Here is a 57,515-nt window from a genome sequence, read left to right as displayed (position 1 = left end):
TGCTGGTGGACCTGGCGGTCGAGCGCGGCGGCAATTGCCCGTTGTCCGAGAACGGCCTGGTGGTGGAAAAGCATGGCGTGACGATCATCGGGCTGACCAATCTGCCCGGCCTGGTCGCGACCGACGCTTCGGCGCTGTATGCGCGCAACATCCAGGATTTCCTGAAGCTCATCATCAATGCGGACGGCGCGCTGGCGATCCAGCGCGACGACGAGATCGTCGCGGCCTGCCTGGTGTGCGAAGGCGGCAACGTGGCGCGGAGGAACTAACAGCATGGAAGCGATCAACCCCACCCTGATGAATCTCATCATCTTCGTGCTGGCCATCTATGTCGGCTACCACGTCGTGTGGAACGTCACCCCCGCCCTGCACACGCCCTTGATGGCAGTCACCAACGCCATCTCCGCCATCATCATCGTGGGCGCCATGCTGGCGGCCGCGCTGACCGAAGGCGGACTGGCGCGCGGCATGGGCGTCTTCGCCGTGGCGCTGGCCGCGGTCAACGTGTTCGGCGGCTTTCTCGTGACCCGGCGCATGCTGGAAATGTTCAAGAAAAAGGACCGCAAGGCGGGCAAGGAGGAAGCGAAATGATCTCGCTGAACCTCGTCACCCTGCTGTACCTGATCGCCTCGGTCTGCTTCATCCAGGCGCTCAAGGGCCTGTCGCATCCGACCACGTCGCGACTCGGCAATGCGTTCGGCATGGCCGGCATGGCGATCGCCGTGCTGACCACGGCCGCGCTCATCGTCGGCCTGGCGCGCGACGGCGCCGCCACCATCGGCCTGGGCTGGGTCGTGCTGGGCCTGCTGGTTGGCGGCTCCATCGGCACGCTGATGGCCAAGCGCGTCGAGATGACCAAGATGCCCGAGCTGGTCGCCTTCATGCACAGCATGATCGGCCTGGCGGCGGTCGCCATCGCGGTGGCCGTGGTGGCGGAGCCGCATGCCTTCGGCATCGTGCCCGTCGGCGTGCCGATTCCCACCGGCAACCGCTTCGAGCTGTTCATCGGCACTTTCGTCGGCGCCATTACGTTCTCGGGGTCGGTCATTGCCTTCGGCAAACTGTCGGGCAAGTACAAGTTCCGCCTGTTCCAGGGCGCGCCGGTGGTGTTCTCGGGCCAGCACATGCTGAACCTGGCGCTGGCGCTGCTGATGCTGGCTTGCGGCATCTGGTTCATGCTCACGCAGGAATGGACGCCCTTCATCATCATGACGCTCATCGCCTTCGTGCTGGGCGTGCTGATCATCATCCCGATCGGCGGCGCCGACATGCCGGTGGTGGTGTCCATGCTGAACAGCTACTCGGGTTGGGCGGCGGCCGGCATCGGTTTCTCGCTGAACAACCCCATGCTGATCATCGCCGGTTCGCTGGTGGGTTCCTCGGGCGCGATCCTGTCCTACATCATGTGCAAGGCGATGAACCGTTCGTTCTTCAACGTGATCCTGGGCGGCTTCGGCGGCCAGGCTGGCGGCGCCGCTGCGGCGGGCGATGCGCAGCAGCGCAGCGTCAAGTCGGGCAGTCCCGACGACGCCGCCTTCCTGATGACCAACGCCGAAAGCGTGACCATCGTTCCCGGCTACGGCCTGGCGGTGGCGCGCGCGCAGCACGCGCTGAAGGAACTGGCGGAAAAGCTCACCGAGCGCGGCGTGACGGTCAAGTACGCCATCCACCCGGTGGCGGGACGCATGCCCGGCCACATGAACGTGCTGCTGGCCGAGGCCGAGGTGCCCTACGACCAGGTCTTCGAAATGGAAGACATCAACAGCGAGTTCGGCCAGACCGACGTGGTGCTGGTGCTGGGCGCGAACGACGTGGTCAACCCGGCCGCCAAGAACGACCCGAAGTCGCCCATTGCCGGCATGCCCATCCTGGAAGCCTACAAGGCCCGCACCGTGATCGTGAACAAGCGGTCCATGGCATCGGGCTACGCGGGCCTGGACAATGAGCTCTTCTACATGGACCGCACGATGATGGTTTTCGGCGACGCCAAGAAGGTGCTTGAAGACATGGTCAAGGCCGTGGAGTAAGACGCCCGGCGCCGGATGCCGCCAGGCGTCCGGCGCCTACGCGCCGCGCTGGCCCGCAGGCTGGCGCAATTGCTCGTCAACCACTTCGATCCAATGCCGCACCGGCGTGTCGGTGCCGCTTTGCAAATGGCCGATGCAGCCGATGTTGGCTGACAGGATCACGTCCGGTCCGCCCGCGGCGATCGCGCCCAGCTTGCGGTCGCGCAGTTCCAGCGCAATCTCCGGATTCAATACCGAATAGGCGCCCGCCGAACCGCAGCACAAGTGCTTGTCGGCGAACGGCTGCAACGCAAAACCCAGATCCGCCAGCAATTGTTCCGACAGCGGCCGCAGGCCCTGCCAATGCTGCAGCGTGCATGGCGGATGGAATGCCGCGCGCGTGCCCGCAGGCAGCCGCGCGCGCAATTGCGCCGCATGCGGCGCGACGATCTCGGCCACATCCTTCACCAGCGCCACGATGTCCGCGGCCTTTTGCGCGTAGGCCGGATCGTGCCGCAGGTGATGCGCATACTCCTTGACCATGGCGCCGCAGCCCGACGCGTTCATCACGATGGCCTCGACCTTGCCATCCTGCAGCAGCGGCCACCAGGCATCGACGTTGGCGCGCATCTGCACCAAGGCCTCTTCCTGCGCGTCCAGGTGGAAACTGGCCGCGCCGCAACAGCCGGCGCCGGGCGCGATGCGCGCGCCTATGCCCACCGCGTCCAGCACGCGGATGGTGGCCGCATCGATGGTTGGCATCATGGCGGGCTGCACGCATCCCGCCAGCATCAGCACCTGCCGCGCATGGCCCGCCACCTGCGGCAGCGGCCCCGCCGCGCGGCGTTCCGGCACCTTGCGCTTGAGCGCCTCCGGCAGCATGCCGCGCACCGCCTGCCCCAGCCGCATCGCGGGCGCGAACAGCGGCGACAGCATGGTCTTGCGCAACAAGCTGCGTTTGGTCTTGTCGGCCCAGCTGCGCGGCACGCGCTCTTCCACGATCTTGCGGCCGATATCCACCAGATGGCCATACTGGACGCCGGACGGACAGGTGGTTTCGCAATTGCGGCAAGTCAGGCAGCGGTCCAGGTGCTGCTGCGTGGACTGCGTGGGCTCGGCGCCCTCCAACACTTGCTTGATCAGATAAATGCGCCCACGCGGGCTGTCCAGCTCGTCGCCCAGCACCTGATACGTCGGACAGGTAGCGGTGCAGAAACCGCAGTGCACGCACCGCCGCAGGATGGCGTCGGCCTCCTTGCCCAGATCGGTATCGCGTGCCCAGGATGCAAGATTGGTTTGCATGATGCCCTATAGATCTAGGACCAGGCGGCCGGGATTGAACAGGCCGGCCGGATCGAGCTCTTGTTTGAGGCGGCGCGTGATCGAGGCGATCCCGGGCGCCAGCGGATGGAATACGCCGTCGGCAGGCGGCTTGCCCTGCCCGGTGCGGAACAGCGTGGCGTGGCCGCCCAGCCGCTCGGCGGTCTCGCGCAGCGCGGCGGCGTCTTGCTCGCCCGACAGCCAGCGCTGGCCTCCGCCCCATTCCAGCAAGGTCGGCCCCAGCGCCAACGCGGCGGCGGTGGGCGGCAACGCCAGGCGCCACAAGGGCCGGCCCGGCGCGAAGAAGGAATGCGTCTGCTCGCGCAGCGACCGCCACCAGGCCTGCGCGGCCTCGGGCGCCATCGGCGCGCCGCCTATCAGTTGGCGGGCGCTGGCGATCGCGGGCGGCGCGCCCGACAGGCGCACGGCCATCTGGCCTTCGGCGCCCGCCTCGTCACCGCTCCAGCTGGTGGCCGAGATCGGCAACGGCTTGCCGCGCCACAGGGCGAAGCTGGCCAAGGCCTGCGCCTGCGTCGCGGGCAACGCCAGGGTGATCTCTTCCATCGGCCGCGGCACGACCTTGAGGGAGACTTCGAGTATGGCGCCGAAGATGCCATGCGAACCGGCCAACAGGCGCGACACGTCATAGCCCGCCACGTTCTTCATGACCTCGCCGCCGAACGAGAGGATGCGGCCTTCCGAATCCAGCAGTTGCGCGCCCAGGACAAAGTCCTTGAGCGCGCCGGCGCTCATGCGGCGCGGGCCTGACAGCCCCGCCGCGACACATCCGCCCACCGTGGCGGACGCCGAGAAATGCGGCGGCTCGAAGGCCAGCATCTGTCCGTTCTCGGCCAGCGCGGCTTCAAGTTCGGCGAGCGGCGTACCCGCGCGCACCGTCACCACCAGCTCCGACGGGTGGTAGCTGACGATGCCGCGATAGGGAGTCATGTCCAGCAGGCAGTGGCCGTCCTGCGGCGTCACCGGGCGGTAATTGCCATAGAACGCCTTGCTGCCCCCGCCCATCACAAACAGGGGTTTATGGCCGGCACGGGCCGTCATGACCTGGTCGCACAATTCCGACAGGACGAAATCCATAAGGACAGGTCCTAGAAACGGGCGAGATCGGGGAAGCGCAACTCTCCCGCATGGACGTGCATCTTGCCGTATTCGGCGCAGCGGGCCAGCGTAGGGATGACTTTTTCAGGATTGAGCAGGCAGGGCGGATCGAAGGCCCGCTTGACCGCCAGGAACGCGTCGAGTTCTTCGCGAGAGAATTGCACGCACATTTGATTTATTTTCTCCATACCCACACCGTGCTCTCCGGTCACGGTCCCTCCTACCTGCACGCACAGCTCGAGTATGGCGGCGCCGAATTTCTCGGCGCGCTCCACCTCGTCCGGCTTGTTTGAATCGAACAGGATCAACGGGTGCAGGTTGCCGTCGCCTGCGTGAAAGACGTTGGCGCAGCGCAGGCTGAATTCGTCTTCCATCTGTTCGATGGCGCCCAGCACGCGCGCCAGATGGCGGCGCGGTATCGTGCCGTCCATGCAATAGTAATCGGGCGATACGCGCCCCGCGGCCGGGAAGGCATTCTTGCGGCCGGCCCAGAACTTCAGGCGTTCGGCCTCTGATGACGAGACCTGGCAGCGCGTGGCTCCGGCCTCGCGGAACACGGCCTCCATGCGCGCGATCTCGTGCTCCACCTCTTCAGGCGTGCCGTCGGATTCGCACAGCAGGATGGCTTGCGCATCCATGTCGTAGCCGGCGCGCACAAAGGGTTCGACCATGTGGGTCGCGCGGCGGTCCATCATCTCCAGGCCCGCGGGTATCATGCCGGCCGCGATCACCTGCGTGACCGCATTGCCCGCTGCTTCCACGCTGGAAAAACTGGCCATGACGACCTGCGCGCAGGCCGGCTTGGGAATGAGCTTGACCGTCACTTCCGTGACCACGCCCAGCATGCCTTCCGAACCGATGAAGACGGACAGCAAGTCCAGGCCCGGCGCATCGGGCGCTTCGGAACCCAGTTCAACCACATCGCCATCGATCGTCACGACCCGCACGCGCAGCACGTTGTGCACGGTCAGTCCGTACTTCAGGCAATGCACGCCGCCGGAATTCTCCGCCACGTTGCCGCCGATGGAACAGGCTATCTGGCTGGAAGGGTCAGGCGCGTAATACAGCCCGTAAGGCGCGGCCGCCTCCGAGATCGCCAGATTGCGTACGCCCGGCTGCACGATGGCCGTGGCGCTGGCCAGGTCTATGTGCTTGATGCGATTGAATTTGGACAAGCCGAGCAACACGCCGCGGCTATGCGGCATGGCGCCGCCGGACAAGCCGGTGCCGGCGCCGCGCGCGACCACGGGCGCATTCAGGCGTTTGCAGATGCGCATGACGGCCTGCACCTGCTCTTCCGTTTCAGGAAGGGCGACGACCGCAGGCAGCGCGCGATACAGGGAGAGGCCGTCGCACTCGTAGGGACGCGTATCTTCTTCGCGGAACAACACGCAGTGCGCGGGCAACACGGCCGACAACGCCTCGATGAGCTGCTGCAAGGAATAAGGCGCCTGCACTTGTGCCAGGCCGGTTTCGACCAATGAATTCATGAGCGCAACAATAGCGCGAGCGCCCGTCACTAGCAGACCGGGATTTACCCGCATCCGTGCACCTATGGCACGCCAGATAAGTAACCAGCCGTAATCGCCTGCCGCACCGCGAAAGCCGCCCTCCTCGTTCGCGCCTGAGGACGGCAAGAAAAAAGCCGACGGCGCGCCGTCGGCTTCGGATATCGGCTGCGCTGCCGAAGCAGGCTTACCAGGACACGATCTTGCCAGGATTGAGAATGTTGTTCGGATCAAACGCGTGCTTCAGGCTGCGCATCAGATCCAGGGCGTCCTCGCCATGCTCTTCGGCCATGAACTGCATCTTGTGCAGGCCCACGCCGTGCTCGCCCGTGCAGGTGCCGTCGGCGGCGATCGCGCGGCGCACCAGGTTGTGGTTGATGGTTTCGGATTCTTCCCATTCCTTGGCGCTGTCCGCATCGAGCAGCATCAGCACATGGAAGTTGCCGTCGCCGACGTGGCCCACGATCGTGTAGGGGAAGCTGGCGCGGTCGAGTTCTTCGACCGTGTCGCGCACGCAATCGGCCAGGCGCGAGATCGGCACGCAGACGTCGGTAGTGCTGGCGCGGCAGCCGGGGCGCAGTTGCAGGCCGGCGAAGTAGGCATTGTGGCGCGCGGTCCACAGGCGGCTGCGGTCTTCGGGACGCTCTGCCCATTCGAAGTCCATGCCGCCATGGTCTGCCGTGATCGCTTGCACGGTTTCGGCTTGCTCCTGCACGCCGGCGGGACTGCCGTGGAACTCGAACACCAGCAGCGGCGTTTCGCGCAGGGTCAGCTTGCTGTGCAGGTTCACCGCGCGCACGCTGGCCGCGTCCATGAACTCGACGCGCGCGACCGGCACTCCCATCTGGATGATTTCGATCACGCTCTGCACCGCCGAATCCAGCGTGGGGAAATTGCAGACCGCGGCCGACACGGCTTCAGGCTGGGGATACAGGCGCACCGTCACTTCGGTGATGATGCCCAGGGTGCCTTCGCTGCCGACGAAGATGCGCGTCAGGTCATAGCCGGCCGAGGACTTGCGGGCGCGGCCCGCTGTGCGGATGATGCGCCCGTCCGCCGTCACCACGGTCAACGACATGACGTTCTCGCGCATGGTGCCGTAGCGCACGGCGTTGGTGCCGGAAGCGCGCGTGGCCGCCATGCCGCCCAGGCTCGCGTCGGCGCCCGGATCGATCGGGAAGAACAGGCCGGTGTCGCGGATTTCCTCGTTGAGCTGCTTGCGCAGCACGCCTGCCTGCACGGTGGCGGTCAGATCCTCGGCGTTGACCGCCAACACCTTGTTCATCTGCGACAGGTCCAGGCTGATGCCCCCCTGGATCGCCAGAATATGGCCTTCGAGCGAAGAGCCGGCGCCATAGGGAATCAGCGGCACGCGATGCTCGTTGCACAGCTTGGCGATCTCGGCCACTTCTTCGGTCGTGTGCGCGAAGACCACGGCGTCCGGCGGCATGGCCGGATAGGGAGATTCATCGCGGCCATGATGGTCGCGCATGGCGGAGGATTCGGACAGGCGGTCGCCAAAGCGGGCGCGCAAGGCATCCAGACAAGCGGCCGGCACCGGGCGGCGCAACGATTCTGCGTGCAAGGGAGCGTTCATGGTCAGCGTGATCTCGGGTTCGTTAACCTGATTATTCTACGCCGCCGCGCGCACCGCGCCGCAAACCGCCAGGCCTTGGCGATCCGCGGCGCTGCCAGGGGCTTATTTGCCGGAAGTCAGGGCGACGCGGCGGCGTTCGCGCACGGCATGGGCCAGGCGTTCAAGCACGGCGACCGAGGCGTCCCAGTCGATGCAGCCGTCGGTGATGCTCTGGCCGTAGACCAGCGGCGTACCCGGCACCATGTCCTGGCGGCCGCCCAGCAGGTGGCTTTCAACCATGACGCCCACCAGGCGGCTGTCGCCCGCTTCCATCTGACGCGCCACGTCTTCGATGACCAACGGCTGGTTCTCGGGCTTCTTGCTGCTGTTGGCGTGGCTGGCGTCGATCATGATGCGCTGCGCCAGGCCGGCCTTGGACATGTCCTGGCAGGCCGCCTCGATGCTGGCCGCATCGTAGTTCGGCGTCTTGCCGCCGCGCAGGATGACGTGGCAGTCCTCGTTGCCGGCCGTCGACACGATGGCGGAATGCCCACCCTTGGTCACCGACAGGAAATGGTGCGGCTGCGACGCCGCCTTGATCGCGTCGACCGCGATCTTCACATTGCCGTCGGTGCCGTTCTTGAACCCCACCGGACACGACAGTCCCGATGCCAGCTCGCGATGCACCTGGCTTTCCGTCGTCCGAGCCCCGATCGCCCCCCAGGAGACCAGATCCGCGATGTATTGCGGCGTAATCATGTCCAGGAACTCGCAACCCGCCGGCAGTCCCATGCTGTTGATGTCCAGCAGCAGTTCACGGGCGACGCGCACGCCCTTGTTGATGTCGAAGCTGCCGTCCAGGTCCGGATCGTTGATCAGGCCCTTCCAGCCCACGGTGGTGCGTGGCTTCTCGAAGTACACGCGCATCACGATTTCCAGGTCGGCGCTCAGCCGGTCGCGCACGGGCTTCAGGCGCTTCGCATATTCGATAGCCGCGCGGGTGTCATGGATGGAGCAAGGGCCGATCACGACGATCATCCGGTCATCCATGCCGTGCAGGATGCGGTGCATCCCCTGGCGGGCGGCGAACACGGTGTCGGACGCCTCCTTGGTGCAGGCGAACTCGCGCATGACATGCGCGGGCGGGTTCAGCTCTTTGATTTCTCGAATGCGAAGGTCATCGGTATTGTGTGACACGGTACTGCTCCTGGGTTGCCCGCCGCGGGGATGTTCCCGAGATGGTTTCCTCAACTGGCGGCGCAAAAAAAGCCGCCAGTTCGCTGGCGGCTTTTTTGGGGGGATTCTTTCCAAACTTCAGATTGAGCGCGTCCCTTCCTCCGCCAGCGGCTTCAGAAAACCATAAAAATAAAAATAAAAAGCGGGGGACGCGAATTTCATGGGGAATGACTCTAGCACAATTTTTTCGAGCCGTCATCCGTGTTTTTGAGTCAGGCGGTGCCGCCGACGGTCAGGCCTTCCATGCGGACCGTGGGCATGCCCACGCCCACGGGCACGCTCTGGCCATCCTTGCCGCAAGTGCCCACGCCGGAATCCAGCTGCAGGTCGTTGCCGATCATGGTGACGCGGTTCATGGCGTCCGGACCGTTGCCGATCAGGGTGGCGCCCTTGACCGGATAGGTCACCTTGCCGTTTTCGATCATGTAGGCTTCGGACGCCGAGAACACGAACTTGCCGTTGGTGATGTCGACCTGGCCGCCGCCAAAGTTGACCGCGTACAAGCCGCGCTTGACGGAAGACACGATTTCCTCGGCCGGTTTGTCGCCCGCCAGCATGTAGGTATTGGTCATGCGCGGCATGGGCAGATGCGCGAACGATTCGCGGCGGCCGTTACCGGTGGCGGCGGTCTTCATGAGGCGCGCGTTCAGCGTGTCCTGCATGTAGCCGCGCAGGATACCGTCCTCGATCAGCACGTTGCGCTGGGTGGCATTGCCTTCGTCGTCGATATTGAGCGAGCCGCGGCGATCCGGGATCGTGCCGTCGTCGACCACGGTCACGCCCTTGGAGGCCACGCGCTCACCGATGCGGCCGGAGAACACGCTGGAGCCCTTGCGGTTGAAGTCGCCTTCCAGCCCGTGGCCGACGGCCTCGTGCAGCAGAATGCCGGGCCAGCCCGAACCCAGCACGACGGTCATTTCACCCGCTGGCGCCGGGCGCGCTTCCAGGTTCACCATGGCCTCGTGCACCGCGCGCTCGACATAACCCTGCAGCATTTCGTCCGTGAAATAGGCCAGGCCCAGGCGGCCGCCGCCGCCCGCGTGACCCATTTCGCGGCGGCCATTGCGTTCGGCAATGACAGTCAGCGACAGGCGCACCAGCGGACGCACGTCGGCGGCCAGGCGGCCGTCGCTGCCGGCCACCAGCACCACGTCATATTCGGCGCCCAGCCCCGCCATGACCTGGATCACGTGCGGATCGCGCGCGCGCGCCATGCGCTCCACGCGTTCCAGCAGCGCGACCTTCTCGGGAGCGCTCAAGGTGGCAACCGGATCGATATCGGCATACAGGCTGCGGCCGATCTCGGCTTCGACCTGCGCCGCCACCTTTACCTTGCCAGCGCCGCGGCGCGCAATGCCGCGAACCGCGTGCGCGGACGACAACAGCGCTTCGGGCGACAGCGAATCCGAATAGGCGAAGGCGGTTTTCTCGCCGCTCACGGCGCGTACCCCGACACCCTGGCTGATCGAAAAACTGCCGGTCTTGACGATGCCCTCTTCCAGGCTCCAGCCCTCGCTGCGCGTGTACTGGAAATACAGATCGGCGTAGTCGACCTTGTGCGTGAAGATCTCACCCAGCGCGCGCGCCATGTCCGCCTCGGTCAGGCCCCAGGGGTCGAGCAGCAGAGATTTGGCGGTGGCGAGGGAAGCAATGGCGGGATCGATGATTTTCATGGGCTCTGTACAGGAGACGGCGGCGCGCTGGCGCGCGCTCGCGGTGATACTCGAGATCATATCGTAACGCTGGCGCGGCCCGGCGACATGGCGCCAGCCACGGATCTCCGGAAGGTACGCGTCGGCGGCCAAAAATACCGCGGGCATTATCTGCGGAGGTATGCATGGGGCCGGAATATTACATATCAAGTTGAATTGACGAGCTCAAACGATGTTCGATGCGCCCCTTTTTCCTGGTCGCCATGGAGCATTTGCAGCCACCTGGCATATAGGCAAAGGGATTCAGACATCTCGGGCCAAACTCGTCATACAACCTGACATCAAAATGAAATATGCCAAACAGCTCGCAGGGCTCGCAGCGCGAGGACCCCATCTGATCAGGTTGGACCAATATCAGACTGCTAGACAATTCATTCGTTCCCGCCATCACGTCATCAGACTTCTGGGAACGCCTCGCACACCGCTTGCTCGAGGCAGGCGCCAAGCCTGGAAGCCCCGCATTTGCGCGCTTTGCGAGACAAATCGGGCAGATGCAAGGGCACGCGCGGCTATTCGTCCGCCTCGTGAACCAATACCCCTATTGTTTCAAGTTGTCCCAAATTCGAGAATATCCTTCCCAATACTTGGCTCGTCGCGGGCACTCGCGCGCCTGAAAACGGTATCGGACTCTTTTGATACAAAGTAATTGCTTCAGAAACCAGGAAGTCAAGCCGTAACTTCTGTATTATGCGAGGCACAACAATTACACAATAACTTCGCCGGCGATTACAGCAGTTCCATAATCAGGAATAAACCATGGCCCGAGAATCCTACGCAGCACTGCAAGCAAAGATCGAAAAGGAAATCAACAAGCTACAAAAGAAGGCTGAAGTCCTGCAAACCAAGCGTCGCAAGCCCGTGATCACGCAGATCATCACGTCGATGCGCGAGTACGACATCACGCCTGAAGAAATCGTCGCAGCCTATGGCGCCGGCAAACCCGCCCGCGCCGCCACCGGCGGCCGCCGCAAGGCTGGCGCCGCTGCCCGTCCGGCCAACGCCGCCAAACGCGCCGTTGCGCCCAAGTACCGCCATCCTCAAACAGGGGAAACGTGGAGCGGCCGTGGCAAGGCTCCCCGCTGGCTCGCCGCGGAAGAAGCCGCAGGCGCGACCCGCGACAGTTTTCTTATCAAAGAATAAGAACCTATTCGCCAGTAAGAAAAAAATCGGCGCACCATTTTGGTGCGCCGATTTTATTTAAAGGCGGGACCGAAAAGCCACGCCGATTTCATTGCACGGGGAAGCGGATTTCGCGTTCCGCGCCATTATTCCCGGGAAAATTATCAAATATTGCGCGCACCAGGTACGGCATGGTACGCAGGAAATCGTCGCGCTCGCTCAATATGAAAGCGCTGGAACGGTATACCTCGGCGCCGCTGCGCTGCGTGTCGTAGATATGCAGGGTGAGGGTATTGCGCTGCACGACCATGGGCACGTCCACCCAGTCCGGCCCCCAGTAGCCATATCCCGCTCCCCACGGACGCGGACCGTAGAAACCTCCGTAGCCGTAGCCGCCGTAGAAATATGGGTCGTACGGACGCTGCACCATTATCTGGGTCTGCGAGGTGCCGTAGTTGAACGACACGTCGAAACGACCCTTGGCGCCAGGCCTGGCCTCGACCAGGCCGGTTGCGCCTATGCCGGCCCGCACCATGTCCTGATAGGACTGATATTCGAGATTATTGTTTTGCGAGGCGTCGGCGGCAATGAACTGGTAGGTTTGCCCCTCCACGCCTGCGGGCCATTGCTGAAAGGAAGTGACCCGCGCGGAAACCGTGGGCGCGGCACAACCCGTCAGGGCAAACGCCCCCGCCACGGCCAGCAGACCGGCCCAGCGGCGCATATTGAACATGGACAACCTCGACATTTGACACCCCTCTGGCGCGCGACGGCGCCATGATACTGACTTTGACTCAGACCGCTACAAAAAGTTTACGGTACGCCAAACGGCCCAGGTCGGCGCGTCTTGCCCAGCCACTACAATAGAACCCTCGTTCATACAGGACTGCAATCCCATGCGCACAGACACGCCCGTAACCGTATATCGCAAGGATTACCAGCCCTACCCCTACGACATTCCCGAAGTCGCCCTCGCCTTCGACCTCGCGCCGGACGCGACCGAAGTGCGCTGCACGATGCAAGTGCAACGCAAGGCCGGGGCCAGCGCCGACGCCGCCCTGATCCTGGACGGCGAAGACCTGGAACTCGTCTCGGTAGGCGTGAATGGCACGGCCCTGCCCGCCGACAGTTACCGCCTTTCCGAACACAGCCTGGCCCTTTACGGCCTGCCCCCCGCCGCCACGGTGGAAATCGTCAGCCGATGCAAACCGTCGGCCAATTCCACGCTGATGGGCCTGTACGTCTCGGGCGGCAACTTCTTCACCCAATGCGAAGCCGAAGGTTTTCGCCGCATCACCTGGTTCGCCGACCGGCCCGACGTGATGTCGCGCTACCGCGTGACCTTGCGCGCCCAGCCCGAGTATCCGGTGCTGCTGTCCAACGGCAACCTGCTGGCCACGCGCCAGTTGCCCGACGGCCGCAACGAAGTCGAATGGGAAGATCCCTTCCCCAAGCCCTGCTACCTGTTCGCGCTGGTGGCAGGCAAGCTCACCCACCGCGAAACCACCGTGAAGACGTCCAGCGGCCGCGACGTGCTGCTGCAGGTCTACAGCGACCCGGGCTCGGAATCCAAGACCGAATGGGCGCTGGATTCGCTGGTGCGCGCGCTGCGCTGGGACGAAAGCCGCTTCGGCCTGGAGCTGGACCTGGACCGCTTCATGATCGTGGCCGTCCATGACTTCAACATGGGCGCGATGGAAAACAAGGGCTTGAACATCTTCAACGCCGCCTACGTGCTGGCGGATGCGGATACGGCCACGGACGCCAACTATGAAGGCATCGAATCCGTCATCGGACACGAGTACTTCCACAACTGGACCGGCAACCGCGTCACCTGCCGTGACTGGTTCCAGCTGAGCCTGAAGGAAGGCCTGACCGTCTTTCGCGACCAGGAATTCAGCGCCGACATGATGGCCCACGGCATGGATGCCGCCGAGGCCGCGAGCGCCCGCGCGGTCAAGCGCATCGACGACGTTGTGGCGTTGCGCGCCGCCCAGTTTCCGGAAGACGCCGGTCCCATGGCCCATCCGATCCGGCCTGAAAGTTACCAGGAGATCGGCAACTTCTACACGGCCACCGTGTACGAGAAAGGCGCCGAAGTCATCCGCATGCAGCACACTCTGCTGGGCGAGGAAGGCTTTCGCGCCGGCATGGACGAGTACTTCCGCCGCCATGACGGCCAGGCCGTGACCTGCGACGACTTCGTCGCCGCCATGGAATCCGTCTACGTACGCCAGCATCCGGACCGCGACCTGTCCGTGTTCCGCCGCTGGTACCGCCAGGCCGGCACGCCGCGCGTGACCGTCAAGCTCGACCACGACGCCGCCGCGCGCCGCTGCACCGTGACGCTCACCCAGGAATGCCCGCCGGTCGGCGTGGAGAAGAAGGCCGGCGCCGACTACGTCAAGGCCCCCTTCCACATCCCGTTCGCCATCGGCTTGCTGGACCGCGACGGCCGCGCGCTGCCACTGCGCCATGCTGGCGCGGTCCTGGACACCGCGCTGCTGGAACTGACGCAGCAAAGCCAGCAATGGGTATTCGAGGATATCGCCGAGCGTCCCGTGCCGTCGCTATTGCGCGACTTCTCGGCCCCGGTCATCGTGGACTACGACTGGACCAACGAAGAACTGGCCCTGCTGTCGGCGCACGACGGCAATCCCTTCGCGCGTTGGGAGGCCGGCCAGGAATTCGCCACCCGCCAGATCCTGGCGCTGGCCGAGGCCCGCCAGGCCGGCAAGACCCTGCATGCCGACGCCGCCTTCATCGAGACCTGGCGCGCGTTGCTGACCGATCCGGCGCTGGACGCCGCCTATCGCGCCCGCGCCCTGGCCCTGCCGTCCGAAAAGACCCTGGCAGAACGCATGCAGCAGGTGGACCCGCCGGCCCTCGCGGTCGCGCGCGACTTCCTGCGCGCCGAACTGGGACGCCAGTTGTCCGCCGAATTCCGCCAGGCATTCGACGACAACCAGACCCCGGGCGAATACAGTCCGGCGCCGGTTCCGGCCGGCAGGCGCGCCTTGAAGAACCTGGCGCTCAGCCACCTGATGGCGGCGGGCGAACCGGATGCCCAGCGCCTGGCCGAGCAGCAGTACGAGAAGGCCGGCAACATGACCGACAGCATGGCGGCGCTGTCCGCGCTGATCAATTTCGGCCAGGGCGACTTCCCGCACAAGGCGCTTGCCGCTTTCTACGACAAATGGCGCGACAACGCCCTGGTGGTGGACAAGTGGTTCGCCCTGCAGGCTGCGGCCCGCTCGACCACCGTGCAGACCGCGCGCGAGCTGATGCAGCACCCCGCGTTCACCTTGCGCAACCCGAACCGCGCGCGCTCGCTGATCTTCCAGTTCTGCCTGAACAACGCCCGCGGCATGCATCACCCCGATGGCACCGGCTACGCCTTCTGGGCCGAGCAGGTGCTGGCGCTGGATGCCCTCAACCCCGAGATTGCCGCCCGCCTGGCGCGCGCGCTGGACAACTGGGCACGCTTCGTGCCCGCCCTGCGCACGCCTATGCAGGCCGCCCTGCAGCGGGTGCGCGCACAGGAAGGCCTGTCGCGCAATGTGCAGGAAATCGTATCCAAGGCTTTAGAATTCGCAGCATAGGAGGTTCCTTTGAAACGTAAAACACTGACCCAATACCTGGTGGAGCAGCAGCGCTCCGCCCAAGCCCTCGCGCCGGAAGTGCGGCTGCTCATCGAAGTGGTCGCGCGCGCCTGCAAGGCCATCAGCCATGCGGTGAGCAAGGGCGCGCTCGGCGGCGTCCTCGGCAGCCTGGAAAGCGAGAATGTCCAGGGCGAAGTGCAGAAGAAGCTGGACGTGCTGTCCAACGAAATCCTGCTCGAAGCCAATGAATGGGGCGGCCATCTGGCGGCCATGGCCTCGGAAGAGATGGAAACCATCCATCTGATTCCGAACCGCTACCCCAAGGGCGAATACCTGCTGCTGTTCGATCCCCTGGACGGCTCTTCGAACATCGACGTCAACGTCTCCATCGGGACCATCTTCTCGGTGCTGCACGCCCCGCATGACGTATCGGGCGCGCCGGTGTGCGAGCAGGACTTCCTGCAACCGGGCGACAAGCAGGTCGTGGCCGGCTATGCCGTCTATGGTCCGCAGACGATGCTGGTGCTGACCATCGGCAATGGCGTGGTGGGCTTCACGCTGGACCGCGAAATGGGCTCGTGGGTGCTGACGCACGAGAACATCCGCGTGCCGGAGGACACCAAGGAATTCGCCATCAACATGTCGAACATGCGCCACTGGGCTGCCCCGGTCAAGCGCTACGTCGACGATTGCCTGGCCGGCACGACCGGTCCGCTGGGCAAGGACTACAACATGCGCTGGATCGCCTCCATGGTGGCCGACGTGCATCGCATCCTGACCCGCGGCGGCATCTTCATGTACCCGTGGGATGCCCGCGAACCTGGCAAGGCCGGCAAGCTGCGCCTGATGTACGAAGCCAACCCCATGAGCTTCCTGGTCGAACAGGCCGGCGGCGCCGCGATCAACGGCACGCAGCGCATCATGGAGATCCAGCCTGACAAGCTGCACCAGCGCGTCAGCGTGATCCTGGGCTCGAAGAACGAAGTCGACCGCGTCGGCCGCTACCACGCCGAAGACGCAGCCAAGCAGTAACGCTGCGGGCGCCCTGCGCCAACGAAAAAGCCCCGGCGCCTTGAGCGGCCGGGGCTTTTTGCATGGACAAGCATATCGGAACGGCGGTCACTTCACCTGTTCGATCGACTTCACGTCGTCCTTGTTGATCTGGACCTTCTTGCCGTCCTTGTCGTATTCGTACATGCCCGAATCCTTGTCGTACTCGGGCTTGTCCGGCGTCACGGTCGAGCTGCCATCCCGCTGCTGAATGACCGACGGAGACGAGCATCCCGCCAGCACTCCGAATCCGGTCACGGCCAGGGCGAGCGTCATGGTCTTCAGTTTCATGGGCGTGTTCTCCGAAAGTGAATCGTGAATTCACTGTATCTGACACTGTCCCCGCATTCGTGACGGGTTGTGGTCAAAATGCATGCGAAGGTAAAGCCGCTGACCCGCCAAAATGAAAGAAACCCCTCGAAGGCCCGGCCTGCGAGGGGTTGCACACGCATACAAGACGCAAGCGGCCTTTACACCTTGGCGTTCGCCTCGATGAAACGGCGCACGGCGCCCGCATCGCAATCCATGAGTTCGACGCGCTGCGGCAAGGATTCAAGATCGGCCAGGTTGCCCGGCGGCGTGGCCGGACGGCCCAGGGCCTCTTCAATGGTTTCCGAGAACTTCGCCGGCAAGGCGGTTTCCAGGACCAGCATGGGCACGCCGGGCTCGACGAATTCACGCGCGACCTTGACGCCATCGGCGGTGTGCGGATCGATCAGCACGCCGGTTTCGTCGTAGACCGAACGGATCGTCGCGAGGCGGTCTTCGTGCGTGCTTGCGCCCGACACGAAGCCATAGCGTTCCTCGAACTGCGGCTTCAGGGCGGACAGATCGAAAGACCCGTCGCGCGCCATGCCGGCCCACAGTTCCTTGACGCGCGCCGCGTCGCGGCCGACCAGGTCGAACACGAAGCGCTCGAAATTCGACGCGCGCGAAATGTCCATGGACGGGCTGGAGGTGGCGTAGGTCTGCTCGGCGGGACGCGGACGATAGACGCCCGTGCGGAAGAACTCTTCCAGCACGTTGTTTTCGTTCGTGGCCAGCACCAGGCGGCGGATCGGCAGGCCCATGCTGCGCGCGATGTGGCCGGACAGGATGTTGCCGAAATTGCCCGAGGGCACCGCGAACGAAACCTGCTCGCCGGCCTTGCTGGTGGCGCGCAGCCAGCCGTGGAAGTAGTACACCACCTGGGCGGCGATGCGCGCCCAGTTGATGGAGTTGACCGCGCCCAGGCGGTACTTGCTCTTGAACTCGAGATCGCCGGCCAGGGCCTTGACGATGTCCTGGGCTTCGTCGAACACGCCGCGCACGGCGATGTTGTGGATGTTCTCGTCCTGCAGCGAATACATCTGCGCGCGCTGGAAGGCGCTCATGCGGCCGTGGGGCGACAGCATGAACACCGCCACGCCCTTCTTGCCGCGCAAGGCGTACTCCGCCGCCGAACCCGTGTCGCCGGAGGTGGCGCCCACGATGTTCAGGGTGGTGCCGCGCTTGGCCAGCACGTATTCGAAGACCTGGCCCAGGAACTGCATGGCCATGTCCTTGAAGGCCAGCGTCGGCCCTTCAGACAGGCCCAGCAGCGACAGGCCGCCGTCCAGCGGACGCAGCGGGACGATGTCCTCGCTGTTGAAGGTCTGCTGGTTGTAGGCCGCGCGCGTCAAGCGGCGCAGGTCGTCGGCCGGAATGTCGGTGGCGAACAGCGACAGCACTTCGAACGCCAGGTCGGCATACGGCAGGCCGCGCCAGGACTCCAGCGTTTCCGCCGAAACCTGGGGCAGTTGCTCCGGCACGGCCAAGCCGCCGTCCGGCGCCAGGCCTTCCAGCAGGATGTCCGAGAACTGCAGCGGCGTCATGCCGCCGCGGGTGGAGATGTATTTCATAGCAAATTTTCCACGCGCAGGCGCGTCACTTTCGAGCGCACGAACGGCAGGGCTTCGATGCGCTCGATCGCCTGATTGACGTTGCCTTCAACCGCTTCATGCGTCAGGAAGATGATGTCGGCGCCGCCGATGTGCGACGGCTGCTGGATCATCGAACCGATGGAGATGGAACGGTCGGCCAGGATGCGGGCGATGTCGGCCAGCACGCCCGGCTGGTCGTCCACGCGCAGGCGCAGGTAGTACGAGGTGCTGACATCTTCGATCGGCAGGATCGGCGTATCGGACATGGCGTCCGGCTGGAACGCCAGGTGCGGCACGCGGTTGCCCGGATCGGCGGTGTGCAGGCGGGTCACATCGACCAGGTCGGCCACCACGGCCGAGGCGGTGGGTTCTTCGCCCGCGCCCTGGCCGTAGTACAGCGTGGGGCCGACGGCGTCGCCCTTGACCAGCACGGCGTTCATCGCGCCTTCGACGTTGGCCAGCAGGCGCTCGGCCGGCACCAGCGCGGGATGCACGCGCAGTTCGATGCCGTCCGGACGGCGCTTGGTGACGCCCAGCAGCTTGATGCGGTAGCCCAGGCGTTCGGCATGCTCGATGTCCTCGGCGGCCAGCTGCGAAATGCCTTCGATGTAGGCGCGGTCGAACTGGACCGGCACGCCGAAGGCCAGCGACGCCAGCAGGGTCAGCTTGTGCGCCGCGTCCACGCCTTCCACGTCGAACGTGGGGTCGGCTTCGGCGTAGCCCAGGCGTTGCGCCTCGGCCAGCACGTCGGCGAACGGCAGGCCGCGCGTACGCATTTCGGACAGGATGAAGTTGGTGGTGCCGTTGATGATGCCGGCCACCCACTGGATGCGGTTGGCGGTCAGGCCTTCGCGGATCGCCTTGATGATGGGGATGCCGCCCGCGACGGCGGCTTCGAAGGTCACCATCACGCCGCGTTCATGGGCTGCAGCGAAGATCTCGTTGCCGTGCTTGGCCAGCAGCGCCTTGTTGGCGGTCACGACGTGCTTGCCGTTGGCGATGGCTTCCAGCACCAGCTCGCGCGCCAGCGTGTCGCCGCCGATCAGTTCGACCACGATGTCGATTTCGGGATCGCGCACCAGCGCGCGCACATCGGTATCGACCAGGATGGCGTCGCCCACGCGCGCACGCGCCTTGGCCACGTCGCGCACGGCGGCGCGGGTCACTTCAATGCGGCGACCGGCGCGGCGTGCGATTTCTTCAGCATTGCGCGACAGCACCGACCAGGTGCCTCCGCCAACCACGCCCAGGCCGAGCAGGCCGACTTTCATGGGTTTCATCGCGGCGCCTTCTGCAGGCGGGCGTTGAGGGGAATTCATTTTCGGTTCTCCATAACTGCTGTACGAAAGACTCCACACTTGGCAGCGCCACGCGGGGCCGCGCGGAGCCGGCTTTGCCGGTCCGCTGCGGCGCCCCCTTGAGGGGGAAGCGCGCAGCGCTTCGGGGGTGGGCCTAGCGCAGCAATCCGTCCTTGCGGAACATGTCTTTGATGCCTCGCACCGCTTGCCGGGTGCGCTGCTCGTTTTCGATCAAAGCGAAGCGCACGTATTCGTCGCCATACTCGCCAAAGCCGATCCCGGGGGACACGGCCACCTTCGCATCCGACAGGACGCGCTTGGCAAATTCCAAAGAGCCCATCGCCCTGTAGGGTTCGGGGATCTGCGCCCAGATGTACATGGACGCCTTGGGAATTTCCACATTCCAACCTGCTTCATGCAAGCCGCGCACGAGCACGTCGCGGCGGCTTTGGTACTGCGCCACGATTTCGTTCACGCAGTCCTGCGGACCGTCCAGCGCGGCGATGGATGCCACCTGGATCGGCGTGAACGTGCCGTAGTCGTGATAGCTCTTGATGCGCGCGAGCGCGTTGACCAGCTCGCGGTTGCCGACCATGTAGCCGATGCGCCAGCCCGCCATGTTGTAGCTCTTGCTCATCGTGAAGAACTCGACGGCGACATCGCGCGCGCCGGGCACCTGCATGATGGACGGCGCCACGTAGCCGTCGAAGGTGATATCGGCGTAGGCCAGGTCATGCACGACCAGGATGTCGTGTTCCTTGGCCAGCGCCACCACGCGCTCGAAGAACGACAGGTCCACGCATTGCGCGGTCGGGTTGCTGGGAAAGCCCAGCACCATCATCTTGGGCTTCGGGATGGACTCGCGCACGGCGCGTTCCAGTTCCTCGAAGAAGTCCACCCCCGGCGTCATGCGCACGGAACGGATATTGGCGCCGGCGATGACCGCGCCGTAGATATGGATCGGATAGCTGGGGTTGGGTACCAGCACGGTGTCGCCGCGGTCCAGCGTGGCCAGCATCAGGTGGGCCAGGCCTTCCTTGGAGCCGATGGTGACGATGGCTTCGGAATCCGGATCGAACTCGACCGCATAGCGGCGCTGGTACCAGTCACAGATCGCCTTGCGCAGGCGCGGAATGCCCTTGGACACGGAATAGCCGTGCGTGGTCGGGCGGGTCGTCGCTTCCACCATCTTGTCGACGATGTGCTTGGGAGTCGCGCCGTCCGGGTTGCCCATCGACATGTCGATGATGTCTTCGCCACGCCTACGCGCCGCCATCTTGAGCTCGCCGGTAATGTTGAAAACGTACGGGGGCAGACGCTCGATGCGGGAGAACTTCCTCATGATGGGAATCCTTAGGGGGCGATAAAAAGGGCGAAAAAACCAGGGCGCGAATGCGCGAAGGGGAAAAGGGTCCGAAACGCTGCGCCGGCAAGGGATTGCAGTGCAGCAAAACCCTGTAATCTAGCGCAAGGAGGGCTGTGCGGCAAATGGGGAAAAAAAGGGGCCGATTTCAGGGTCCGCCCGAGGGAAATCGCGTGGCAAAGAAGCCCTGTTTTGCCGCCGGGCCGCCCCAAGGCAAAACGCGCCCCCTCGGGGGCAGCAAGCGAGCGCAGCGAGTGCGGCGTGGGGGCCTCGTTTCTCCGCCGGGCCGCCCCAAGGCAAAACACCCCCTCGGGGGGCAGCAAGCGAGCGCAGCGAGTGCGGCGTGGGGGCCTCGGTTCTCCGCCGGGCCGCCCCAAGGCAAAACGCGCCCCCTCTTGGGGGCAGCAAGCGGGCGCAGCGAGTGCGGCGTAGGGGTCTCTCTCGTGGATACCCTGCAACATGGCGTCATCCCGATGCGCTATTATCGGGCCATATAGCCGGAGTTTTTATTGAAGCTGCATACCGATCCTGCGACGGCCGCTCTGAATACCGTCACCGCCTATGGCGATGGCTATATCGAGGTCAACCAGGTACGTTTTTCCTCCTCGGTCGCGTTCGGCCCCGAAGGCGAAGTGACCCACTGGCCTGTTGAGTCGCCGGCCGACATCACCCCCACCCTCTTGCGCCAGGCGGCCGGATTGTCCGAGCCCGTCCGCGACCCCATGGACTTTCTGGACGAACCGGAAGCCAGCCCCAGCCGTCCCGCGAATGCGCCGGAAGTGCTGCTGGTGGGCACGGGCGCGCGCCAGCAGTTCCTGCGCCCCGAGGTGCTGCGCCCCCTGCTGGCGGCCGGCATCGGCGTCGAGATCATGGACACGCACGCCGCCTCGCGCACCTACAACATCCTGATGGCGGAGGGCCGGCGCGTGGTCGTGGCCCTCATCCCCCCCAACGGAGAATCCCAGAAATGACGCCGACCATAGGCAAACCCGCCCCGCTGTTCACCGCCGAAAGCACCATAGGTCCGATCAGCCTGGAGCAATGCCAGGGCCGCGCCGTGATCCTGTATTTCTATCCCAAGGACAACACGCCTGGCTGCACCACCGAAAGCCAGGATTTCCGCGACCTGCACGCCGAATTCCTGGCGGCCAGCGCGGTGGTCATCGGCATCTCGCGCGATTCATTGAAATCGCACGAGAACTTCAAGGCCAAGTACGAACTTCCCTTCCCTCTCATCTCCGACGCCGACGAAACCGTCTGCAATCTGTTCGGCGTCATCAAGCAGAAGAACATGTACGGCAAGCAGGTGCGCGGCATCGAGCGCAGCACCTTCCTGATCGATGCCTATGGCGTGCTGGTGCAGGAGTGGCGCGGGGTGAAGGTCCCGGGCCACGCCAAGGAAGTCCTGCAAGCAGCGAAGAGCATCGGTTAGCCGTCAGCACAGGTTTTACCCGTCAGGCGCTATAGCCGGCCCACACTGGAGAGTGACAAATATGCCGCTTCCGAAGTTGCCCACCCGTCCCGCAGCCATCCTGACCTTCCCCTCGGGCGAATCCGCCCGGGCGCAGGCCCGCAGCACCAAGACCGCCGCTGCGCGGTCCAGTACCCAGGCAGTCCTCGCCGAGGACAACGAAGACGAGCTCCTCGTCCAGCCCGAACTTGAAGGCCTGGCCGCACCGGCCCGCAAGGCGCAGATCCCCGCGCCCGCCCGCCAGGTGCCGCCGCCGGCGCCAGCCGCTCCCGCTGCGCGCGCCGAAACGCGCCGCGCCAAGCCGGCGCCCGCCAAGCGCACCAAAGCCCGCGCCCAGAACGAACCGCGCAAGCTGTTCGTGCTGGACACCAACGTGCTGCTGCACGATCCCAGTTCCCTGTTCCGCTTCGAAGAGCACGACATCTTCCTGCCGATGATGACGCTCGAAGAGCTGGACCATCAGAAGAAGGGCATGTCGGAAGTGGCGCGCAACGCGCGCCAGGTCAGCCGTTCGCTGGACGCGCTGGTGCAGGACGCGACCCAGCTGGACGAAGGCCTGGAGCTGACCAAGCTGGGCAACAAGGACGCCACCGGCCGCCTGATGTTCCAGACGACCGCGATCCACAGCACGCTGCCGTCCGACCTGCCCATGGGCAAGGCCGACAACCAGATCCTGGGCGTCGTGCGCGCCCTGCAGGAAAAGTACCCGCAGCGCGAAGTCGTGCTGGTGTCCAAGGACATCAACATGCGCCTGAAGGCGCGCGCGCTGGGCATGGCCGCTGAAGACTACTTCAACGACCATGTCATGGAGGACTCGGACCTGATGTACTCGGGCGTGATGCAGCTGCCCGAGGACTTCTGGAACAAGCACGGCAAGGACGTGGAATCCTGGCAACAGGGCGGCACCACCTTCTACCGCATCCATGGCCCGCTGTGCTCGCAGTTCGTGGTCAACCAGTTCGTCTACTTCGAAGGCCAGATGCCGCTGTACGCGCAGGTGCGCGAGGTCAGCGGCAAGATGGCGGTGCTGGCCACGCTGCGCGACTACACCCACGGCAAGAACAACGTCTGGGGCATCACCGCGCGCAACCGCGAGCAGAACTTCGCCATGAACCTGCTGATGAATCCGGAGTGCGACTTCGTGTCACTGCTAGGTCAGGCGGGCACGGGCAAGACGCTGCTGGCGCTGGCCGCGGGCATCACCCAGGTGCTGGAAACCAAGCGCTACACCGAAATCATCATGACCCGCGTCACGGTGCCGGTCGGGGAAGACATCGGTTTCCTGCCGGGTACGGAAGAAGAGAAGATGCTGCCCTGGATGGGCGCCCTGGAAGACAACCTGGACGTCCTGAACATGGGCGAAGGCGAAGGCAACGGGGACTGGGGGCGCGCCGCCACCATGGATCTGATCCGTTCGCGCATCAAGGTCAAGTCCCTGAACTTCATGCGCGGCCGCACCTTCCTGAACAAGTACCTGATCATCGACGAGGCGCAGAACCTGACGCCCAAGCAGATGAAGACGCTGGTCACGCGCGCGGGCCCGGGCACCAAGGTGATTTGCCTGGGCAACATTGCCCAGATCGATACGCCCTACCTGACCGAAGGCAGTTCCGGCCTGACCTTCGTGGTCGACCGCTTCAAGGGCTGGCCGCATTCGGGGCATGTCACCCTGCAGCGCGGCGAGCGTTCGCGCCTGGCCGACTATGCTGGAGATGTGCTGTAGGCCTCGCCCCCATGCGCCTCCTGCCGCAGGCGACCAGCGCAGGCTTGGCCCAAGGAATGAACGCCCGATGAATCTCATCGGGCGTTTTTTTTGGCAGTCCCCATATAGTAAAGATGGCCATGGGGCGGAAGGGAAGAATGCCCCCCTTACATGAACATGTTGAACCCCACCAGAAAATTCAAGGCATTGTTGTCCACGGGCACGAATGACGGGGATCGGATGTAGCTGAGTCCCGTGCTCAGATAGACGCCGGGATAGAGGCGCGCCATGTAGGACACCATGGCCGCACTGCTCGAGTTGGCCGTGTCCACGCCCCGCTTGCCGAACGCGTCCTTCGCGGTATCGCTGAAATCCGACCAGGTGACCGTGGCGGATAGCATGTCATAGGGTCGCGATGGAAACGTCCCTATCGTATATAGCCTGGCCTCCACGAACTTGGTGTACAGATTCTGATCCGCGGGAGCAAGGTGCAAGGAAAGGCCGGCGTACCATCCCTGCGCAGACGAGGAGTTGGGCGTCAGCCGCGAAATCTGCTGGTCTCCCGCGGCATAGAGCGCGTAGTTGTTCGAGCTGCGCTGGCGGGAATCGAACCTGGCGTAGTCGGACGTATTGAAAATCCCCCCGATCCGAAACCATCTCGAAGGGTTGTCGGGACTTGCTTGCTGCTTCACTCCGGTTTCGTTGATCGCCAACCACCCGCTTCCCGGCGTTTTCCACTTCAGCCCATGCTGATGTTCCGACTCTTCGGCCTCTGCTCCATAGGGGCTTATGCTGCGCTGAATTCCGGTCTTGTTGTAGAAGCCGCCAGAGCCGTTGTAGGTCACGTTTACGCCCGGGGTGGCGAAAGGCAGGCGTGACAGGCCGACCTGAAAGGGAATGATGGCATTCATCCCTTGCGCGCCGACCGCCAACGAACCGCCAACGTACAAGCCCACGAACTCCAGGGCATTGCTGAGATAGCCTGCCTTCAACTCCCACTGACGGTTGTTGAATGTGGTGAAGTACGCCAGCCGGCTCAGCGCAATGTCCGCCGAAGGCCCCTTCGGCGCCCAGCTCGCGTGCCCCGTCATGGCGCTGAAAATCAATTGGCTTTGATCGTTTCCGTGCTGACCCAGGTCATAAGTCAGGACAAGCTGCTGTGTCTCCGCGACGGTGGGAACCTGGCCGTTGTACGACTGCTTGCGATGCGTCCTCGGGTTTCCGCCTTTGAGGTCGTAAGCCGCGGAGTTCAAGCTGACTATCTGAAAACCTATCCCGTGCCGCGCCAGGTCGGAACGAAATCCGCCGGCATCCCGCAGCACTGTGTCTCGAATCGACGGAATCCGGACCAGCGCGCCCTGCTCCATCAGGCGCTCAAGAGACGCAAAATCAGACGCAGGCGGCGGCGCGGATTCCGCGACCGAGGCCTCGGATGAGGGCCGTAGCTGAGCGACGGTTCCGCGCTCGAGCCCCGTTCGGGATTCAGAGGCATTGCAGTCCCATGCAATCGCCCCCATGGCGGTAAAGATCGACACGATCGAGTGCGCCGGCACTTTGACCTGGCGCGAATTGATGATCTGGTTTGGCACGCGGCCTCCTTCAATCCCGGATTTCTCGCTGGTTCTCTGAAAAATCTGGATTGTTTAGACATAACAATCGGGCATGTACGCATAGGTCATGGTCGATGCAAGAATTCAGGGAGGGGAGGCATCCCGATAGCGCGTCCGCAGCCGTCTCAATAGCCCGGCCCGGATGCTCCAAGCTTGGGGCCAATTGAGATATTTCATGCCGACCGGTGTCGAAAGTTGATCACTGGGCGAACCACCTCCATTCCGTGCAGCCTGCTGCTGGTCACGACGTTGTTGGCAGCGATCCATGCACCCTCTGATCAGCATCCCGCCTCTTCAACGCCTTATTCCCGGCCGGGAATATGGCGTTGAAGTTAGTGTTACGATCAACTGAGGTCAAGCAGGGTTTTCCTCAGGATGTGCCATGCTTTCCGCGCTCAAGCAGACTTGAGGCGGCCTGCTTGTTGACCAAACATCACGCCGAAAAGACGATGAAAAAAGACGTTTTAGGGGAAGTTGAGCGCGGAAGAGGAGAACGAGCCGGCCTTGATCTGGACCGGATCTTGCGGGCGGCAAGGCGCATCGGTCACGACAAATTGTCGATGCAGGCACTGGCGGATGCGCTCAATGTGGACCGGAAGGCGCTCAACTATCACGTGAAAGATCGCCAGACGCTGCTGGCGCTTGTCGCGAAGGACACGCTGACGGCCAGCTTCAGCAGCGCCGACATCGCTCACGCGGCCACATGGCAAGACGCATGCAGGACCTACGCGACCCACCTGGTCGACGCAGCCGTCGCCATGGGGGGCTTGGCGGAACATCTTCGCTTTGACGATTCCGAGCTGATGAGCTGGAACCTGCTGCCGACCGAGGAATTGCTCGAACAGCTGAATCGGGCGGGCTTCAGCGAAGCGGCCGCGGTGCGCCTGGCCGTGCTGCTGGCCGCCCTCTGCGTTGGCCATGTGAAGGATATCTGGCAGGCCAGGTCAGCGGTCGATCGCACCAGACCTCGCCAGCTTCAGAAATGGCTGGATTCGGTCGATGGAAAGTCCTATTCACGGCTACGCCAGGCCGTCGCATTGGGAATCGACACCTACGGGCCCGAGCAACTCGATTTCTCACTCAGGATTTTCATAGCGGGCGCAGAAGCACACCTTGCTTCCTAGCGCCTGAACGTGCAAAGGCCTGAGCGGGGCGTGACTCCCAACTCAGGCCTTCTCAAAACCGCCCCGGCAATTACTTGTCGGCGGCGTTGGTAATGGCGTTGCCTGCCTTCGACATGTCCTTGCCCATGCCCGCGACGGTGTTGCAACCGGCGAGAACGAAGCCGAACACGACGAAGGCGGTCAGCACGATCTTGCTGCGCATGCTGGCGCTCCTGAAGTGGTGAAAACGGATCCGGGGCGTACTTTAAACGATCTGGACGCGCAGTTCACCCAGGCCTTCGACGCCGCCGGTGATCACGTCGCCTTGCAGCACGGCGCCCACGCCTTCGGGCGTGCCGGTGAAGATGAGGTCGCCGGGTTGCAGTTCGAACAGGCCGGACAGGTAGGAAATGCTCTCAGGAATGTTCCACAGCATCTGCGAAATGTCGCTGGACTGCTTGCGCTGGCCATTCACGTCCAGCCAGATGGCGCCCTTTTCCAGGGTGCCGACGACGCTGCGCGGATGGATCGGACCCAGCGGCGCGGACAGGTCGAAGGCCTTGCCGATTTCCCAGGGGCGGCCCTGCTTCTTCATTTCGCCTTGCAGGTCGCGGCGGGTCATGTCCAGGCCCAGCGCATAGCCCCACACACACTCATTGGCCTGTTCGACCGGGATGTCGCGGCCGCCCTTGCCCAGCACCACGACCAATTCCATTTCGTAGTGCAGGTTGGAGGTCTTGGGCGGATACGGCATCTTGCCGGTTTCGCCGTCGGCCACGCTCAGCACGGCGTCGGCCGGCTTGCAGAAGAAGAACGGATCCTCGCGGCCCGTGAAGCCCATTTCCTTGGCGTGTTCGGCATAATTGCGGCCGACGCAATAGACGCGACGCACCGGAAACAGCGCGGCGCTGCCGGCAACGGGAACCGCGACGGGCGGCTGAGGGGGCAATACGTAGTCCATGTTCACTCGACCTATGAAGAATACGTGGCCGGAATCCGGCAATAGAAAACAGCCAGCCCCGCGAGGCGCCCGCTACCGCGGGCGGCCTGCCCTGCAGGCGGCCAGACGATGAAAAGTCATCCGCGAGTTTATCCCTTTCCGGGAGCCCGGGCGCGGTTCGGGCCATTCAGCTGAACGTAGGAATTTCCCCGTCATACACCACCAGGCGCTCGATGAAGCCGGCCATGTAGGCCTTCATCTCCTGGTGCGCGGGCGAGACCTGGTAGCGGTCATGCGCGGGGCTGTCCGCAAAGGCCGCCACCACGGCGTGGGTCAGGCCGTCCGAGCGGCTGGCTTCGTTGGGCCGGAAGGCGTAGCCCGCCACGCCTTCGCATTCGGCCAGGATGCGTTGGCAATAGCCCTGGACGCGGTCATGGAAGCGCGCGTCGGCGGCCTCGGACAGCTGCAGCATTACGACATGCAAGTACATCAGGATTCCTTTTTCGTACGGGTAAGCGCCAGCCAGGCCCGCGAGACCAATCCCATGATGCCGTCGCGGAACAGGAGGACGCAGAGGACGAAGATTGCGCCCTGGACGATGAGCACCCAGGAGCCCAGCGGCGCCAGGTAGTTCTGCAGCGACACGAAGGTGAACGCGCCGGCCAGCGGGCCGAACACCGTGCCGATGCCGCCCAGCAGCGCCATCAGCACCACTTCGCCGTTGGCGTGCCAATGCACGTCCGTCAACGACGCGACGCCGAACACCAGCACCTTCAGGCCGCCGGCCAGCCCCGCCACCGAGGCCGACAGCGTGAACGCCATCAGCTTGTAGCGCGAAGTGGAATAGCCCAGCGAGCGCGCGCGCTGCTCGTTGTCGCGCACCGAACGGATCACCTCGCCAAAGGGCGAGTTCAGCACGCGCAGCACAAAGGCATAGCCCAGCGCGAACACGGCCAACGTGAAGTAATACATCGGCATCACGCCATCAAGATCGAAGATGCCGAACAGCTTGCCGCGCGGCACGCTTTGCAGGCCGTCCTCGCCGCCGGTAAAACCCGCCTGGACCGCAATGAAGTAGACCAGCTGCGACAACGCCAGCGTGATCATCGCGAAGTAGATGCCCTGGCGCCGGATCGCGACGGCGCCAAACGCCAGACCCAGCAGCCCCCCCGTCAGCACCCCGGCCAGTAGGCCGAGTTCGGGCGTGGCGCTCAGCAGCTTCATCACGATGCCGGTCGCGTAGGCAGCCGCGCCGAAGAACGCGGCATGGCCGAACGACAGCAGGCCCACGTAGCCCACCAGCAGATTGAAGGCCGCGGCAAACAGCGCGAAGCACAGCACCTTCATCAGAAAGGTCGGATAGATGAACCAGGGCGCGGCGATGGCGGCCACGGCCAGCACAGCCATCGCCACGCGCATGCCGCGGCGGCTCAGCTGCACCGGCTCGCGCGTGGCCTCGGCGGCCAGCACGTTCTGCACCTGCAGCGGCTTGCCGAACAGGCCCGCGGGCTTGCACAGCAGCACCAGCACCATGATGATGAAGATCGCCAGGTTGGCGGCCTCGGGATAGAACACCTTGGTCAGGCCTTCGATGATGCCCAGCCCGAAACCACTGATGATGGCGCCCATGATGGAGCCCATGCCGCCGATCACCACCACCGCGAACACCACCACCACGAGGTTGGAGCCCATCATCGGACTGACCTGGTAGATCGGCGCGGCGATCACGCCCGCCACCGACGCCAGCGCCACGCCCAGCGCGTAGGTCAGCGTGATGAGCAGCGGCACGTTGATGCCGAAGGAGCGCACCACCGTCGGATTCTCGGTGGCCGCGCGCAGCATCGCGCCCACGCGGGTCTTCTCGATCAGCACCCACACGGCCAGGCACAGCACCAGCGACACCGCCACCGCCCAGCCGCGATACCAGGGCAGGAACATGAAGCCCAGGTTGACGCCGCCAGACAACGCCTTGGGTATCGTGTAGGGCAACCCCGATACGCCATAGGCCTGACGCAGGCCGCCTTCGATCAGCAGCGCGATGCCAAAGGTCAGCAACAGCCCGTACAAGTGATCCATGCGGTAGGTGCGCGAGATCAGCAGGCGCTCGACCACGATGGCGAACACGGCCATGATGAGCGGCACCAGCACCAGCGCTGCCCAGTAGTTCACGCCCAGATAGTTCAGCAGCATCCAGGCCAGGAATGCGCCCGCCGTGTACTGCGCGCCATGGGCGAAGTTGATGATGTTCAACAGGCCGAAGATCACCGCCAGCCCGATCGACAGCAGTGCGTAGAACGAACCGTTGATCAGGCCGAGCAGCAGTTGGCCGAATAGTGCCGTGGACGGCACGCCGAATATTTCGAACACGTGGATTCTCCCCTCAGACGCCCAGGCGGCGCTTGATCCGCTCGGGATCGTTGCGCGCTTCTTCTGCCGACAGCTGGTCGACGACGCAGCCGTGCTCCATGACGTAGTGGCGGTCAGCCACCTTGGTCGCGAAACGGAAGTTCTGCTCGACCAGCACGATGGTGAAGCCCCGCTCCTTCAGGGTGCGGATGGCATGCCCGATCTGCTGCACGATGACGGGCGCGAGGCCCTCGGTGGGTTCGTCCAGCAGGATGAGCTGGGCGCCGGTGCGCAGGATGCGCGCGATCGCCAGCATCTGCTGTTCGCCGCCCGACAGGTTGCCGCCCGAACTGGCGCTGCGTTCGCGCAGGTTGGGAAACAGCGTGTAGATTTCGTCCAGCGACATGCCGCCATCGGCCAGGCGCGGCGGCAGCATCAGGTTTTCGGTCACGTCCAGGCTGCGGAACACGGCCCGTTCTTCGGGGCAATACACCACGCCCAACCGCGGAATGCGGTGCGCCGCCATGCCCACGGTCTCCTGGCCGTTCAAGCGGATGGAACCGCGCCGCTTGTCCATGATGCCCATGATGGCGCGCAGCGTGGTCGTCTTGCCCGCCCCGTTGCGGCCCAGGATGGTGACGAGTTCGCCGCGCCTGACTTCCATGTCCACGCCGTGCAGCACGTGGGATTCGCCGTACCAGGCGTTGAGGTCCTTGATAACCAGCATCTCAGTGCGCCTCCTCGTCGGAGCCCATGTAGGCCGTGATGACGCGCTCGTCGCTCGACACGGTGGCGTAGTCGCCCTCGGCCAGCACCGCGCCGCGCGCCAGCACCGTGATGGTGTCGGACAGATCCGCGACTACCGACAGGTTGTGTTCGACCATCAGGATGCTGCGGTTGGCGGACGCGCGCCGGATCAGCGCGGCGATGCGGGTCACGTCCTCCTGGCCCAGGCCCGCCATGGGCTCGTCCAGCAACATGATTTCGGGCTCCAGCGCCAGAGTCATCGCGATTTCCAGTGCGCGCTTGCGTCCATATGGCAGCAGCGCCGCAGTGGTGTGCGCCAGGCCGGAGAGGCCGACCGCGTCCAGCAGTTCCATGGCGCGGCCGTTCAGGCGGTCGATGCTGCTGCGGCTGCGCCAGAAGCGCCAGCCATCGCCGTGCTGGCGCATCAGCGCCACGCGCATGTTCTGCAGCGCCGTCAGGCCCAGGAACACGGCGGATATCTGGAACGAGCGGACGATGCCCAGGCGCGCGATCTGCTCGGGCGCCAGCGCCGTGATGTCGCGGCCGCGATAGTGGATGACGCCCGCGTCGGGCGCGAGGAACTTGGTCAGCAGGTTGAAGCAGGTGGTTTTGCCTGCGCCATTGGGGCCGATCAAGGCATGGATGGAGCCTTCGCGCAGGGACAGGGACACGCCGTCGACGGCATTGAAGCCGCCGAACCGCTTGACCAATCCCTGGGCGGACAGGACCGCTGGGGTGTTCATGGGCGCGCTCCTACATGCGGGCCAGCAGGCCGCCGTCGATCGCCAGGACGTGTCCGTTGACGAACGCGGCGCCCGGCGAGGCCAGGTAGACCACCGCGGGTGCAATGTCTTCCGGCGCGGCCCAGCGGCCGGCGGGCACCGCCGTGGCCAGGAAGGACTGGAACTGCGGATTGTCCTGCAGCCCCTGCGTGAAATCGGTGCGCACGAAACCGGGCGCCAGTGCATTGCAGGTGATGCCGCTGGCGCCGTATTCGACCGCCAGCGCGCGCGTGAAGGCCGCGATCGCGCCCTTGGCCGTGGCGTAGGCGGCGATGTTGGGCATGGTGGCCTGCCCTGCCACGGACGACATCAGCACGATGCGGCCGAAGCCGCGCTTGCCCATGCCGGGCAGCACGGCCCGCGCGCAATGGAAGGCGCCGTTGACGTGCACGTTCTGCAAGGCCTGCCATTCGGCGGAGCTCATCTCCACCACGGGCTTGCGGTTCTGGTTGCCGGCATTGCTGACCAGTACGTCGACCGCCAGCCCTGCGTTATCCAGTTGCGCGACGGCATCGGCCACGGCCTTTTCGTCGGCGACATCGAAAGGCGCCCCGTGGGCCTTGATGCCTTCGGCCGCCAGGCGCTCGCAGGCGGCCGCGCAGGCCTCGCCGGAAAGATCGTTGATTACCACCTGGGCGCCAGCCTGGCCCAATGCCCGCGCGATGGCGTAGCCCAGTCCCCTTGCTGCGCCCGTCACCAGCGCGACGCGCCCCGCCAGACCGAACGTGCGGTCCAGATAGTCGTGTTTCAAGCTTGTCTCCTTGGTCTTATATGCGCCGGATTTCTTGGCCCGGCCTGTGTCGCTGCATGCTTGCGCCGGGCAAAAACATGATTGACATAAATCTCAATATACGCGACTATTTTTAAACACTCAATAACAAGATTTTTTCTTTATCTCTCATAAAGAGTTCTGGTAGGAGACATCATGGCCCTGGAAACGCCCGGCTGCCCCGCAGCCAACGCCTTGCCGCCCCTGGCTTCACGCTTCCTCAAAGTTGCCGATCTGCCGTGGAAACCGACGCAAGTGGAAGGCATAGACATGAAGGTGCTGATGCAGGACAAGGAGACCGGCTTGCTGACCGCCCTGTTCCGCTGGCAGCCCGGCACCGAGCTGCCCCTGCATGAGCACGTGGAGGTCGAACAGACCTTCGTGCTGGAAGGCTCGATCGTCGACGCCGAAGGCGAGGTCTGCGCTGGCGACTACGTGTGGCGTCCGCGCGGCAACCGGCACGTGGCGCGCGCGCCCAATGGCGCTTTGGTGCTGAGCTTCTTCCTGAAACCCAATATGTTCATCGACGCCTACGCCGGCCAGACGCTGGAGTAAGCGGCCCCGGCGCGACCGTCCGGCACAGGACGGCGCGCAAAGAAACTAGCCCCCGAGGAGACATACCCATGAAGACCCGTTTGAAGAACAGCCTGGCCGCCTGCGTGCTGGGCGCCCTGTCCGTATCGGCCCAGGCGCAGGTATCCGATGACGTCGTGAAGATCGGCGTGCTCGGCGACCAGTCCGGCATGATGGCCGACCTGTCCGGCAAGTTTGGCGTGGAAGCCGTGAAGATGGCCGTCGAGGATTTCGGCGGCACCGTGCTGGGCAAGCCCATCGAAGTGATCTCGGCCGACCACCAGAACAAGGTCGACATCGGCGTGGCGACCGCGCGCCGCTGGTACGAGAATGACAAGGTGGACCTGATCCTGGACGTGCCCAACTCCGCGATCGCACTGGCGGTGCAGGACCTGACCCGCCAGATGAAGCGCGTGGTGATCTTCACCAGCGCAGGCTCCGCCGACCTGACGGGCAAGGCCTGCTCGCCCAACGGCATGCACTGGACCTACGACACCTATGCCTATGCCACCGGCGTGGCCAACGGCGTCATGGAAGACGGCGGCAAGAGCTGGTACTTCATCACTTCCGATTACGCCTTCGGCCATTCGCTGGAGCGCGACGCCATGGCGGTGGTCAAGGCCAAGGGTGGCCAGGTCGTAGGCAGCGTGCGCCACCCGATCGCCAGCGCGGACTTCTCCTCGTTCCTGCTGCAGGCGCAGGCCTCCAAGGCCCAGGTGATCGGCCTGGCCAACGGCAGCGGCGACACCATCAACAGCATCAAGCAGGCGTTCGAGTTCGGCATCATGGGCAGCAAGCAGCGCGTGGCCGCCCTCTTCATGAGCATCGTGGACGTGCGCAGCGTGGGGCTGGAATACGCGCAGGGCCTGAACCTGGTGGAACCCTTCTACTGGGACCTGGACGACAAGTCGCGGCAATGGTCCGAGCGTTATTTCAAACGCACCGGCCGCATGCCGTCCATGGTCCAGGCCAGCAACTACAGCGCCGCCATGCACTACCTGAACGCCGTCAAGGCGGCGGGCACGGACGCGTCCGAGCCGGTGCTGAAGAAGATGCATGAGACGCCCATCAACGACTTCATGACCGAGAACGGCCGCATCCGCGAGGACGGCCGCATCATGCGCGATCTCTATCTGTTCCAGGTCAAGAAGCCCTCGGAATCCAAGCGCGACTGGGACTACTACAACCTGGTGCGCAAGATTCCGGCCGAACAGGCCTTCCGTCCGCTCAAGGACGGCGCCTGCCCGCTGGTGAAATCGTGATGGACGGCGCGCTTGGACTGCTGGCCGGCAAGCGCGCCATTGTCACGGGGGGCGCCAACCCCCGTGGCATAGGCGCCGCCATCGTCGAGCTCTTCATCGCCCAGGGCGCCACGGTCGCGGTGTTGGACCAGGCCTATCCGGAAGGCGCCGGCGCGGCGCTGGCCGCGAGCCGCATCGACCTGCACTGCGACGTGTCCCGTTCGGCCTCCTGCGAGGCGGCGATTGCCCGCGCCCGCGAGGCGCTCGGCGGCATCGACGTGCTGGTCAACAACGCCGGCATCGTCGCGGCCACGCGCATCTGGGACCTGCCCGAGGACGAGTTCCGCCGCATGGTGGAGGTGAACCTGACCGGCACCTACAACGTCACGCATGCGGCGCTGCCGGAATTGCTGCAAAGCGCGCGGCGTCCGGCCATCGTCAATCTGGGCTCCACCGCCGCCTTGCGCGGCGGCGGCCTGCTGGGCGGCTCGCATTACGCCGCATCCAAGGGCGGCGTCATCAGCTTCACCAAGGCGCTGGCGCGCGAGCTCGGTCCGCGCGGGGTGCGCGCCAATTGCGTGGCGCCCGGCATCATCGAAACGGACATGACGCTGGGAAAATTCGGCGAAAATTGGGAACAAGAACTCAAACAGGGCATTCCGCTACAGCGTTTCGGCTCGCCCGCCGAAGTCGCCCAGGCCATACTTTTCCTGGCCTCGGACCTGTCCTCCTACTCAACCGGCATCGTGGTCGACGTCAATGGCGGCTTCCACATTCACTAGGCGCGCCCTCCCGCAATGAGCACTCCAGACCGCATGTTGTCCATCCTCGACCTCTTTCGCGACGACACCACCGCCGCGTTCCAGGAAGACGTCATGGCGCATCTGGACTGCTCGCGCGCCACGGCTTACCGCTACCTCAAGTCGCTGACCGAAAGCGGGCTGCTGGCACCCACCTCGGGCGGCGCCTACGTGCTGGGGTCGCGCATCATCGAGCTGGACCGCCATCTTCGCCAGCACGATCCGCTGATGCGCGCGGCGCGCGAGGTCATGCGGGCCACCGGCGACGAGCTGCACGCCAACCTGATGCTGTGCAACTACTACGGCGACAAGGTCATGTGCGTGGACCGCTACTGGACCGATGATTCCATCGAATCGAGCTACGCGCGCGGCCGTCCCTACACCATGTTCCATGGCGCCACCGCCAAGCCCATCCTGGCCAACCTGCCGCCGTACCAGCTGCGCAACCTGATGCTGTGGCACGCCGCGGAAATCCGCGAAGCCGGGCTGGGGGAGGATTGGGACGAATTCCGCGCCAACCTCAAGCGCCTGCGCGCAGCCGGCGTCTACGTGTCGCACGGCGAGGTCGACCCTGGGCTGATAGGCATAGGCTCGGCCATCTTCAGCGCCGAACAGAAAGTCGTGGGCAGCCTGGTGTTCATCGCCGCGGAAGCGCGCACCTCGGCCGAGCGGCTGGAGGTACTGCAGGCGCGCATCCAGATCGCGGCCGCGCAGGTGTCGCGCAATCTGCAGGCTCCGCAAAGCAACGGCGCGGCGGCGATCGGCATCATGCCGTCGCGGCCGCGCCGCATCAAGACGTCAGCCGGCGGCGCTGCGCCGGCCAAATCCAGGAAGCCGTAATCAGGCCTTGTTGTAGCGCTCGGCGCTGCGGACGATTTCCTCGTGCGCGGCGTCCAGGCCCTTCCAGCCCTTGACCTTGACCCACTTGCCCTTTTCCAGGTCCTTGTAGTGCTCGAAGAAATGCTGGATGCGGGAGATGTCTTCCGCCGGCAGATCTTCGTAGGACTTGATGTTGCGGTACGGGGGGTACAGCTTTTCGATCGGCACGGCCAACAGCTTGGCGTCGCCGCCCGACTCGTCGTCCATTTCCAGCACGCCGATGGCGCGGCAGCGCACGACCGCGCCGATCTGGATCGGGAACGGGGTCAGCACCAGCACGTCGGCGGGGTCGCCGTCTTCGGACAGGGTTTGCGGGATGTAGCCGTAGTTGCACGGATAGTGCATGGCAGTCAGCATGAAGCGGTCAACGAAAATCGCGCCCGTGTCCTTGTCGACCTCGTACTTCACCGGGTCGGCGTTCATGGGGATTTCGATGATGACGTTGAAGTCTTCCGGCAGCTTCTTGCCAGGGGAGACGCGATCAAGACTCATGATTCAACCTTGTTGTGTGTCTGAAGGATTGTTCAAATCGAGCCGTCGTCCTTGAACGGCGGCTTGGTAGCCGGCACGGGCGCGGCGGCAGGCGCGGGCTTGGACCCAGCGGGCGTAGCCGGAGCGTACGTGGGCACGGGATCATCGAAAGCCGCCGCCGGGATGGGGGCGCTGTCGAAGTACTCGTCGATGTCGGAGGTGCCGCCGCCGGCCAGCGGGGCATCCTCGGGAGCCAGCGCACGCTCGCGCTGTTCTTTGTTCTCGCGGGCGTCCGGATCCAGCACGTAGTCGGAGGCCGACGCCGCCACGGCCGGCGGCAGCGCGGGGTAATCGCCGCCGAGTTCGGTGTCGCTGTCGACGTCGGACAGGCCCACCGCATAGCCGCCTTCGGCGTCCACGCGGTAAGGATCCGAACCGGTGTCCGCGGCCGGCAAGGCGGCATCCGCCGCCAGCACCGGCAGCGCCATGCTGGCCGCCGTTGCCAGGCGCCAGTGGCGCACTGCGTCGGCGGGACGGTCCAGGCGGTCGTACAGGCTGCCCAGCAGCGCATGCGTCTGCGCATCGCTGCGGCGGCTCAGGCTGCGCAACAGATAGCGTTCGGCCTGGCCCCAGAGCTGGCCGTTCAGGCACAGCATGCCCAGCGCGGTGAGCAGGTCCGGATCGGTGGGACGCTGTTGCAGCCAGGTTTCGGCACGGGCCAGCCGGCGCGACACCTGCTCGGCCTCGCAGCGGGCGTAGGCCGCCACCAGCGCGGGATTGAACTTCACGGCGACTGCGGCTTCCAGCACGCGTGCGGCCTCGCTGGCTTCGCCGGCGGCCTCGAACGCCGCCGCGCCCGCCAGCGCGATTTCCGGCAGGAGGCGCTCCTCGGCCTTGAGATCCTTCCAGATGGCGCGCCAGGCGTCGCTGCCACCTGCGGCGGCGGCGCGCAGCCGCGCCGCGCCCGAAGCGTCGATCAATTGATCGGCTTCGGAACGGGCCAGCGCATTGCGGCGCACCAGGCCCCGCGCCAGCGTGAACACCTGTTCGTCATGATGCAGGGCGGTGTGCGCACGCAGCAGCAGGCGCATGGTGTGCAGATGGCGCGCGCCGCCGTCGGCCAGCGGCTCCAGCACGGCCAGCGCGCGCTCGGCGCGGCCCTGGTCCAGCAGCATGTCGGCCGACACGGTGGCAGTGGCTTCGATCAGGCCGGCATCCGTGCCGGCTTGCTCCTGCGCGATCGCCAGCAGGCGGTCGCGGCGGTCGAACTCGCCCAGGCCATGCGTGGCGCGGGCGGCGGACAAGGCCGCCAGCACGCGGCGCGTCTGGACCTTGGTCTGGTCCAGCAGCTTGGTCAGGTCTTTTTCGGCGGTGGTGTAACGCCCTTCCAGCAGGCCGATCCAGCCGCGTTCCAGCAATTCGTGGTCGCGCGCCTGGGCGCGCTTGCCGCGCCAGGCCCGCACGCGGTCGGGGATGGCCAGCAGCCACGCCAGCAGGCGCAGGCCCACGTACAGCACGATGAAGGCCGCGACGATCAGCAGGACCGCCAACGTCAGCGACATGCTGATGCGCCACGGCCAGACCAGCAACAGCACGTTGCCGGAGTGCGAACGCAGCACCACCGCCAGGGCGACGGCGACGACGGCGAGCAGCAGTGTCCAGAACCAGGTACGCATAAGCCTCAGTCCTGTCCGCTGGTCTTGAAGCCCGCGGCGCGCAGCGCGGCCACGGCGTTCAGGCTGTCGGCCACTTCCGGCATGCGCACGGCAATGTCGGTCTGCGCCAGTTCGCGTGCCAGGGTCTGGGCCGCGACGGTGTCGGGGGACCGGCCGTCGAAATACTTGGCGAGCGTGACGCCGACGTTGTCGAGTTCGCTCTTCCAGACGGCGGGCTGGCGCATCAGCATGGCCAGTTGCGCCGTCAGCAGGCGTTGGCGCAGCGTGCCGCGCACCTGGTCGGCCTGGTCGGGCGACAGCAGCAAGGCAGCCGGCTCGTCCACGCGCTGGATCGTGATCAGGCCGCCCAGTTCATGCGCCAGCGCGGAGCCGGCGCGGCCGGGCCAGGAGGCCATCTCGGCGCGCCAGCGCTGCCACCAGGGCGCGTCGGCCGGCAAGCCCGCCAGCGGATCGACCGCGGGGGCGGGTGCGGCCGCCGGCGCGGCTTCGCCGGCAGGCGCCACACCCGGGGCGGCGGCGTCCGGCACCAGCAGCGGCGCCTTGCCGATAAGCGCCACCAGGCGGTCGATGCGGGCCGACTGGGCAGGGATATCCACGGTGGACACGGCGCGCAAGCGGTCCAGGTCGCCGTTGATGGCTTGCTGCAGGCTGGAGAAACGCGGGCGGTCGGCGCGCGCCAGGCGCGATTGCGCCGTTTCCAGCGCCACGATCGCGTTGGAGACATTGCCGGCTAGGCGCAGTTGCTGGTTGGCGATGGTCAACAGGCGCTCGACGTCGTTGGCAAGCAGTTCGTCGCTGGCGCTGTCGTTGAAGTTCTGCCAAGCCAGCTGCAAGGCGTTGTACTGGCTTTGGGTTTCGCGCACGGTGTCTTCAAGTTCGCCGACGCGGCCGGCCTGGGCTTGGGCCAGGGCCAGGGCCTCGCGGGTGTCCTTGCGGGCTTGCGCCAGATCGGTGGTCAGCGTTTCGAGGCGCGTGGCGACCTCGCGGCCGGCGGACACGAACTGGGTGCGCTGCATCCAGAGGGCGTAACCCAGGCCGGCGGCCAACAAGATCAGGATGATGAGGGCGGGGACCAGCGGGCCACTGCGGCGCTTGGCCGGGCGGGCCTTGACGGAATCGGCCGGGGCCGACGCGGGCGCGCTTGCACCCGGGGCGGCCGTCGGAACGACCGGATCGGTAGCGGGAGTCTTGTCTGTCATGACGCGATTGTATTCGGTGTCAGTCCGATGCAACGAATCAAGCAGCAACAAAAGCCTGGAATATCGACTCGTCGTTGGGCAAGCAGATTTTTACCATCGGCCGCGCCCCGCCTTCATGACAGGGCTGTGGCAGCCGGCGCTCCAGGGAGGGATGCGTCAGCACAAAGCTGCACCGCGCCCACCAGTCCGCCAGGCCAGCCGCCTCCAGGCCTGCCCGCAACGCATCCGCGCCCTCGCCGCTGGTGATCAGCCAAGTGGCCGGAATGCCCGCGTCCGCCCAGCGCCGCAGGCTGGCGACCTGATCGGCGCCCCAGCTCGCGGGGCGCCGCAGGTAGGCAGCATGGCGCGTCACGGCCGCGCCGTGCGCCTCGAGCCTGTCACCAAGCCAGTCGCGGCCCTGCGTGCCGCGCACCAGCAGCACGCGCGCGGGCATTTGCGGCAGCCCCAGCAAAACCTCCCAGAGCGCCTCGGAATCGTGGCTGGGCGCGCTTTCAGGGGGATGCAAAACTGTTGTATTCGCGCCAAAGCAGGGGGACAGGCGCAAGGCCTGCGCACTGGCCGGCCCGACTGTGGCGGCGATGACGCCCGCCGGCCAGGGAGCCGGCCCGTCCGCCTGCGCCCATTGTTCCAGGTACAGCCTGGCCGCATTGCCGCTGACGAACACGACCATGTCGTAGTCGGACGGACGCGGCGGCCCGCCGGTCGCGGCCGGCAAAACCTGGATTTCCAGGGCGGGAAGAATGCAGGGCGTCCAGCCGGCGCTCTGCAGGCGGCCTGCCAGGGCCTCGTTGCGGCCGTCGGGTCGCGTCAGGATGGCGACCCGCGGCGGTTCGGCGGCTGCGGACGCCATGACCATCAGTCGGCCCTGGGCGGGTCTTGCAGCAGTTCGCGCAGGATGTCCTGGGCGCCTGCGTCCAGCAGCGCCTGCGCCGCGGCCTCGCCGATGGCCTGGGCCTCGGCCACCGGGCCGCTGCGGGCCGTATGGACCATGCGCACGCCGTCGGGCGACGCCACCAAGGCGCGCAACGACAAGGTGCCGCCGGCAATTTCAGCGTACGCCGCCAGGGGCACCTGGCAGGATCCGCCCAGCTTGCGGGACACGGCGCGCTCGGCCACCACACAGGACGTGGTGTCGGCGCTGACCAAGGGGGCCAGCCAGGCGCGCATGTCGTCGCGGTCGTCGCGGATCTCGATGCCCAAGGCGCCCTGCCCGGCCGCCGGCAGGCTGTCTTCCGGTTCGAGCAGGCTGCGGATGCGCGAGCCCAGGCCCAGCCGCTCCAGGCCGGCAGCGGCCAGCACGATGGCGTCATATTCGCCCTTGTCCAGCTTGCCCAGGCGCGTATCGAGATTGCCGCGCAGCGGCTTCACGACCAGCTCGGGATAGCGCGCACGGATCTGGGATTCGCGGCGCAGGCTGGACGTGCCGACGACGGCGCCCGTGGGCAGGTCGGCCAGCGAGCCATGGGTATTGGAGACGAAGGCATCGCGCGGATCCGCGCGATCGAGGACAGCGCAAAGCTCGAACGGCGCCTGCAGATCGACCGGCACGTCCTTCAAGGAGTGCACGGCCAGATCGGCGCGGCCGTCGAGCAGCGCGTTTTCGAGTTCCTTGACGAAGAGACCCTTGCCGCCCACCTTGGAGAGCGTGCGGTCGAGGATCTGATCGCCTCGGGTCGTCAGGGTGAGTAGCTCAACCGCGCACGCCGGGTACAGCGTGCGCAGCCGGTCGCGCACATGCTCGGCTTGCCACAGGGCAAGCCGGCTGGCGCGGGTCGCGATGACCAGGCGTTGCGGTAGAGACACGAGACGGCATCAAACGAAATTGGAGACGATGACCGTCGCGACCACCCCGAGGATGGCCAGCACGAAAAGGCCCTGAAGGAGGCTCAGGCCCGATTCGGATTGCTGGGGATCGGTAGATCTACGCAGACTCATGTGCTGATTCCTTGGAAGCGGTTTTGCGGCTTGCCAGCCACCGTCCAAGGACAACAACGAGCAAGGCGCCAATGATTTCTGCGCCGATTTTAACCGCAGTGGGCTGCACGCCGAATTGACGCTCGACAACCACGTCGGTGATCAGCATGCCGCCGGCGATCCAGCCCAGCAAGGCCGCGCCGAAGGTGACGACCAGCGGATAGCGGTCGATGAGCTTGAGCACCAGGGTGCTGCCCCAGATGATGATGGGCACGCTGACGATCAGGCCGAAGGCGACCAGGCCGATCTGGTGGTCGGCGTGGGCGTTCTGGGCCGCGCCGGCAATGGCGATCACGTTGTCCAGGCTCATCACGAAGTCGGCGATGATGATGGTCTTGATCGCGGCGGCGATGGATGTGCCGCCCTTGATGTTGCCATGGGCATCGTCCTCGGGAATCAGCAGCTTGACGCCGATCCAGACCAGCAGCAGGCCGCCCACGACCTTCAGGAAGGGGATCGACAACAGCGTCAGGGCGAAGGCGATCAGGACCACGCGCAGGATGATGGCGCCCGCGGTACCCCACAGAATACCTTGCATGCGCTGCTTGGGCGCCAGATTGCGGCAGGCCAGCGCGATCACGACGGCGTTGTCGCCGCCGAGCAGGATGTCGATGAGGATGATCTGGAATACCGCTGTCCAACTCAGCGTCTGGAAAAACTCAAGCACTATGAACCCCCGAAGGCATTTATGAAAAGAGTGGCCGGTCCCGGTCCGGCAAAGCCCGCCGCGCGCGACGCGGCGGGCTTATTCAGTACAACGTATTAGTATAATTCAGCTTTCAGTCAGCTTTCTGGCGCATCAGCAAAACTTTGCCGATAGCCAGCACCAGCACCGCGCCCAACGCGCCTGTCATCAGCGCAAAACTGTGCTGCGTCACGCCCAGGGCAGCGTCGATGCGCGCCACCGGTTCCTGCAAGGCCGGATCGCCCACCAGCAGTTCGCCCGCGATGAAACCCAGCAGCGCCGCCCCCACCCAGACGATGACCGGGAAGCGCTCGATGACCTTCAGGAGCAGCGTACTGCCAAAGATGACCAGCGGAATACTGATGGCCAGACCCAACACCAGCAAGGTCGTGTCGCCCATGGCGGCGGCGGCAACGGCCACCACATTGTCCAGGCTCATGACCAGGTCGGCAATCATGATAGTGCGGATTGCGGTCAGCAGATTGCCTTGCGTCTTATCGGCCCCGTCTTCCTCGCCCTCGGGCAACAGCAGCGTCACGCCGATATAGACCAGGAGCAGCGCGCCGATGAGCTTGAGCCAGGGCAGCAGGAGCAGCTTGGCCGCTACCAGCGTCAGCACGATACGCATGATGATCGCCGCGGCGGAGCCGACCACGATCGCTTTTTTCTGTTGGGCCGGAGGCAGCGAACGCGCCGCCAGCGCAATAACCACGGCGTTGTCGCCCGATAGCAGAATGTTGACCCAAATGATCTGGAGCAATGCTATCCAGAATGCCGCTGAACTGAGTTCCATGCCTCTCTTTCCTAGGTGTGATCCCCCTAGGACAAACCAAATGAATGGGTGAAATAAGACGAAAAAAACGTACTGGCCGTCTTGGTGCGAGCCCGACGGCATTCTTGCTGGGTACGTGCAGAATTTCTTTCATTATAGTTTCGTTCAGCTTTCCGTATGTTTGCCAGGCCGCGACGTGGACGCGGGATTTCCCTAGGATTACGGAAAAAAAGACGAAAAAAAGCCCGCCGGAGCGGGCTTCGATTGGCGGATGCCAGTTGCCGGGAGCCAGGGGTTTGACGCCGGAAGCGGGACTTCCGCCAGCAGGCCGCGGGCGCCGGACGCAAGCAGCGTCCGGACGCGCGGCCAGGCGCTTTTTACAGCACCGACTTGAGCAGCTTGCCCATTTCGGACGGGTTGCGCGTGGTGCGGATGCCGCAGGCTTCCATGACTTCCAGCTTGGCGTCGGCAGTGTCGGCGCCGCCGGAGATCAGCGCGCCGGCGTGGCCCATGCGCTTTCCGGGAGGAGCGGTGACACCAGCGATGAAGCCGACGACCGGCTTCTTCATGTTGTCCTTGGCCCACTCGGCAGCGTTGACTTCGTCGGGTCCGCCGATTTCGCCGATCATGATGACGGCGTCGGTGTCGGGATCGTCATTGAACATCTTCAGCACGTCGACGTGCTTCAGGCCGTTGATGGGGTCGCCACCGATGCCGACGGCGCTGGATTGACCCAGGCCCAGCTCGGTGACTTGCGCCACGGCTTCGTACGTCAGGGTGCCCGAACGGCTGACGATGCCGATGCGGCCCTTGCGGTGGATGTGACCGGGCATGATGCCGATCTTGATTTCGTCGGGGGTGATCAGACCCGGGCAGTTCGGGCCCAGCAGCAGGGTCTTGCTGCCCTTGGCCTTCATGCGGTTCTTGACTTCCAGCATGTCACGGACCGGGATGCCTTCGGTGATGCAGATCACCAGATCCAGTTCGGCCTCGACGGCTTCCCAGATGGCGGCAGCGGCGCCCGCGGGCGGCACGTAAATGACGGACACGGTGGCGCCGGTGTCAGCCTTGGCGTCCTTCACCGAAGCGAAGATCGGCACGCCTTCGAAGTCTTCACCCGCCTTCTTGGGGTTCACGCCGGCCACGAAAGCGGCCTTGCCATTGGCGTACTCACGGCACATGCGGGTGTGGAACTGGCCCGTCTTGCCCGTGATGCCCTGGGTGATGACCTTGGTGTCCTTGTTGATCAGAATCGACATTTGTGAATCCTTGGATTTTTCTTTACTTGACGGCGGCTACGACGCGGGTGGCGGCTTCGGCCATCGTGTCGGCGCTGATGATCGGCAGACCGGAGTCAGCCAGCATCTTCTTGCCGAGTTCTTCGTTGGTGCCCTTCATGCGGACGACCAGCGGCACGTTCAGGTTGACGGCCTTGCAAGCAGCGATCACGCCTTCGGCGATGACGTCGCAGCGCATGATGCCGCCGAAGATGTTGACCAGGATGGCCTTCACGCCCTTGTTCTTGAGCATGATCTTGAAGGCTTCCGTGACCTTCTCGGCCGTGGCGCCGCCGCCGACGTCCAGGAAGTTGGCCGGCTCGCCGCCGAACAGCTTGATGGTGTCCATGGTGGCCATGGCCAGGCCGGCGCCGTTCACCAGGCAGCCGATGTTGCCGTCGAGCTGGATGTAGGCCAGGTCGAACTTGCTGGCTTCGATTTCAGCCGGATCTTCTTCGTCCAGGTCGCGGTAGGCGACGATTTCCGGGTGACGGAACAGGGCGTTGGAGTCGAAGTTGAACTTGGCGTCCAGGGCGATGATGTTGCCCTTGCTGTCGCGGTTCAGCGGGTTGATTTCGACCAGGGAGGCGTCGGTGTCCATGTAGCACTTGTAGAGCTTCTGGAACACGTCCACGGCCTGGGCGGTGGAGTCAGCGGGCAGGCCGATCGCGTTGGCGATCTTGGTGGCTTGCTCGGCCGACAGGCCGGTCAGCGGGTCGATGTATTCGGTGATGATCTTCTCGGGAGTGGAGTGGGCCACTTCCTCGATGTCCATGCCGCCTTCGCTGGAGGCGATGAAGGCAACCTTCTGGGTGGCGCGGTCGGTGACCAGCGACACGTAGTATTCCTTCTGGATGTCGGCGCCGTCTTCGATGTACAGGCGGCGGACCTTCTGGCCTTCCGGGCCGGTCTGGTGCGTGATCAGCTGCATGCCCAGGATTTCCGAGGCCAGCTTGCGGACGTCGTCCAGCGAGCGCGCCAGCTTCACGCCGCCGCCCTTGCCGCGGCCGCCCGCGTGAATTTGTGCCTTGACGACCCAAACCGGTCCACCCAGCTTTTCAGCGGCAGCCACGGCCTCGTCGACGGAAAGAGCGGGAATCCCGCGCGGCACGGGGACGCCAAATTGCTTCAGCAGTTCCTTGCCTTGATACTCGTGGATTTTCATGTGTTACCTGTCAGGACGTATGAGAAAAAGAAGGTGAATCGGAGGACGAATCGGCCGATGCCTCAGCGCTACCCCCGGTGTACCACTTGGGATAGTGCTCAGCCACCACCGGGCCGCTGGTGCTTAGCGCGTGGCAGCCGTCCAGTTGGAATGGACGCCGGTTCGGGTTGTTTTCCTGCCGCCGGCGGTTGGCCATGGTCTGCACCGCCGCGGTGGGTAGCACCTGCGACAGTTCGGTCATGTGCGTACAGCCCTCCACGTGCCCGAACCGCTCCTTGACCTGCCGGCGGAACCCCTTGAGCAGGTTCATTCCGATCAGATCAGTGTAAGCCGGTTCGATGGCCATGCAATGCTCGCCGTAGGGAGCGGCGTCATAGACGGCCTGCGCCGCCACGATCGAGAAGTTCTCGTCGATGGTGATGCGCAGATGCATGTGGTGGATGGGTTGTCCGGCCTTGAACATCTCGCCGTCGCGCTTGGGGAAATCGTACGCCTTGACGTCGATCAGCTCGGCTTCCAGGTCCCAGTGCCCGTCTTCGCGCGCATACGACTGCACGCGTATGGAACGCGTGTGCAATGGTTGGCGAGGATAGTCCGGCGGTGGCAAGGGCATGCTGGGGGCCTGCGGGGCGAGATGCCTGCGCATGGTGCGCGGCAACAAAACCTTCAAAGTATAGCGCAGGCGGCCTGCGATCAAGCCCCCTGACTGGCGCCTGACGCGCCGCCGCAGAGTGCGGCTGCCGCCCATAGGCCCTGGTGCCGAAGCTGGCAGGTGATGCGGGCAGCGGCCAGGTGCCGCTCGCGCTCGGGGGAGTATTCCTCCAGTCCCCGCCGGCAGGCTTTCAGGCGCGCCTCCAGCGCGCTCCAGGCGCGGGCGAAGGCGTCCGCCCGGGCGGCCGGCGGACTGGCGGCCAGTTCGGCGGCGGCCTGCGGGCCGCAATAGAGGCGGATCACGTCCGCATCGCCCGCCCAGGCCTGCGCGCCGGTCAGGTCCACGCCCGGCAGGCCCAGCCGGGACAGGCCGCAGAGAATATAGGGGCCATAGTAAGAGAAGGAACTGTTCCAGCGCGCGCCTGCGGGCATTTGCGGACCCTTGGACGTTTCCGTCCAGCCGGGCGCGGCTTGCGGATCGCGCCGCGCCAATTCCGTGGCCAGCCAATTCCGGGCTGCCTCCCGTTGCCTGTGGCGGGAGGCAGGCAGGTGCAGCAGCCACAATTCGACCGGGGCGCCCTCCCCGGTCAGCCTCCGGGGTCCGGTCACCGCTGCTCCCAAGGCGTGGCCGGACTGCCGATCCAGGCCTGGCCCGCCGGAATGGCCTCGCCCTTGAGCACCAGCGTCAGCGGCCCCAGGCGCGCGCCCGCTTCGACCCGGGTGTCATACAGGATGGTGCTGCGCGGCCCGACGTTGACGGCATCGCCGATGCGGACCATGCCGATCTTCATCACGCGGTCTTCGAACAGATGGGTCTGCGGTCCGGACCAGGCGTGCAGCACCGCGTCGTCGCCGATCGACACGCAGTCGTACTCGGTGATGTCGGTGGTGTCCATGAAGACGCGCTTGCCGATGCGGGCGCCCATGCAGCGCAGGGCCAGCGGCAGCCAGGGCGTGGCCCGCAGGAAGTTGAAGAAGTTGGGCACCGCTATGGATTCATACAGGCTGGTGACCGCTTCGCTCTTCCAGACGAACGGCGTCCACATGGGCTCGGCGCGCGGCTTGTAGCGGCCGATCAAGGCCCATTTCAGCGCCACCAGGAACAGGAACGCGCCGACGCCGTACAACACGCCGGCCAGCATCAGCTCGTCGAAAGCGGAGACAAAGCCTTCGCGGGCGGCCATGGGGATGACTTTCATCACGGTCAGATAGCCCACCGCGATCACCACGGCCAGCGGCAGGACCATGCGCATGCCTTCGACGCCGCCGCGCAGGATCTTGCGCCCCAGGCTGGGGCGGAAAGTCAGGTGCGCCGGAAAGCCCGCGGTCTGTTCGCGCGCCGGCAGCGCCAGCGGCGGATTGCCCAGCCAGGTCTGGCCGCTGGCCATGCGGGCATTGGCCGGCGCGCGGCTCTGCACGCCGATCAGCACGTCGTCGGGCAGTACCGAGCCGTCCGGCACATAGGCGCCGTTGCCGACGAAACTGCGGTTGCCGATGACGGTGGGCCGCAAGGTCATCCAGCCGGCGTCGATTTCCTCGTCGCCCAGCATGACGCCGTCGGCGATGAAGCTGTCTCGGCCGAGGGTCAGCATGTCGGGCACCACGCCCATGGCGGTGGAAATTTCGGTGCCGCGTCCGACCTTCGCGCCCAGCAGGCGATACCAGTTGCCCGCGTAGATCGACGCGTACAGGCCGTGCAGCACGCTCAGGCTCGATTCCTGGATCTGGTTCGTCAACCAGCGCCGCAGGTAGATCTGGCCGTATACAGGCCAGCGGCCGCTGGCCAGACGCGGCAACAGCGTCCATCGCAGCAACGCCGATACCAGCACCGTCAGCATCAACAGCAATGCGCTGGCAGGCAAGGCCAGCAGCAGATAGCTCAGGAAGGCTTGAGGCCAGGGCACTCGCGCGCCCATCAGGTCCAGCCAGCGCGCGTCGATCCAGTCGATCAGCACAAAGCTCGGGAACACCGGCATGAAGAACAGCGCGGCGATCAGCGTACCGCCGGCCGCATAGGCCATGCAGTCGAGCCGGCTCCAGATGCCGTGGCGTTGCGGCCGCGGCGGCAATTCGGGAGCGCGGGCCTGCGGATCGTGGCGCGCTGGCGCCCCGCTCCAGATCTGGCCCGCAGGCACGCGGGCGCCCTGCGCCAGCGAAGACAGTCCGTCCAGCCGTGCGCCCTCGCCCATCGCCACGTCGCCTTGCAGCACCGAATAGGAACCGATGTAGGTGTTGTCCGCCAACGTGATCGGCGCCACCGTCCACTCGCCGCCGCGCACCGAGAAATTCTCCAGGTTGACCGCCGCGCCGATGCTCACGCCGTTGCCCACCGACAGCAGATCGGGCGCACGCACGGACACCCGGCTGATGGCAGCGTCGCGGCCGATGCGCGCGCCCAGCGCCCGCAGGTACCAGACCTGCAACGGGGAGCCCGCAAGCAGATGCGCGGGCGGAATGTCCATCACCCGGTCCACCAGCCACCAGCGGTAGAACAGCCAGCCGTACATCGGATAGCTGCCGGGCTTGAGCCGGCCAAGAATGCCCCACTTGCAGGCCACGGCCACGCCGAAGCTCAACAGATTGCAGGCCAGATAGCTGGCGATGGACAGGACCACCGCACGCCAGACCGAGTCGCCTTCGTCGCCCGTCCAATAGTGATACGTGAAGAACGGCGTCAGCCAGATCAGCATGCGTACGCCGATCAGCAGCGGCAAGGCCGCCAACTGCGCCAGGCCGCAGGTCCAGCGGCGCCACTCGGGCGCGGGCGCGGGATCGGCGCCAATGCCGGCGACGCCCGCCGCTCGGGCCGCGTCGCTTTCGGCCGAAGCCAGCGCGTCCAGCCGGGCCGCAAGCGTCGCCAGCACAGGATGCTGGTAAAGCTCGTGCATGGTCAGCGCGGAAAAATGCGGATGCTTGCGCAGCGACGACACCAGACGCGCGGCCAGCAGCGAATGGCCGCCCAGGTCGCGGAAGAAGTCGCTGGCCAGCCGCAGCGGCTGTCCCGGGAACAGCGGACGCAAGGCGTCGAACAAGGCCCGCTCGCCCGGCGTGACGGGTTCGTCGTCTTCGCCGCCGGGCTCGGACACGGCCACCAGTTCGCGCGCCTTCAGCGCCTTGCGGTCGATCTTGCCCGAGGTCAAACGGGGAACATCGGCCACCAGTTCGAAGCGCGCCGGAATCATGTAGGCGGGCAGGTCCGCGCCCAGCGCGGCGCGCATCGCATGCGGGTCCAGCCGCGCCTCGCCCTCGGGCTTGAGAAAAGCCACCAGCTGCTCGATGCCCGCGAGATCGCGCAGCACCACGGCGGCCGCGCCCACGCCCGGCAGGCGGTAAAGCGCGGCCTCGATTTCCCCGAGTTCGACCCGGAACCCCCGCACCTTGACCTGGTCGTCGCTGCGGCCCAGGCAGTGGATCTGCCCGTGCTCGTCGATGCGCGCCAGGTCGCCGCTGCGGTACATGCGCGTGTCGTGATCGCCGGCCGGACGCGGATTGGCCAGGAATTTCTCGGCCGTCAGCTCGGGCCTGCCCAGATAGCCGCCAGCCACGCCGGGGCCTGTGATGCACAGCTCGCCCACCTGCCCTTGCGGCAGCACCGCGCCATCCTCGCCGCGCACCAGCATGCCGTAGTTGGGCAGCGGCGTGCCTATGGTCACGGGCTGGCCGGGCAGCAGTTCGGCCAGGCTGGCGGACACCGTGGTCTCGGTGGGGCCGTAGGTATTGAACAGGCGCCGGCCGGGCGTGGCCCAGCGCGGCACCAGGAAGTCCGGACAGACCTCGCCGCCCAGGTTGACGATGCGCAATCCCGGCACGTCGCGCGCGAACAGCGCCAGCAAGGTCGGCACGGCGTGCAACACGGTAATGCCTTCCCGCACCAGCGCGTCCGGCAGGCCTTCGGGGTCCGTGGTCAGCATCTTGGGCGCCACCCACAGGGACGCGCCGACCAGATAGCTGATCCAGATCTCTTCGAACGACATGTCGAAGGCTACCGAGAAGCCCTGGTAGACCTTGTCTTCGTGGCGCACGCCCAGCACCGCGTTTTCGCTGCGCAGGAAGTGGCAGATGCTGGCATGGCTGACAGGCACGCCCTTGGGCTTGCCGGTGGAGCCCGAGGTGTAGATGACGTAGGCGGGATGCTCGGGCAGCAGCCCTTCCCGCCTGCGCAAAGCGCCTTCGACCGGCTCCGACAAGGCCCAGGTGGTCCAGGTGGCCATGCCGTCCAGCCGGACCTCGGCGCCCGCGATCAGCCCGCGAGCGCCCGCGTCCTGCAGGCAGACCAGCATGCGGTCCACCGGCGTGTCGGACTCGAACGGCAGCCAGGCCGCGCCCGCCTTCGCGATGGCCGCCTGCATCACCAGCAGGTCGGCGCCGCGCGGCAGGCACAGGCCCACGATATCGCCAGGCCGCACGCCGGCCTGCATCAGATGATGCGCGGCCAGATCGGCGCGCTGGCCGAGCATGTCGTAGGTGAGAGTGTGATCCAGCCAATGAATGGCGACGGCGGCGGGATGCCGGCGGATCGTGGCTTCCAGAATGTCGGGCAGCGTCTCTGCGAGCAGCAGGTCGGGCCGACAGGGGCCTTGGAGAATCATAGGAACGACAAGGATCCAGCAATGGGATTTTTGCGTATTGACCCCTGCCGCGGAATTTCGTTCAAGCAAGTTTGAAAAAAAACATCCACGCTGCGCGCAGGCTGTGGCTTGCAGCCATCAGAAGGACCTTGCGGCTGCGAGGAAAAAGCCCTGCTCCGCGCGCGACATGCACGGATCAGGGCTGGCGCCGGACCCTTGGGATCCCGGCGGCGTCAGGGCAAGCTGCTTGCTCAGGCCGCCTGGCGCAAGGCTCGGGCCGCCTGCACCATGCCAAGCAGCGCAGCTTCGGTTTCAGGCCAGGCGCGCGTCTTCAGGCCGCAGTCAGGATTGACCCACAGGCGCTCCTTGGGCAGGCGGGCCGCGGCCTTCTGCATCAGGCCGACCATCCAGTCCACTTCGGGCACGTTCGGCGAATGGATGTCGTACACGCCGGGGCCGATATCGTTCGGATAGCGGAAGTCCTCGAACGCCTTGAGCAGCTCCATGTTGGAGCGCGAGGTTTCGATCGTGATCACGTCCGCGTCCATGGCGGCGATGGACTCGATGATGTCGTTGAACTCCGAATAGCACATGTGGGTGTGGATCTGCGTTTCGTCGCGCACGCCGGCGGTCGACAGGCGGAAGCAATCCACGGCCCAGTCCAGGTAGGCCTGCCAATCGGCGCGGCGCAGCGGCAGGCCTTCGCGGATGGCGGGCTCGTCGATCTGGATGACGCTGATGCCGGCGGCTTCCAGGTCCACCACCTCGTCGCGCAGCGCCAGCGCCAATTGGCGGCAGGTCTGCTCGCGCGGCTGGTCGTCGCGCACGAACGACCATTGCAGGATGGTGACCGGCCCGGTCAGCATGCCCTTGACCGGCTTGTCGGTCAGCGACTGCGCGTACGACGACCAGCCCACCGTCATCGGCGCCGGGCGCGCAACGTCGCCAAAAATGACGGGCGGCTTGACGCAGCGCGAGCCATAGCTCTGAACCCAGCCGTTCTTGGTGAAGGCGAAGCCGGCCAGCAGCTCGCCGAAGTACTCCACCATGTCGTTGCGCTCGGGTTCGCCGTGCACCAGCACGTCCAGGCCTACCTTTTCCTGGAAGCGGATGACTTCCTCGATCTCCTTGCGGATGGCGGTCTCGTAGCCCGAGTCCGTCAACGCGCCCGACTTCCAGTCGCGGCGCAAGGCGCGGATTTCCGCGGTCTGCGGGAAGGAGCCGATGGTCGTCGTCGGGTAGGCGGGCAAGCCCAGCTGTTCCTGCTGGCGGGCGATGCGGCCGGCAAACGGCGCGCGATCGCGCGACACGGCCGCAGCGCCGGCCATGCGCTGGGCGACGGCCGGATTGTGGATGCGGATCGAAGCGCGGCGGGCGGCGAGCGCGGCGCGCTGCCTGGCCAGGCCTTCCTGCGTGGCCGCTTGCGTGGCGCCGTCCAGGGCGCGGCCCAGCAGGCTCAGTTCTTCGAGCTTCTGCGCGGCAAACGACAACCAGCTCTTGAGTTCCGCGTCCAGCTCGGTTTCATGCGCCAGGTCCACCGGCACGTGCAGCAGCGAGCACGACGGCGCCAGCCACAGGCGGTCGCCCAATTGCTGCTTGATCGGGGTCAGCGTGGCAATGGCCGAATCCAGGTCGGTGCGCCAGATGTTGCGGCCGTTGATGATGCCGGCGGACAGCACCTGCCCGGAGCCCAGGCCCGCAACCACTTCCGCCAGTTGCTCGGGTGCGCGGACCAGATCCACATGCAGGCCGGCCACGGGCAGGCCCAGGGCGGTCGGCAGGTTGTCCTTCAGGCCGTCGAAGTAGGTGGCCACCAACAGCTTGACCGGGCTGGAGGACAGCTGGTCGTAGGTCTGCTTGAACGCGCGGCGCCAGGCTTGCGGCAGATCCAGCGCCAGGATGGGTTCATCGATCTGCACCCACTGCACGCCCAGCTTGGCGAAGCGCGCCAGCACTTCCTGGTAGACCGGCAGCAGCGCGGCCAGCAGTTGCAGCTTGCCCTCATCGGCGGCGCCGGCGGGAAAGGCGTCGCCCTTGCCTTGGTACAGCCAGGTCAGCGGGCCGGGGATCACGGGCTTCACGGCGTACCCCTGGGCCTGCGCCTCCTGGACCTGTTCGAACAGCGATTCGCGGGCGATGCGGAAGGTCTGGCCCGGCGCCAGTTCCGGCACGATGTAGTGATAGTTGGTATCGAACCACTTGGTCATTTCGCAGGCGGCGGCGGGCTTGCCCGACGGCGCGCGTCCACGGCCCATGCGGAACAACGTGTCCAGCGTGACGGGTTCGTTGTCGTGCTGGCCGAAGCGGGCAGGCACGGCGCCCAGCAGCGTGCTCCATTCCAGGATCTGGTCGTACCAGGCGAAGTCGCCCACCGGCACGAACTTCAGGCCGGCGGCGGCCTGCAGCTTCCAGTGCCTGGCGCGCAGCTCGCGGCCCGTCTGTTCCAGTTCCTCGACGGTTTGCCTGCCGGCCCAATAAGCTTCGACTGCGCGCTTCAGTTCACGCTGGGCGCCGATGCGGGGGAACCCCAAATTATGAATCGTAGTCATGGATCACCACCATTAGACAAAATTTGTTCAAGTGACAGCCATTCTGAGGCCAAATCAAAATGAATCAAAATCAATGTCTACATTCATAAAATGAGAAAATCTCATAAAATATGAGCTTATTCCCAAATCCTGCGGTCACCCATGCTTGAAATCCGCCACCTTGAAACGCTTTCCGCCATCCGCGACGGCGGCAGCCTGCAGGAAGCCGCCGAGCGCCTGCACCTAACCCAGTCGGCCCTGTCGCACCAGTTGCGTGACCTGGAAACCCGGCTGGGCACGCCGTTGCTGAACCGCCGCACGCGGCCGGCTCGGCTGACGACGGCGGGACTGCGGGTGCTGGCGCTGGCGGATGACGTGCTGCCGCGCATCCGCGCGACGGAACGGGACCTGCAGCGGCTGGCCGCGGGCCGCACCGGCCGGCTGCATTTGGCCATCGACTGCCATTCCTGCTTCCAGTGGCTGATGCCGGCCCTGGATGCCTTCCGCGTGCAATGGCCGGACGTGGCGTTGGACCTGTCGGCGGCGTTTTCCTTCGCCCCCCTGCCCGCTCTGGTGCGCGGCGACCTGGACCTGGTCATCACGTCAGATCCCCAGCCGCTGGAGGCGGTGGAATACCTGCCGTTGTTCAAGTACGAGCTGGTGCTGGCCGTGTCGGAATCCAATCCGCTGGCAGGCAGCAAGTTCGTCATGCCGGAGCAATTGGCCGACCAGACGCTCATCACCTATCCCGTGGACAAGCAGCGCCTGGACATTTTCACGGCCTTCCTCGACCCCGCCGACGTGGAACCGGCCGCCGTCCGCCGCGCGGAACTCACTCCCATCATCGCGCAACTGGTAGCCAGCAACCGCGGCGTGGCCGCGCTGCCCAACTGGGCGCTGACGGAATACATGAATCAGGGTTGGCTGCGGCTGTGCCGGCTGGGCCCGCAAGGCGTATGGCGCACGCTGTACGCGACGGTACGCAGCGAAGACACGGACGCGTCGTACATCGATGAGTTCCTGACCATTACCCGGGATGTCTGCTTCAAGACGCTGTCGGGGATCAAGTCGGCAAAGTAAGAGGCCAGGCGCTTCGGGCGTAGCGCTCAGTCCTCGTCGCCGCCTGCACCCAGGATGCGGCGGATCACGTCATGCGCGAACCCGCGGCTGGCCAGAAAGCGGGCCTGCTTGGCATAGGCCGCGCGGTCTTCCGGCTTGGCGCTGAAGCGCTTCTTCCAGACTTCCAGCGCGCGGTCGTACTCGGTGGCCCGCAGTTGTTCGCGCAATTCGGCGACTTGGTTGTCGTCCACGCCATGTTGCCGCAATTCCTGCACGATGCGCGCCGCCCCTTGGCGCGACGCGCGGCGGTGCACCAGGCTTTGCGCAAAACGTTCGGTGGACAGCCAGCCTTCTTCTTCCAGGGCATCCAGCACGGCCTCGACTTCGCCCGGGTCCTCGGCGTAGGCGGCAAGCTTGCGCGCCAACTCTTCGCGGGCATGCTCGCGCCGCGACAGATAGCCCACGGCCCGCATCTTCAGCGATGGCCCCTTGCGGGCGGACTGGCCGTCCGCGTCCGGGCCGTCCTCGGCAGCGGCGGCGCGCCGGCCTCGGCGCACATTGCCGGCTTCCGAGCTGCGGCTCCATTGCTCTGGCGCATCGCTGGATTCCGCTTCCTGATCGCGGCGCGCATCCGAAGTGCGGCGCAAGCCCTGGGGCTTGGCCACGGTTTCGAATTCATCGTCCAGCTTGGCGCGTAGGCGCTCGGCTGAAGCGGGCGGCGATTTCCAGCTCATGCGTTTCCTGCTTGGTATGCATAACGGCAGGCCCGTCCTGGCGCCTGCCGCAACTGTTCGGGCTGCCCCGACGCGATAGGCGGTCCGTTTGCGGCGAACTTGAATTGCGCCGCGCCAGGCCCGCCACCAATCCGATTACTCTTCGGAGGTATCTTCCGCGGTGGGCACGAATTCTGCCGCGCGGCTGACGATGCCCTGGTTTTCGCGAACGCGGTTCTCGATTTCGATGGCCAGTTCCTTGTGCTCTTTCAGGTACTCGCGAACATTGTCCTTGCCCTGGCCGATGCGGTTGCCGTTGTAGCTGTACCAGGCGCCGGACTTGTCGACCACGTTGGCGGCCACGCCCAGATCGATGATTTCGCCTTCGCGCGAGATGCCGGCACCATACATGATGTCGAATTCGGCCTGCTTGAACGGCGGCGCGACCTTGTTCTTCACGACCTTGACGCGGGTTTCGTTGCCGACGACCTCGTCACCCTTCTTGATGGAGCCGATGCGACGGATGTCCAGGCGCACGGAGGCGTAGAACTTGAGCGCGTTGCCGCCGGTGGTGGTTTCGGGGTTGCCGAACATCACGCCGATCTTCATGCGGATCTGGTTGATGAAGATGACCATGCAATTGGTCTTCTTGATGGTGGCGGTGAGCTTGCGCAGCGCCTGGCTCATCAGGCGGGCTTGCAGGCCGGGCAGGGAATCGCCCATTTCGCCTTCGATTTCGGCCTTGGGGACCAGTGCGGCCACCGAGTCGACCACGATCAGGTCGACCGAGCCGGAGCGCACCAGCGCGTCGGTGATTTCCAGCGCCTGTTCACCCGTGTCCGGCTGCGAGATCAGCAGGTCGGCCAGGTTCACGCCCAGCTTGGAGGCGTATTGCACGTCGAGCGCGTGTTCGGCGTCGACGAAGGCGCAGGTGCCGCCCAGCTTTTGCATTTCAGCGACCACCTGCAGCGTCAGCGTGGTCTTGCCCGAGGATTCCGGACCGTAGATTTCGACCACGCGGCCTCGCGGCAGGCCGCCGACGCCCAGCGCGATGTCCAGGCCCAGGGAGCCCGTGGAAACCACCTGGATGTCGTGCGACACCTCGTTGTCGCCGTAGCGCATGATCGAGCCCTTGCCGAACTGCTTTTCGATCTGCGAAAGCGCGGCGGCAAGCGCCTTGGCCTTTTCCGATGCGGCGGCCTTGGTGGTTTTGTCGTCCATGTAGAGTCCTGTCTGTAACGTATCTGGTGTCTAGGGAAGTGCCGCAGGGTTAGGCGGGTGCTTTGAGCAACGGGTCAGATTATGGCATCGGATTATACTGTACATAAAACCAGTGTGCCAGTGTTTTGCACGTATACCCTGAGTGGCAAGCATGGCGCCCTATGCCAGAATGCCAGACGAACCCGGCGTTTTGTCCCCTTTGCGCCGCGGGGCCTTTTCTCACTGTAGCCCATGCGTATCCTGATCGCCGAAGACGACAGCATCCTGGCCGACGGCCTGTCCCGTTCGTTGCGCCACAACGGCTATGCCGTGGATGCGGTGCGCGACGGACTGGCGGCCGACTCGGCGCTGGCGGCCCAGGCATTCGACCTGCTCATCCTCGACCTGGGCCTGCCGCAACTGGCCGGACTGGAAGTGCTGCGCCGCCTGCGCGCCCGCAATTCCGCCCTGCCGGTGCTCATCCTGACGGCTGCCGACAGCATCGAACAGCGCGTCAAGGGCCTGGACCTGGGCGCCGACGATTACATGGCCAAGCCTTTCGCGCTGTCCGAGCTCGAGGCCCGCGTGCGGGCCCTGACCCGGCGCGGCGCGGGCGGCGGCGCCACCATGATCAAGCATGGCCGCCTGCTGTTCGACCAGACCGGCCGCGTCGCCATGGTCGACGACCAGACCCTGGACCTGTCGGCGCGCGAAGTCAGCCTGCTCGAGATCCTCCTGACCCGCAGCGGCCGCATGGTCAGCAAGACCCAGCTGGTCGACCACCTGTGCGAATGGGGCGAAGAGGTCAGCACCAATGCCATCGAGGTCTACGTCCATCGCCTGCGCAAGAAGCTGGAGCCCAGCGGCGTGAAGATCGTGACCGTGCGCGGCCTGGGCTACTGTCTTGAGCGGGACCAGGGTGCGGCGTACCTCGCAAGCTGAAGCGGCGCCGCCGGAAGCGCTGAACCAGGAAGCACTGGATGTCATGCGGGCGGGGGCCAAGGGCCCCAGCTTCGCGCCGCCGCAGCGCTCCCTGCTGGGCGAAATCCTGGACTGGATGCTGGCGCCGCTATTCCTGCTGTGGCCGATGAGCGTGGCCATCACCTATGTGGTGGCGCAGAACATCGCCAACGTGCCCTACGACCGTGCGCTGGCCAATAATCTTCATGTGCTGACGCTGCAGGTACATGCGCAGGACGGCCGGGCCGTGCTGAAGATGACCAACACCGCGCGGGAAGTACTGCACGCCGACGAGACCGATAGCGTGTTCTGGCTGGCGCTGGGCAGCCGCGGCGAATACCTGGGCGGCGACCGCGCCCTGCCCCTGCCTTCCACCGTGGGCCAGCCCCGGCCCGGCGAAGTGCAGTACGAGGACGCGACCTTGCGCGGCTTCGGGGTCCGGCTGGCGTTCACCTGGGTGGACCTGCATCTGCCCGATACCCAGCCGGCGCTGCTGATCGCGGCCGAGACCGTCGAAAAGCGCACCCAGCTGGCCAACGACATCATCAAGGGCGTGATCATTCCGCAGTTCGTGGTGCTGCCTGTCGCCGTGCTGCTGGTGTGGTTCGGGCTGTCGCGCGGGGTGGCGCCTTTGAACGCGTTGCAGCAGCGCCTGCGGGCCCGCCGGCCCGACGACCTGTCGCCCATCGACGAGCGCGCCGCCCCCACCGAGATCGCGCCCCTGGTGGCAGCGATGAACGACCTGCTGGACCGGCTTTCGTCCAACGTGCAGGCGCAGCGCCGCTTCGTCGCGGACGCCGCGCACCAGCTGAAAACCCCGCTGGCCGGCCTGCGCACCCAGGCCGAA

Annotated in this window: 52 protein-coding genes (2 of these 52 only partly in view); 17 read left to right on the top strand and 35 right to left on the bottom strand. The window is 65.4% G+C overall.

Going from position 1 to position 57,515, the window contains the following annotated elements; all coding sequences use genetic code 11:
* The 3 genes in view from IB257_RS24380 to IB257_RS24370 are tightly spaced (at most 4 nt apart) and all read left to right on the top strand, a layout consistent with a single transcriptional unit that may run on beyond the window.
* Window positions 1-269, top strand: partial view of a Re/Si-specific NAD(P)(+) transhydrogenase subunit alpha gene (locus IB257_RS24380; RefSeq protein ID WP_192492924.1) — the end only. It extends 850 nt beyond the left edge of the window; the window shows 269 of its 1,119 coding nt (coding positions 851-1,119); its start codon lies off the left edge, out of view; it ends in the stop codon at window positions 267-269.
* Between the two features lie 4 nt (window positions 270-273).
* On the top strand, window positions 274-591 hold the full coding sequence (locus IB257_RS24375; RefSeq protein ID WP_013392581.1) for an NAD(P) transhydrogenase subunit alpha: 318 nt from the start codon (window positions 274-276) through the stop codon (window positions 589-591).
* Window positions 588-2,027: an NAD(P)(+) transhydrogenase (Re/Si-specific) subunit beta gene (locus tag IB257_RS24370; RefSeq protein ID WP_054451093.1), complete on the top strand. Its 1,440-nt coding sequence runs from the start codon at window positions 588-590 to the stop codon at window positions 2,025-2,027. The genes IB257_RS24375 and IB257_RS24370 overlap by 4 nt, the downstream gene beginning before the upstream one ends.
* A gap of 36 nt (window positions 2,028-2,063) precedes the next feature.
* Here IB257_RS24370 and glcF read toward each other — a convergent pair whose 3' ends face one another.
* The 6 genes from glcF to tldD form a co-directional block, all read right to left on the bottom strand.
* On the bottom strand, window positions 2,064-3,308 hold the full coding sequence (glcF, locus tag IB257_RS24365) for a glycolate oxidase subunit GlcF (protein ID WP_119450529.1): 1,245 nt from the start codon (window positions 3,306-3,308) through the stop codon (window positions 2,064-2,066).
* 6 nt (window positions 3,309-3,314) lie between these two features.
* A complete protein-coding gene (gene glcE / locus IB257_RS24360) occupies window positions 3,315-4,421 on the bottom strand; it encodes a glycolate oxidase subunit GlcE (RefSeq protein ID WP_054451091.1) in 1,107 nt (368 codons plus the stop codon).
* An 11-nt stretch (window positions 4,422-4,432) separates the two neighbouring features.
* Window positions 4,433-5,932 (bottom strand): FAD-linked oxidase C-terminal domain-containing protein, encoded by a 1,500-nt coding sequence (locus tag IB257_RS24355; protein WP_054451090.1) that lies wholly within the window; start codon window positions 5,930-5,932, stop codon window positions 4,433-4,435.
* 205 nt (window positions 5,933-6,137) lie between these two features.
* On the bottom strand, window positions 6,138-7,547 hold the full coding sequence (locus IB257_RS24350; protein ID WP_119450530.1) for an FAD-binding oxidoreductase: 1,410 nt from the start codon (window positions 7,545-7,547) through the stop codon (window positions 6,138-6,140).
* Between the two features lie 102 nt (window positions 7,548-7,649).
* Window positions 7,650-8,723, bottom strand: coding sequence for a 3-deoxy-7-phosphoheptulonate synthase AroG (aroG, locus tag IB257_RS24345; RefSeq protein ID WP_054451088.1), 1,074 nt, complete (start codon window positions 8,721-8,723; stop codon window positions 7,650-7,652).
* 251 nt (window positions 8,724-8,974) lie between these two features.
* Complete coding sequence (tldD, locus tag IB257_RS24340) at window positions 8,975-10,435, bottom strand: metalloprotease TldD (protein ID WP_013392574.1); 1,461 nt, start codon at window positions 10,433-10,435, stop codon at window positions 8,975-8,977.
* A gap of 795 nt (window positions 10,436-11,230) precedes the next feature.
* On the opposite strand from tldD, the gene IB257_RS24335 reads away from it, so the two are divergent.
* Entirely contained in the window at window positions 11,231-11,614 is a 384-nt protein-coding gene (locus tag IB257_RS24335) for an H-NS family nucleoid-associated regulatory protein (RefSeq protein WP_054451087.1), read from the top strand.
* An 88-nt stretch (window positions 11,615-11,702) separates the two neighbouring features.
* Here the strand turns inward: IB257_RS24335 and IB257_RS24330 are convergent, their stop codons facing one another.
* Window positions 11,703-12,341, bottom strand: a complete 639-nt coding sequence (locus IB257_RS24330) for a DUF4136 domain-containing protein (RefSeq protein ID WP_082400691.1) — start codon at window positions 12,339-12,341, stop codon at window positions 11,703-11,705.
* Window positions 12,342-12,489: 148 nt separating this feature from the next.
* Between IB257_RS24330 and pepN the strand changes: the two genes are divergently transcribed.
* Both pepN and IB257_RS24320 read left to right on the top strand, forming a co-directional pair.
* Complete coding sequence (gene pepN, locus IB257_RS24325) at window positions 12,490-15,195, top strand: aminopeptidase N (protein ID WP_175163229.1); 2,706 nt, start codon at window positions 12,490-12,492, stop codon at window positions 15,193-15,195.
* A gap of 9 nt (window positions 15,196-15,204) precedes the next feature.
* Window positions 15,205-16,227, top strand: coding sequence for a class 1 fructose-bisphosphatase (locus IB257_RS24320; RefSeq protein ID WP_054451085.1), 1,023 nt, complete (start codon window positions 15,205-15,207; stop codon window positions 16,225-16,227).
* Between the two features lie 87 nt (window positions 16,228-16,314).
* Here IB257_RS24320 and IB257_RS24315 read toward each other — a convergent pair whose 3' ends face one another.
* The 4 genes from IB257_RS24315 to alaC all read right to left on the bottom strand — a co-directional run bounded on the left by IB257_RS24315 (window position 16,315) and on the right by alaC (window position 20,786).
* On the bottom strand, window positions 16,315-16,536 hold the full coding sequence (locus tag IB257_RS24315; protein ID WP_054451084.1) for a YgdI/YgdR family lipoprotein: 222 nt from the start codon (window positions 16,534-16,536) through the stop codon (window positions 16,315-16,317).
* Window positions 16,537-16,715: 179 nt separating this feature from the next.
* The gene (gene thrC, locus IB257_RS24310; protein ID WP_119450532.1) at window positions 16,716-18,125 is read right to left on the bottom strand and encodes a threonine synthase; all 1,410 of its coding nucleotides are present in this window, start codon (window positions 18,123-18,125) and stop codon (window positions 16,716-16,718) included.
* A complete protein-coding gene (locus IB257_RS24305; protein WP_054451082.1) occupies window positions 18,122-19,426 on the bottom strand; it encodes a homoserine dehydrogenase in 1,305 nt (434 codons plus the stop codon). Before IB257_RS24305 ends, thrC begins: the two co-directional genes overlap by 4 nt.
* 172 nt (window positions 19,427-19,598) lie before the next feature.
* On the bottom strand, window positions 19,599-20,786 hold the full coding sequence (alaC, locus tag IB257_RS24300; protein WP_054451081.1) for an alanine transaminase: 1,188 nt from the start codon (window positions 20,784-20,786) through the stop codon (window positions 19,599-19,601).
* Between the two features lie 530 nt (window positions 20,787-21,316).
* Here alaC and IB257_RS24295 point away from each other — a divergent pair.
* The 3 genes from IB257_RS24295 to IB257_RS24285 all read left to right on the top strand — a co-directional run bounded on the left by IB257_RS24295 (window position 21,317) and on the right by IB257_RS24285 (window position 24,001).
* Window positions 21,317-21,778 (top strand): Mth938-like domain-containing protein, encoded by a 462-nt coding sequence (locus IB257_RS24295; RefSeq protein WP_119450533.1) that lies wholly within the window; start codon window positions 21,317-21,319, stop codon window positions 21,776-21,778.
* Window positions 21,775-22,239 carry a peroxiredoxin gene (locus IB257_RS24290; RefSeq protein ID WP_054451079.1) on the top strand — a complete coding sequence of 155 codons (465 nt, stop codon included), beginning with the start codon at window positions 21,775-21,777 and terminating at the stop codon, window positions 22,237-22,239. The genes IB257_RS24295 and IB257_RS24290 overlap by 4 nt, the downstream gene beginning before the upstream one ends.
* Window positions 22,240-22,300: 61 nt before the next feature.
* Entirely contained in the window at window positions 22,301-24,001 is a 1,701-nt protein-coding gene (locus IB257_RS24285) for a PhoH family protein (RefSeq protein WP_054451078.1), read from the top strand.
* A gap of 146 nt (window positions 24,002-24,147) precedes the next feature.
* Here the strand turns inward: IB257_RS24285 and IB257_RS31875 are convergent, their stop codons facing one another.
* Entirely contained in the window at window positions 24,148-25,569 is a 1,422-nt protein-coding gene (locus IB257_RS31875) for a carbohydrate porin (protein ID WP_125470877.1), read from the bottom strand.
* A 440-nt stretch (window positions 25,570-26,009) separates the two neighbouring features.
* Between IB257_RS31875 and IB257_RS24275 the strand changes: the two genes are divergently transcribed.
* Window positions 26,010-26,714, top strand: coding sequence for a TetR/AcrR family transcriptional regulator C-terminal domain-containing protein (locus tag IB257_RS24275; RefSeq protein ID WP_119450535.1), 705 nt, complete (start codon window positions 26,010-26,012; stop codon window positions 26,712-26,714).
* Between the two features lie 70 nt (window positions 26,715-26,784).
* Here the strand turns inward: IB257_RS24275 and IB257_RS24270 are convergent, their stop codons facing one another.
* The 7 genes from IB257_RS24270 to IB257_RS24240 form a co-directional block, all read right to left on the bottom strand.
* Entirely contained in the window at window positions 26,785-26,916 is a 132-nt protein-coding gene (locus IB257_RS24270; protein ID WP_042792660.1) for an entericidin A/B family lipoprotein, read from the bottom strand.
* Window positions 26,917-26,958: 42 nt separating this feature from the next.
* A complete protein-coding gene (locus tag IB257_RS24265) occupies window positions 26,959-27,654 on the bottom strand; it encodes a fumarylacetoacetate hydrolase family protein (protein WP_054451075.1) in 696 nt (231 codons plus the stop codon).
* Between the two features lie 166 nt (window positions 27,655-27,820).
* Window positions 27,821-28,123, bottom strand: a complete 303-nt coding sequence (locus IB257_RS24260) for a Dabb family protein (protein ID WP_054451074.1) — start codon at window positions 28,121-28,123, stop codon at window positions 27,821-27,823.
* Window positions 28,123-30,000, bottom strand: a complete 1,878-nt coding sequence (locus tag IB257_RS24255; RefSeq protein WP_192354498.1) for an ABC transporter permease — start codon at window positions 29,998-30,000, stop codon at window positions 28,123-28,125. Before IB257_RS24255 ends, IB257_RS24260 begins: the two co-directional genes overlap by 1 nt.
* Before the next feature lie 13 nt (window positions 30,001-30,013).
* The gene (locus IB257_RS24250; protein ID WP_054451072.1) at window positions 30,014-30,706 is read right to left on the bottom strand and encodes an ABC transporter ATP-binding protein; all 693 of its coding nucleotides are present in this window, start codon (window positions 30,704-30,706) and stop codon (window positions 30,014-30,016) included.
* Between the two features lies 1 nt (window position 30,707).
* Complete coding sequence (locus IB257_RS24245) at window positions 30,708-31,469, bottom strand: ABC transporter ATP-binding protein (RefSeq protein WP_119450537.1); 762 nt, start codon at window positions 31,467-31,469, stop codon at window positions 30,708-30,710.
* Window positions 31,470-31,479: 10 nt separating this feature from the next.
* Window positions 31,480-32,259, bottom strand: coding sequence for an SDR family NAD(P)-dependent oxidoreductase (locus tag IB257_RS24240; protein ID WP_054451070.1), 780 nt, complete (start codon window positions 32,257-32,259; stop codon window positions 31,480-31,482).
* A gap of 174 nt (window positions 32,260-32,433) precedes the next feature.
* Between IB257_RS24240 and IB257_RS24235 the strand changes: the two genes are divergently transcribed.
* From IB257_RS24235 to IB257_RS24220, 4 genes are all read left to right on the top strand, one after another.
* Window positions 32,434-32,832 carry a cupin domain-containing protein gene (locus tag IB257_RS24235; RefSeq protein ID WP_054451069.1) on the top strand — a complete coding sequence of 133 codons (399 nt, stop codon included), beginning with the start codon at window positions 32,434-32,436 and terminating at the stop codon, window positions 32,830-32,832.
* 68 nt (window positions 32,833-32,900) lie between these two features.
* Window positions 32,901-34,112, top strand: a complete 1,212-nt coding sequence (locus IB257_RS24230) for an ABC transporter substrate-binding protein (protein ID WP_054451068.1) — start codon at window positions 32,901-32,903, stop codon at window positions 34,110-34,112.
* Complete coding sequence (locus IB257_RS24225) at window positions 34,112-34,873, top strand: SDR family NAD(P)-dependent oxidoreductase (protein WP_054451067.1); 762 nt, start codon at window positions 34,112-34,114, stop codon at window positions 34,871-34,873. Before IB257_RS24230 ends, IB257_RS24225 begins: the two co-directional genes overlap by 1 nt.
* A 15-nt stretch (window positions 34,874-34,888) precedes the next feature.
* Window positions 34,889-35,731 carry an IclR family transcriptional regulator gene (locus IB257_RS24220; protein WP_054451066.1) on the top strand — a complete coding sequence of 281 codons (843 nt, stop codon included), beginning with the start codon at window positions 34,889-34,891 and terminating at the stop codon, window positions 35,729-35,731.
* Here IB257_RS24220 and ppa read toward each other — a convergent pair whose 3' ends face one another.
* From ppa to metE, 14 genes are all read right to left on the bottom strand, one after another.
* Window positions 35,732-36,262 carry an inorganic diphosphatase gene (gene ppa, locus IB257_RS24215; RefSeq protein ID WP_013392552.1) on the bottom strand — a complete coding sequence of 177 codons (531 nt, stop codon included), beginning with the start codon at window positions 36,260-36,262 and terminating at the stop codon, window positions 35,732-35,734.
* A gap of 32 nt (window positions 36,263-36,294) precedes the next feature.
* Window positions 36,295-37,917: a heme biosynthesis HemY N-terminal domain-containing protein gene (locus IB257_RS24210; RefSeq protein WP_119450539.1), complete on the bottom strand. Its 1,623-nt coding sequence runs from the start codon at window positions 37,915-37,917 to the stop codon at window positions 36,295-36,297.
* Between the two features lie 5 nt (window positions 37,918-37,922).
* On the bottom strand, window positions 37,923-39,116 hold the full coding sequence (locus IB257_RS24205) for a uroporphyrinogen-III C-methyltransferase (RefSeq protein WP_054451064.1): 1,194 nt from the start codon (window positions 39,114-39,116) through the stop codon (window positions 37,923-37,925).
* Between the two features lie 37 nt (window positions 39,117-39,153).
* Complete coding sequence (locus tag IB257_RS24200; RefSeq protein ID WP_192492923.1) at window positions 39,154-39,972, bottom strand: uroporphyrinogen-III synthase; 819 nt, start codon at window positions 39,970-39,972, stop codon at window positions 39,154-39,156.
* Window positions 39,972-40,919 (bottom strand): hydroxymethylbilane synthase, encoded by a 948-nt coding sequence (hemC, locus tag IB257_RS24195; protein ID WP_192492922.1) that lies wholly within the window; start codon window positions 40,917-40,919, stop codon window positions 39,972-39,974. The genes IB257_RS24200 and hemC overlap by 1 nt, the downstream gene beginning before the upstream one ends.
* Before the next feature lie 9 nt (window positions 40,920-40,928).
* Window positions 40,929-41,051, bottom strand: a complete 123-nt coding sequence (locus tag IB257_RS31745; protein WP_042792647.1) for a hypothetical protein — start codon at window positions 41,049-41,051, stop codon at window positions 40,929-40,931.
* Entirely contained in the window at window positions 41,038-41,757 is a 720-nt protein-coding gene (locus tag IB257_RS24190) for a TerC family protein (RefSeq protein ID WP_054451061.1), read from the bottom strand. The genes IB257_RS31745 and IB257_RS24190 overlap by 14 nt, the downstream gene beginning before the upstream one ends.
* A gap of 112 nt (window positions 41,758-41,869) precedes the next feature.
* On the bottom strand, window positions 41,870-42,568 hold the full coding sequence (locus tag IB257_RS24185) for a TerC family protein (protein ID WP_192492921.1): 699 nt from the start codon (window positions 42,566-42,568) through the stop codon (window positions 41,870-41,872).
* A 356-nt stretch (window positions 42,569-42,924) separates the two neighbouring features.
* Window positions 42,925-43,806 carry a succinate--CoA ligase subunit alpha gene (gene sucD, locus IB257_RS24180; protein WP_013392545.1) on the bottom strand — a complete coding sequence of 294 codons (882 nt, stop codon included), beginning with the start codon at window positions 43,804-43,806 and terminating at the stop codon, window positions 42,925-42,927.
* 22 nt (window positions 43,807-43,828) lie between these two features.
* Window positions 43,829-44,989: an ADP-forming succinate--CoA ligase subunit beta gene (gene sucC, locus IB257_RS24175; RefSeq protein WP_054451059.1), complete on the bottom strand. Its 1,161-nt coding sequence runs from the start codon at window positions 44,987-44,989 to the stop codon at window positions 43,829-43,831.
* A 10-nt stretch (window positions 44,990-44,999) separates the two neighbouring features.
* Entirely contained in the window at window positions 45,000-45,602 is a 603-nt protein-coding gene (locus tag IB257_RS24170) for a DUF2889 domain-containing protein (protein WP_054451331.1), read from the bottom strand.
* A gap of 80 nt (window positions 45,603-45,682) precedes the next feature.
* Window positions 45,683-46,249, bottom strand: a complete 567-nt coding sequence (locus IB257_RS24165; RefSeq protein WP_119450543.1) for a 4'-phosphopantetheinyl transferase superfamily protein — start codon at window positions 46,247-46,249, stop codon at window positions 45,683-45,685.
* Window positions 46,246-50,229: a Pls/PosA family non-ribosomal peptide synthetase gene (locus tag IB257_RS24160; RefSeq protein WP_192354503.1), complete on the bottom strand. Its 3,984-nt coding sequence runs from the start codon at window positions 50,227-50,229 to the stop codon at window positions 46,246-46,248. Before IB257_RS24160 ends, IB257_RS24165 begins: the two co-directional genes overlap by 4 nt.
* A gap of 230 nt (window positions 50,230-50,459) precedes the next feature.
* Entirely contained in the window at window positions 50,460-52,757 is a 2,298-nt protein-coding gene (metE, locus tag IB257_RS24155; RefSeq protein ID WP_192492920.1) for a 5-methyltetrahydropteroyltriglutamate--homocysteine S-methyltransferase, read from the bottom strand.
* A gap of 141 nt (window positions 52,758-52,898) precedes the next feature.
* Here metE and IB257_RS24150 point away from each other — a divergent pair, with 141 nt between their 5' ends.
* Window positions 52,899-53,816: a LysR family transcriptional regulator gene (locus IB257_RS24150; protein ID WP_054451055.1), complete on the top strand. Its 918-nt coding sequence runs from the start codon at window positions 52,899-52,901 to the stop codon at window positions 53,814-53,816.
* Window positions 53,817-53,842: 26 nt separating this feature from the next.
* Here IB257_RS24150 and recX read toward each other — a convergent pair whose 3' ends face one another.
* Entirely contained in the window at window positions 53,843-54,529 is a 687-nt protein-coding gene (recX, locus tag IB257_RS24145; RefSeq protein ID WP_192492919.1) for a recombination regulator RecX, read from the bottom strand.
* 135 nt (window positions 54,530-54,664) lie between these two features.
* Window positions 54,665-55,729 (bottom strand): recombinase RecA, encoded by a 1,065-nt coding sequence (gene recA, locus IB257_RS24140; protein ID WP_054451054.1) that lies wholly within the window; start codon window positions 55,727-55,729, stop codon window positions 54,665-54,667.
* Between the two features lie 231 nt (window positions 55,730-55,960).
* Here recA and IB257_RS24135 point away from each other — a divergent pair, with 231 nt between their 5' ends.
* Entirely contained in the window at window positions 55,961-56,650 is a 690-nt protein-coding gene (locus tag IB257_RS24135; RefSeq protein WP_013392535.1) for a response regulator transcription factor, read from the top strand.
* Between the two features lie 115 nt (window positions 56,651-56,765).
* Window positions 56,766-57,515: the 5' portion of a sensor histidine kinase gene (locus IB257_RS24130; protein WP_192493002.1), read on the top strand. The gene runs 630 nt beyond the window's last position; 750 of the gene's 1,380 nt are visible here — the first part of the coding sequence; the start codon lies at window positions 56,766-56,768; its stop codon lies beyond the right edge, outside the window.

This window comes from Achromobacter sp. ACM03, assembly GCF_014851665.1.
In the GTDB taxonomy this organism is placed as follows: domain Bacteria; phylum Pseudomonadota; class Gammaproteobacteria; order Burkholderiales; family Burkholderiaceae_B; genus Achromobacter; species Achromobacter aegrifaciens.
The sequence above is the reverse complement of the archived record's forward strand: the minus strand, read 5'-3'. Positions and strand labels throughout refer to the sequence as shown.

Excerpts from the sequence above, each read along its gene's own strand:
- IB257_RS24375 (WP_013392581.1), top strand. The coding sequence starts at position 274 with ATGGAAGCGATCAACCCCACCCTGATGAATCTCATCATCTTCGTGCTG.
- IB257_RS24370 (WP_054451093.1), top strand. The coding sequence starts at position 588 with ATGATCTCGCTGAACCTCGTCACCCTGCTGTACCTGATCGCCTCGGTC.
- glcF (WP_119450529.1), bottom strand. The coding sequence starts at position 3,308 with ATGCAAACCAATCTTGCATCCTGGGCACGCGATACCGATCTGGGCAAG.
- glcE (WP_054451091.1), bottom strand. The coding sequence starts at position 4,421 with ATGGATTTCGTCCTGTCGGAATTGTGCGACCAGGTCATGACGGCCCGT.
- IB257_RS24355 (WP_054451090.1), bottom strand. The coding sequence starts at position 5,932 with ATGAATTCATTGGTCGAAACCGGCCTGGCACAAGTGCAGGCGCCTTAT.
- IB257_RS24350 (WP_119450530.1), bottom strand. The coding sequence starts at position 7,547 with ATGAACGCTCCCTTGCACGCAGAATCGTTGCGCCGCCCGGTGCCGGCC.
- tldD (WP_013392574.1), bottom strand. The coding sequence starts at position 10,435 with ATGAAAATCATCGATCCCGCCATTGCTTCCCTCGCCACCGCCAAATCT.
- IB257_RS24335 (WP_054451087.1), top strand. The coding sequence starts at position 11,231 with ATGGCCCGAGAATCCTACGCAGCACTGCAAGCAAAGATCGAAAAGGAA.
- IB257_RS24330 (WP_082400691.1), bottom strand. The coding sequence starts at position 12,341 with ATGTCGAGGTTGTCCATGTTCAATATGCGCCGCTGGGCCGGTCTGCTG.
- pepN (WP_175163229.1), top strand. The coding sequence starts at position 12,490 with ATGCGCACAGACACGCCCGTAACCGTATATCGCAAGGATTACCAGCCC.
- IB257_RS24315 (WP_054451084.1), bottom strand. The coding sequence starts at position 16,536 with ATGAAACTGAAGACCATGACGCTCGCCCTGGCCGTGACCGGATTCGGA.
- thrC (WP_119450532.1), bottom strand. The coding sequence starts at position 18,125 with ATGAAATACATCTCCACCCGCGGCGGCATGACGCCGCTGCAGTTCTCG.
- IB257_RS24305 (WP_054451082.1), bottom strand. The coding sequence starts at position 19,426 with ATGAAACCCATGAAAGTCGGCCTGCTCGGCCTGGGCGTGGTTGGCGGA.
- alaC (WP_054451081.1), bottom strand. The coding sequence starts at position 20,786 with ATGAGGAAGTTCTCCCGCATCGAGCGTCTGCCCCCGTACGTTTTCAAC.
- IB257_RS24290 (WP_054451079.1), top strand. The coding sequence starts at position 21,775 with ATGACGCCGACCATAGGCAAACCCGCCCCGCTGTTCACCGCCGAAAGC.
- IB257_RS24285 (WP_054451078.1), top strand. The coding sequence starts at position 22,301 with ATGCCGCTTCCGAAGTTGCCCACCCGTCCCGCAGCCATCCTGACCTTC.
- IB257_RS24270 (WP_042792660.1), bottom strand. The coding sequence starts at position 26,916 with ATGCGCAGCAAGATCGTGCTGACCGCCTTCGTCGTGTTCGGCTTCGTT.
- IB257_RS24265 (WP_054451075.1), bottom strand. The coding sequence starts at position 27,654 with ATGGACTACGTATTGCCCCCTCAGCCGCCCGTCGCGGTTCCCGTTGCC.
- IB257_RS24260 (WP_054451074.1), bottom strand. The coding sequence starts at position 28,123 with ATGTACTTGCATGTCGTAATGCTGCAGCTGTCCGAGGCCGCCGACGCG.
- IB257_RS24250 (WP_054451072.1), bottom strand. The coding sequence starts at position 30,706 with ATGCTGGTTATCAAGGACCTCAACGCCTGGTACGGCGAATCCCACGTG.
- IB257_RS24245 (WP_119450537.1), bottom strand. The coding sequence starts at position 31,469 with ATGAACACCCCAGCGGTCCTGTCCGCCCAGGGATTGGTCAAGCGGTTC.
- IB257_RS24235 (WP_054451069.1), top strand. The coding sequence starts at position 32,434 with ATGGCCCTGGAAACGCCCGGCTGCCCCGCAGCCAACGCCTTGCCGCCC.
- IB257_RS24230 (WP_054451068.1), top strand. The coding sequence starts at position 32,901 with ATGAAGACCCGTTTGAAGAACAGCCTGGCCGCCTGCGTGCTGGGCGCC.
- IB257_RS24225 (WP_054451067.1), top strand. The coding sequence starts at position 34,112 with ATGGACGGCGCGCTTGGACTGCTGGCCGGCAAGCGCGCCATTGTCACG.
- IB257_RS24220 (WP_054451066.1), top strand. The coding sequence starts at position 34,889 with ATGAGCACTCCAGACCGCATGTTGTCCATCCTCGACCTCTTTCGCGAC.
- ppa (WP_013392552.1), bottom strand. The coding sequence starts at position 36,262 with ATGAGTCTTGATCGCGTCTCCCCTGGCAAGAAGCTGCCGGAAGACTTC.
- IB257_RS24210 (WP_119450539.1), bottom strand. The coding sequence starts at position 37,917 with ATGCGTACCTGGTTCTGGACACTGCTGCTCGCCGTCGTCGCCGTCGCC.
- IB257_RS24205 (WP_054451064.1), bottom strand. The coding sequence starts at position 39,116 with ATGACAGACAAGACTCCCGCTACCGATCCGGTCGTTCCGACGGCCGCC.
- IB257_RS24200 (WP_192492923.1), bottom strand. The coding sequence starts at position 39,972 with ATGGTCATGGCGTCCGCAGCCGCCGAACCGCCGCGGGTCGCCATCCTG.
- IB257_RS31745 (WP_042792647.1), bottom strand. The coding sequence starts at position 41,051 with ATGAGTCTGCGTAGATCTACCGATCCCCAGCAATCCGAATCGGGCCTG.
- IB257_RS24185 (WP_192492921.1), bottom strand. The coding sequence starts at position 42,568 with ATGGAACTCAGTTCAGCGGCATTCTGGATAGCATTGCTCCAGATCATT.
- sucD (WP_013392545.1), bottom strand. The coding sequence starts at position 43,806 with ATGTCGATTCTGATCAACAAGGACACCAAGGTCATCACCCAGGGCATC.
- sucC (WP_054451059.1), bottom strand. The coding sequence starts at position 44,989 with ATGAAAATCCACGAGTATCAAGGCAAGGAACTGCTGAAGCAATTTGGC.
- IB257_RS24170 (WP_054451331.1), bottom strand. The coding sequence starts at position 45,602 with ATGCCCTTGCCACCGCCGGACTATCCTCGCCAACCATTGCACACGCGT.
- IB257_RS24160 (WP_192354503.1), bottom strand. The coding sequence starts at position 50,229 with ATGATTCTCCAAGGCCCCTGTCGGCCCGACCTGCTGCTCGCAGAGACG.
- metE (WP_192492920.1), bottom strand. The coding sequence starts at position 52,757 with ATGACTACGATTCATAATTTGGGGTTCCCCCGCATCGGCGCCCAGCGT.
- IB257_RS24150 (WP_054451055.1), top strand. The coding sequence starts at position 52,899 with ATGCTTGAAATCCGCCACCTTGAAACGCTTTCCGCCATCCGCGACGGC.
- recX (WP_192492919.1), bottom strand. The coding sequence starts at position 54,529 with ATGAGCTGGAAATCGCCGCCCGCTTCAGCCGAGCGCCTACGCGCCAAG.
- recA (WP_054451054.1), bottom strand. The coding sequence starts at position 55,729 with ATGGACGACAAAACCACCAAGGCCGCCGCATCGGAAAAGGCCAAGGCG.
- IB257_RS24135 (WP_013392535.1), top strand. The coding sequence starts at position 55,961 with ATGCGTATCCTGATCGCCGAAGACGACAGCATCCTGGCCGACGGCCTG.